Origin of the sequence: Eubacterium sp. ER2, from assembly GCF_000765215.1 — a bacterium.
In the GTDB taxonomy this organism is placed as follows: domain Bacteria; phylum Bacillota; class Clostridia; order Lachnospirales; family Lachnospiraceae; genus Claveliimonas; species Claveliimonas intestinigallinarum.
The window spans coordinates 57,672-104,490 of record NZ_JPJE01000008.1 but is presented as its reverse complement, the minus strand read 5'-3'; the positions used below and the strand labels follow the sequence as shown (position 1 = coordinate 104,490).

49 protein-coding genes (1 of these 49 running past the window's edge) are annotated in these 46,819 nt (G+C 55.3%); 11 read left to right on the top strand and 38 right to left on the bottom strand.

The genetic code is table 11. The features are described 5' to 3' along the window. Positions 1–189: 189 nt before the first annotated feature. The 6 genes from NI21_RS0103855 (at position 190) to NI21_RS0103830 (ending at position 6,297) form a co-directional block, all read left to right on the top strand. Positions 190–861 (top strand): response regulator transcription factor, encoded by a 672-nt coding sequence (locus NI21_RS0103855; protein ID WP_033124920.1) that lies wholly within the window; start codon positions 190–192, stop codon positions 859–861. Between the two features lie 5 nt (positions 862–866). Then, a complete protein-coding gene (locus NI21_RS0103850) occupies positions 867–1,805 on the top strand; it encodes a sensor histidine kinase KdpD (RefSeq protein WP_052083892.1) in 939 nt (312 codons plus the stop codon). A gap of 48 nt (positions 1,806–1,853) precedes the next feature. Beyond that, on the top strand, positions 1,854–2,549 hold the full coding sequence (locus NI21_RS0103845; protein ID WP_052083890.1) for an ABC transporter ATP-binding protein: 696 nt from the start codon (positions 1,854–1,856) through the stop codon (positions 2,547–2,549). A gap of 9 nt (positions 2,550–2,558) precedes the next feature. Continuing rightward, positions 2,559–4,940, top strand: coding sequence for an ABC transporter permease (locus NI21_RS0103840; protein ID WP_033124919.1), 2,382 nt, complete (start codon positions 2,559–2,561; stop codon positions 4,938–4,940). Between the two features lies 1 nt (position 4,941). Then, complete coding sequence (locus NI21_RS0103835) at positions 4,942–5,643, top strand: ABC transporter ATP-binding protein (protein WP_033124918.1); 702 nt, start codon at positions 4,942–4,944, stop codon at positions 5,641–5,643. A gap of 126 nt (positions 5,644–5,769) precedes the next feature. Further along, on the top strand, positions 5,770–6,297 hold the full coding sequence (locus tag NI21_RS0103830; RefSeq protein ID WP_033124917.1) for an MATE family efflux transporter: 528 nt from the start codon (positions 5,770–5,772) through the stop codon (positions 6,295–6,297). Between the two features lie 75 nt (positions 6,298–6,372). Here the strand turns inward: NI21_RS0103830 and lexA are convergent, their stop codons facing one another. Continuing rightward, complete coding sequence (lexA, locus tag NI21_RS0103825; RefSeq protein WP_033124916.1) at positions 6,373–6,990, bottom strand: transcriptional repressor LexA; 618 nt, start codon at positions 6,988–6,990, stop codon at positions 6,373–6,375. 255 nt (positions 6,991–7,245) lie between these two features. Between lexA and NI21_RS0103820 the strand changes: the two genes are divergently transcribed. The 3 genes from NI21_RS0103820 (at position 7,246) to NI21_RS0103810 (ending at position 9,783) form a co-directional block, all read left to right on the top strand. Beyond that, positions 7,246–7,608 carry a LysM peptidoglycan-binding domain-containing protein gene (locus tag NI21_RS0103820; RefSeq protein WP_033124915.1) on the top strand — a complete coding sequence of 121 codons (363 nt, stop codon included), beginning with the start codon at positions 7,246–7,248 and terminating at the stop codon, positions 7,606–7,608. A 296-nt stretch (positions 7,609–7,904) separates the two neighbouring features. Beyond that, on the top strand, positions 7,905–8,966 hold the full coding sequence (locus tag NI21_RS0103815) for a tyrosine-type recombinase/integrase (protein ID WP_033124914.1): 1,062 nt from the start codon (positions 7,905–7,907) through the stop codon (positions 8,964–8,966). An 82-nt stretch (positions 8,967–9,048) separates the two neighbouring features. After that, entirely contained in the window at positions 9,049–9,783 is a 735-nt protein-coding gene (locus NI21_RS0103810; protein ID WP_033124913.1) for an ATP-binding protein, read from the top strand. Between the two features lie 135 nt (positions 9,784–9,918). On the opposite strand, the gene NI21_RS0103805 is transcribed toward NI21_RS0103810, so the two are convergent. The 8 genes from NI21_RS0103805 to NI21_RS0103770 form a co-directional block, all read right to left on the bottom strand. Continuing rightward, on the bottom strand, positions 9,919–10,563 hold the full coding sequence (locus NI21_RS0103805; RefSeq protein WP_033124912.1) for an AAA family ATPase: 645 nt from the start codon (positions 10,561–10,563) through the stop codon (positions 9,919–9,921). A gap of 128 nt (positions 10,564–10,691) precedes the next feature. Then, complete coding sequence (locus NI21_RS0103800; protein WP_033124911.1) at positions 10,692–11,612, bottom strand: RluA family pseudouridine synthase; 921 nt, start codon at positions 11,610–11,612, stop codon at positions 10,692–10,694. Continuing rightward, entirely contained in the window at positions 11,584–12,111 is a 528-nt protein-coding gene (lspA, locus tag NI21_RS0103795; protein WP_052083888.1) for a signal peptidase II, read from the bottom strand. Before lspA ends, NI21_RS0103800 begins: the two co-directional genes overlap by 29 nt. 31 nt (positions 12,112–12,142) lie before the next feature. Then, positions 12,143–12,898 carry an RNA-binding protein gene (locus NI21_RS0103790; protein ID WP_033124910.1) on the bottom strand — a complete coding sequence of 252 codons (756 nt, stop codon included), beginning with the start codon at positions 12,896–12,898 and terminating at the stop codon, positions 12,143–12,145. A 17-nt stretch (positions 12,899–12,915) separates the two neighbouring features. After that, entirely contained in the window at positions 12,916–13,533 is a 618-nt protein-coding gene (locus NI21_RS0103785) for a cell division protein SepF (protein WP_033124909.1), read from the bottom strand. 30 nt (positions 13,534–13,563) lie between these two features. Further along, entirely contained in the window at positions 13,564–14,259 is a 696-nt protein-coding gene (locus NI21_RS0103780; protein WP_033124908.1) for a YggS family pyridoxal phosphate-dependent enzyme, read from the bottom strand. Between the two features lie 15 nt (positions 14,260–14,274). Further along, positions 14,275–15,666: an HlyD family efflux transporter periplasmic adaptor subunit gene (locus tag NI21_RS0103775; protein ID WP_052083887.1), complete on the bottom strand. Its 1,392-nt coding sequence runs from the start codon at positions 15,664–15,666 to the stop codon at positions 14,275–14,277. Between the two features lie 16 nt (positions 15,667–15,682). Further along, the gene (locus NI21_RS0103770) at positions 15,683–16,627 is read right to left on the bottom strand and encodes a TIGR01212 family radical SAM protein (RefSeq protein WP_033124907.1); all 945 of its coding nucleotides are present in this window, start codon (positions 16,625–16,627) and stop codon (positions 15,683–15,685) included. A gap of 61 nt (positions 16,628–16,688) precedes the next feature. Here NI21_RS0103770 and NI21_RS0103765 point away from each other — a divergent pair, with 61 nt between their 5' ends. Then, the gene (locus NI21_RS0103765) at positions 16,689–16,901 is read left to right on the top strand and encodes a DUF378 domain-containing protein (protein ID WP_033124906.1); all 213 of its coding nucleotides are present in this window, start codon (positions 16,689–16,691) and stop codon (positions 16,899–16,901) included. 104 nt (positions 16,902–17,005) lie between these two features. Here the strand turns inward: NI21_RS0103765 and NI21_RS0103760 are convergent, their stop codons facing one another. From NI21_RS0103760 to miaB, 21 genes are all read right to left on the bottom strand, one after another. Further along, positions 17,006–18,001 carry a D-alanyl-D-alanine carboxypeptidase family protein gene (locus NI21_RS0103760; protein WP_052083885.1) on the bottom strand — a complete coding sequence of 332 codons (996 nt, stop codon included), beginning with the start codon at positions 17,999–18,001 and terminating at the stop codon, positions 17,006–17,008. After that, a complete protein-coding gene (locus NI21_RS0103755; RefSeq protein WP_033124905.1) occupies positions 17,985–18,380 on the bottom strand; it encodes a methylglyoxal synthase in 396 nt (131 codons plus the stop codon). The genes NI21_RS0103760 and NI21_RS0103755 overlap by 17 nt, the downstream gene beginning before the upstream one ends. A 17-nt stretch (positions 18,381–18,397) precedes the next feature. Continuing rightward, positions 18,398–19,546 (bottom strand): FtsW/RodA/SpoVE family cell cycle protein, encoded by a 1,149-nt coding sequence (locus NI21_RS0103750; RefSeq protein WP_033124904.1) that lies wholly within the window; start codon positions 19,544–19,546, stop codon positions 18,398–18,400. Beyond that, a complete protein-coding gene (minE, locus tag NI21_RS0103745; RefSeq protein WP_033124903.1) occupies positions 19,543–19,755 on the bottom strand; it encodes a cell division topological specificity factor MinE in 213 nt (70 codons plus the stop codon). The genes NI21_RS0103750 and minE overlap by 4 nt, the downstream gene beginning before the upstream one ends. 15 nt (positions 19,756–19,770) lie before the next feature. Then, positions 19,771–20,562 carry a septum site-determining protein MinD gene (gene minD / locus NI21_RS0103740; protein ID WP_033124902.1) on the bottom strand — a complete coding sequence of 264 codons (792 nt, stop codon included), beginning with the start codon at positions 20,560–20,562 and terminating at the stop codon, positions 19,771–19,773. Further along, positions 20,544–21,134: a septum site-determining protein MinC gene (gene minC, locus NI21_RS0103735; protein ID WP_052083883.1), complete on the bottom strand. Its 591-nt coding sequence runs from the start codon at positions 21,132–21,134 to the stop codon at positions 20,544–20,546. Before minC ends, minD begins: the two co-directional genes overlap by 19 nt. A 42-nt stretch (positions 21,135–21,176) precedes the next feature. Continuing rightward, positions 21,177–24,059, bottom strand: a complete 2,883-nt coding sequence (locus tag NI21_RS0103730) for a penicillin-binding transpeptidase domain-containing protein (protein ID WP_171031508.1) — start codon at positions 24,057–24,059, stop codon at positions 21,177–21,179. Continuing rightward, entirely contained in the window at positions 24,052–24,570 is a 519-nt protein-coding gene (mreD, locus tag NI21_RS0103725) for a rod shape-determining protein MreD (RefSeq protein ID WP_033124900.1), read from the bottom strand. Before mreD ends, NI21_RS0103730 begins: the two co-directional genes overlap by 8 nt. Positions 24,571–24,573: 3 nt before the next feature. Next, on the bottom strand, positions 24,574–25,452 hold the full coding sequence (gene mreC, locus NI21_RS0103720) for a rod shape-determining protein MreC (RefSeq protein WP_033124899.1): 879 nt from the start codon (positions 25,450–25,452) through the stop codon (positions 24,574–24,576). 1 nt (position 25,453) lies between these two features. Continuing rightward, positions 25,454–26,476 (bottom strand): rod shape-determining protein, encoded by a 1,023-nt coding sequence (locus NI21_RS0103715; RefSeq protein ID WP_033124898.1) that lies wholly within the window; start codon positions 26,474–26,476, stop codon positions 25,454–25,456. A gap of 8 nt (positions 26,477–26,484) precedes the next feature. Beyond that, complete coding sequence (radC, locus tag NI21_RS0103710; protein WP_033124897.1) at positions 26,485–27,192, bottom strand: DNA repair protein RadC; 708 nt, start codon at positions 27,190–27,192, stop codon at positions 26,485–26,487. Between the two features lie 38 nt (positions 27,193–27,230). Further along, the gene (locus NI21_RS0103705; protein ID WP_033124896.1) at positions 27,231–27,491 is read right to left on the bottom strand and encodes a DUF4321 domain-containing protein; all 261 of its coding nucleotides are present in this window, start codon (positions 27,489–27,491) and stop codon (positions 27,231–27,233) included. A gap of 101 nt (positions 27,492–27,592) precedes the next feature. Beyond that, complete coding sequence (locus tag NI21_RS0103700) at positions 27,593–29,233, bottom strand: NAD(P)/FAD-dependent oxidoreductase (RefSeq protein ID WP_033124895.1); 1,641 nt, start codon at positions 29,231–29,233, stop codon at positions 27,593–27,595. Beyond that, the gene (locus NI21_RS0103695; RefSeq protein WP_081957957.1) at positions 29,230–30,552 is read right to left on the bottom strand and encodes an aminoacetone oxidase family FAD-binding enzyme; all 1,323 of its coding nucleotides are present in this window, start codon (positions 30,550–30,552) and stop codon (positions 29,230–29,232) included. Before NI21_RS0103695 ends, NI21_RS0103700 begins: the two co-directional genes overlap by 4 nt. Beyond that, positions 30,549–31,838, bottom strand: coding sequence for a methionine gamma-lyase family protein (locus tag NI21_RS0103690; protein ID WP_033124894.1), 1,290 nt, complete (start codon positions 31,836–31,838; stop codon positions 30,549–30,551). The genes NI21_RS0103695 and NI21_RS0103690 overlap by 4 nt, the downstream gene beginning before the upstream one ends. 87 nt (positions 31,839–31,925) lie before the next feature. Continuing rightward, the gene (locus NI21_RS0103685) at positions 31,926–32,183 is read right to left on the bottom strand and encodes a hypothetical protein (RefSeq protein ID WP_242842808.1); all 258 of its coding nucleotides are present in this window, start codon (positions 32,181–32,183) and stop codon (positions 31,926–31,928) included. Positions 32,184–32,200: 17 nt separating this feature from the next. After that, a complete protein-coding gene (gene miaA / locus NI21_RS0103680) occupies positions 32,201–33,181 on the bottom strand; it encodes a tRNA (adenosine(37)-N6)-dimethylallyltransferase MiaA (RefSeq protein ID WP_033124892.1) in 981 nt (326 codons plus the stop codon). Further along, the gene (gene mutL, locus NI21_RS0103675; protein WP_033124891.1) at positions 33,181–35,319 is read right to left on the bottom strand and encodes a DNA mismatch repair endonuclease MutL; all 2,139 of its coding nucleotides are present in this window, start codon (positions 35,317–35,319) and stop codon (positions 33,181–33,183) included. The genes miaA and mutL overlap by 1 nt, the downstream gene beginning before the upstream one ends. Before the next feature lies 1 nt (position 35,320). After that, positions 35,321–37,966 carry a DNA mismatch repair protein MutS gene (mutS, locus tag NI21_RS0103670; protein WP_242842807.1) on the bottom strand — a complete coding sequence of 882 codons (2,646 nt, stop codon included), beginning with the start codon at positions 37,964–37,966 and terminating at the stop codon, positions 35,321–35,323. 83 nt (positions 37,967–38,049) lie between these two features. After that, positions 38,050–38,478: a hypothetical protein gene (locus tag NI21_RS0103665; protein WP_033124933.1), complete on the bottom strand. Its 429-nt coding sequence runs from the start codon at positions 38,476–38,478 to the stop codon at positions 38,050–38,052. A gap of 79 nt (positions 38,479–38,557) precedes the next feature. Continuing rightward, a complete protein-coding gene (miaB, locus tag NI21_RS0103660) occupies positions 38,558–40,012 on the bottom strand; it encodes a tRNA (N6-isopentenyl adenosine(37)-C2)-methylthiotransferase MiaB (protein WP_033124889.1) in 1,455 nt (484 codons plus the stop codon). 212 nt (positions 40,013–40,224) lie between these two features. Between miaB and NI21_RS0103655 the strand changes: the two genes are divergently transcribed. Then, positions 40,225–40,830 carry a Fic family protein gene (locus NI21_RS0103655; protein WP_033124888.1) on the top strand — a complete coding sequence of 202 codons (606 nt, stop codon included), beginning with the start codon at positions 40,225–40,227 and terminating at the stop codon, positions 40,828–40,830. Between the two features lie 44 nt (positions 40,831–40,874). On the opposite strand, the gene NI21_RS0103650 is transcribed toward NI21_RS0103655, so the two are convergent. From NI21_RS0103650 to NI21_RS0103615, 8 genes are all read right to left on the bottom strand, one after another. Then, positions 40,875–41,057, bottom strand: a complete 183-nt coding sequence (locus NI21_RS0103650; protein ID WP_033124887.1) for a DUF4250 domain-containing protein — start codon at positions 41,055–41,057, stop codon at positions 40,875–40,877. A gap of 67 nt (positions 41,058–41,124) precedes the next feature. Next, positions 41,125–41,685, bottom strand: coding sequence for a 5-formyltetrahydrofolate cyclo-ligase (locus tag NI21_RS0103645; RefSeq protein WP_033124886.1), 561 nt, complete (start codon positions 41,683–41,685; stop codon positions 41,125–41,127). After that, on the bottom strand, positions 41,663–41,884 hold the full coding sequence (locus NI21_RS0103640; RefSeq protein ID WP_033124885.1) for a DUF896 domain-containing protein: 222 nt from the start codon (positions 41,882–41,884) through the stop codon (positions 41,663–41,665). The genes NI21_RS0103645 and NI21_RS0103640 overlap by 23 nt, the downstream gene beginning before the upstream one ends. Before the next feature lie 122 nt (positions 41,885–42,006). Then, a complete protein-coding gene (locus tag NI21_RS0103635) occupies positions 42,007–42,411 on the bottom strand; it encodes a hypothetical protein (RefSeq protein ID WP_033124884.1) in 405 nt (134 codons plus the stop codon). A 58-nt stretch (positions 42,412–42,469) separates the two neighbouring features. Then, positions 42,470–44,131 carry a polysaccharide biosynthesis protein gene (locus tag NI21_RS0103630; protein WP_033124883.1) on the bottom strand — a complete coding sequence of 554 codons (1,662 nt, stop codon included), beginning with the start codon at positions 44,129–44,131 and terminating at the stop codon, positions 42,470–42,472. A 21-nt stretch (positions 44,132–44,152) separates the two neighbouring features. Further along, entirely contained in the window at positions 44,153–44,647 is a 495-nt protein-coding gene (gene ybeY, locus NI21_RS0103625) for an rRNA maturation RNase YbeY (protein ID WP_033124882.1), read from the bottom strand. Further along, a complete protein-coding gene (locus NI21_RS0103620) occupies positions 44,648–45,646 on the bottom strand; it encodes a PhoH family protein (RefSeq protein WP_033124881.1) in 999 nt (332 codons plus the stop codon). Further along, positions 45,633–46,819: the 3' portion of a sporulation protein YqfD gene (locus NI21_RS0103615; protein ID WP_242842806.1), read on the bottom strand. It continues 121 nt past the right edge of the window; 1,187 of the gene's 1,308 nt are visible here — the last part of the coding sequence; the start codon falls outside the window, past its right edge — the gene reads right to left on this strand; the stop codon is at positions 45,633–45,635. The genes NI21_RS0103620 and NI21_RS0103615 overlap by 14 nt, the downstream gene beginning before the upstream one ends.

The window sequence follows — 46,819 nt, the reverse complement described above, 5'->3', positions numbered from 1 at the left end:
CTTGATAAAAACCGGAAGGATCATTGAAATGTTGATAACTACAATAGAAAAGCCCCGGGGTAAACCGGGGACTTTGTCTACAGTCTGAGGAGTCCCGCGAAAGCGGGACTCCTTTTCTGTTCTTGTAAAACGTTCCCAATGCCGATATACTGAATACAGAGACAAAAGGAGACGGGGAGGAGATACACAATGGCTGTCAGGATCGGTATCATTGAAGATGACCAGGCTCTGCGGGAGGGGCTGAAGCTGGCCTTTGAGCTGGATGGGTGGGAGGTCGTCTGCGCCGCCACTGCGAAAGAGGGGAGACGGCTCACAGAGGGAGGCGGCTGCGACCTTGTCATACTGGACTGTAATCTCCCGGACGGAAGCGGCTTTGAGATGCTGCGGGGACTGCGGGAAAGGAAAGCGCCTCCTGTGCTCATGCTGACCGCGAGGAGCGGAGAGATCGATGAGCTGCAGGCCCTGGAGCTTGGGGTGGAGGATTTCATGAGAAAGCCCTTCTCCCTTGCTGTTCTGAAGGCCCGCGCACGCAGGATCCTCCGCAGAAGGGAGACACCCTCCCTCCTGTCCTCCGGGGACATCACAGTAGATATGAGGAGCAAAGAGGTGCGCAAAGGAGGGGAGCTGCTTTCCCTGAGCGCCCTGGAGACGCGGCTTCTCATCCTTCTCATGGAGCACAGCGGACAGATACTCTCCAGGGAGCAGATCCTGGAATCCGTGTGGGACAGACAGGAAAAGTATGTGGATGAAAATACCCTGGCGGTCACAGTCCGCAGACTCCGCCTCAAAATAGAAGAGCACCCCTCATCCCCGCAAAGGATCCGAACCATCCACGGCATGGGGTACATATGGAAGGAGTGAGCGGTATGACAAGAGAACAGACACTGCTGGCTCTGTGCCTTCTGCTTCTGGCCGCAGCCCTGGCGACCCTTCTCGGAATGCTCCGCTTCCGGAGGCAGTACTTTCGTCTGTATCGGGAGGTTCAGCTCTGCCAGAGGGCACTTCTTGCGGACCAGCCCCTGCCGGAGGGCTCCTGTCAGGAGGGCGCGCCGTCCGCGGTCCGGGATGATTTTGCCCGCATTATGAAAAAATTCCGGCGGGAGAGACAGGAGGCGAGGGAGGACAGAGACGCGGTCAGGGAACTGACATCCAATCTCTCCCACCAGCTTAAAACCCCTCTTGCCAATATCCGCCTCTATCAGGAGCTGCTGAAATCCCCGGAGCTTCCGCCTGGCAGAAGGCAGTGTCTGGAGAACCGCCTGGAGGAGCAGACAGACCGGCTGGACCGGCTTCTTACTGCCCTCTTCAAAATGATGGATCTGGAGAGGGGCGCGGCTGCCCCGAGCCCTGCAAATATCCCTGTCCTTTCCGCTGTCAGGAGGGCGGTGGAGTCCGTCCTCCCAAGGGCGGATCAGAAGCATATCCGCATCCGGATGGAGCCTTTCCCGGATGCGCCACTCCTCCACGATCCCGCCTGGACAGAGGAGGTTTTTGCCAACATCCTGGAAAACGCTGTAAAATATGCGCCGGAGGGCTCTGACGTCACCCTGTCCATGGAGTGCTTCGAGACCTACGGGGCTGTCCGCGTCCAGGATAAGGGACCGGGTATTCCCAAGGAAGAGTACACAAAAATCTTCCAGAAATTCTACCGGGGCAGCTCCTCGTCCGGGAAGGAGGGCTGGGGCATCGGCCTCTATCTGGCCAGGCTCCTCGTGGAAAGGGAGCACGGGTATATCACCGTCTCCTCCGAGCCGGGGAAGGGCAGTACCTTTTCTGTATTTCTGCCGCTTATGACAGAGGTGTAAGAATTTTCTCCGCCGCCTGTAAGATATCTGTAAGGAGAGGCTGCTATAATGAGAGCCAGAAAGGATAAGAAAATGGAAGCGGTAAAGGTGACATGTTTGAAAAAAGCCTTTCCCGGGCCCCTCGGGCCGGAAGAGGTGCTAAAAGGAGTGTCTTTTTCGCTGGAAGAGGGGTCGTTTACCGCCCTGACCGGATGCTCGGGGTCCGGAAAGACTACCCTTCTCCATCTGCTTGCGGGCTATTTAAAGGCGGACAGCGGGACCATCTGTCTCCTTGGCAGACACCTCCAGGACATGTCTCCAAAGGAGGCCTCCATCTTCCGCCGAAGGCATGTCAGCATGGTTTTTCAGGAAGCGGCCCTCATTCCCTCCCTTACAGTGGAGGAGAATATCGTCCTTCCCCTTGTCATGGACACAGGGAGACTTCTGGACCAGGACCGGCTCACCGGGATCCTGGAGTCCTTTTCCCTGTCCGGGAAGCTGGGGAGATACCCGGCAGAGCTGTCCGGCGGCGAGAGGCAGCGGTGCGTCTTTGCCAGAGCCCTCTTTTCTGACGCGGAGCTGATCCTTGCGGACGAGCCTGCCGCCAGGCTGGACACGAGGCAGTCACTGGAGCTCATGGGTGCTCTGAAGGAGTGCGCCCACACCTGGCACAGCACCGTCCTTATGGCCACCCACAACCTGGATCTGGCTCAGATATGTGACAGAGAGCTGGAAATCAGGGATGGCGTCATCCATTTTCTTTAGGTGTGCGATATGAAGATCATATGGAAAGTTCTGACAAAAGAAATCCGGCAGAAGCCAGGACGGTTCCTCGTCCTCGCGGCGGGCATGACAATGGCCGTCTTCCTCATCACAGCCACGACCGTCTTCTCCACATCCTGTCTCCAGGCGATGATCCGGCAGGAGAAAAGAGAGAACGGCCCCTACGAGTCCATCTTTCACAATCTGACAGAAGAGCAGGCCTGCGCTCTTTCTGACAGCTCCTACATCCGGCAGGTCTGGATACTGGACAGGTGTCCTATAGAGAGCTCTGACCAGGGGCGCGTGTGCTGTGGCGTCTCCTTCAGGCATATTTCCCTTGCCATCTTCAAAAATTCCCAGAAGGTGGGAGAGGAGATTGGGATGGATCCCCTGCCGCTGGAGGAGCAGCCTGTCCTCTATGCCCGCACAAATCAAACGGTCACATCTGCCTATGATATCACCTTCAGCGATAAACTCCTGGGCTACTATGGTGTCAACGCCTCCGGAACGGCTGCCGGCTCCGCCTGGGCTATCCTCCTTCTGGACTTTGTCATCGCGCTTTTCGGCGCTGCTCTCCTGTACTACGTATCCCTCTCAGGCATGGAGGAAAAGCTGAAGATCACCGGACTTCTGGACGGCATCGGCATATCGGAAGGTCAGAGGCTGTGCTTTGCATTCGGAGAAAACCTGCTGGCCGGATGCGTGGCCATCCCTGCCGGCATCCTCCTTGGCATAGTAGCCCTGGCCCTCTCCATACGCTGGCTGGGGGAGAGGCTTTTCCCTGTAGAAGATATGGAAATCTCTGTAAATCCGCTGCTGCTTGTGGCGGTTCTTGCGGGGACGTTCCTGCTCGCTCTGTCCTCCGCACAGGGGCTCTATGACCGGCTCAGAAAGGAGTCTGTCCTCAACCTGATCTCCGGCTACGACGAGGAGGAGGAAATCAACCGGACTACGGTTCTCCTTGGGGCCAGGCGGCATTTCTTCAAAGCTGAGACGCTCCTTGCCGTCAAAAATGTCATCATGTACCATAAAAATTACTGTGTCTCCTCCGTCCTCCTTGTGATCGCGCTGTGCGTGCTCCTCAATGGGACCATGTATGTGGAGGGCCTGACCTCCCCTCCTGCCACAGCCGGCCAGTCGCTGCCCCCGGTGTCTCTCTGGGCCTCGGCAAAGGGCGGGGATGGAGCTGCCTTCCAGGAGGCCGCTGAAGCTCTGGAGGAGATAGAGTGCATTGATACGGTCGCCGTCGTAAAGGAAGCGGAAGAGTACTCTGCCCTTGAGGGGATGGACATATGGGGGATTGAGGACTATCTGTCAGAAATCCACGCTACGAACGCCCTCTTACGTATTCAGAGCTATGAAGAGTTTGGAGAGCCACTGGAAAATATGCTGAAGGACGGATGGCTGCGCAGAGTGGTCCGGGTCATCGGCGTAGACGACCGTACCTTCCGGCGTCTTCTGGGAGGAGAAGAGGCCGGGCCCAAGAACAGCTCTTTCCCAGAAAATGAGGGAGCTGTACTGGAAAGCAGCGACTGGAGCATGAAAGAGAACGATGGAAGAGGGTTTCCCCTGTTCATCCAGGGAGAGATAAGAGACATTCCGATCCTTCGCATGATCACCAAAGCAGAGCGTCCGGTCCTTTTTCCGGAGCAGCTCTCCAAGGCCGAGAGCCTGGAAGATACGCCCCTGTCCTTCACTGACGGCGACGTCATCCTGTACCTTCCCCTCCAGACCTTTGACGAACTGATGGCAGGTTATCAGGACACCTCCCTCTCCCTGGAGATCATCCTGTCCCGGGACAGAGGAGCAGGAAGAGACCTGACAGAGATCCTATATCCGGACAATGCGGCCGGCAGGATGAAGGAGGACAGCCGGCTCATCAGCAGTATCAGGCGGCATCTGGAGGGGACAGAATTGGAAGACCTTGCCTTTTACAGCTTTGCCGAAGAGTACCAGGAGTCCTTTTTCGTCGGAGGGAAGGGCGCTCACGTCCTCCTCGTCGCTGCCCTGGTGAGCACAGTCTGGATCGCCGCCATTCTGATCACCCTGCTAAGAGATGCAGCCTGCATCCGGAGGAGAAAGAAGGAATTTGCCCTCCTTCAGTCCATCGGCATGCCCACAGGTCGCATCGTCAAAATGATCTTCCTGGAGCATCTCACCTTAGCCCTCGCGGGGATACTGGTTGGCATCCCCCTGAGCGTCTTTATTCTTTCCGCGGGACTGTACCGGGATGGTGGCGCGCCCCAGATGCGCTTCCCCCTGGATGTGCCGGTACGGCTTGTGGGCCTGCAGCTCATCCTGACGGCGTGCGTTGTGCTGGTTCCCTTCCTGTATACGGTGAGAGAGCTGAGAAGAATGGATATGATCGATGTCATACGGAAGGAGGAAGCGTAATATGGATAAAAGCTGGAGTATCGAAGCGGAACAGATCCGGAAGACCTATGGGAGCGGGGACACAGCCGTCCGCGCGCTGAGGGAAACGTCTCTCCGGATCAAAAGGGGACAGTTCACCGCCATCCTGGGCCCCTCAGGCTGCGGGAAATCCACCCTTCTCCATGTGCTGGGCGGCATCGATGAGCCTGACAGCGGGAGAGTGTGGGTGGACGGCAGGGAGCTCTACCGCATGAAAAAAGGGGAGCGGTCGATCTTCCGCAGGCGGCAGATCGGCATGGTCTATCAGTCCATCTACCTTCTCCCCAGCCTGAACGTAGAGGAGAACATAGCTCTGCCTCTTCTCCTGGATGGAAAACCGCTCTCTGCCCAGCGGCTGCAGGAGCTTCTCGCCGTCACCGGACTCACAAAAAAGAGGGAGGCTCTTCCCTGCCATCTCTCTGGAGGACAGCAGCAGAGAACGGCCATTGCGAGGGCTGCGGCCCCTTCCCCGGCAGTCATCCTGGCAGATGAGCCCACCGGAAATCTGGACAGCAGAAACCGGGACGCCATCATGGGGCTCTTCCGGCGGCTGAACACCAGGCAGCATACCACCATTATCATGGTGACCCACGACGAGGCGCTGGCAAAGCAGTGCGACCGGGTTCTGTACATGGAGGACGGGAGAATACTGCGGGACACGCTGCTCAGAAAGGAAGAAAAATAAGATCCCGGGTGAATTTTGAATTGAACAGCGGATCATACAACAGGAAACCATGGAGTTACAGCTGTGACTTCATGGTTTCGCTTTTAGAATAGCTTTCAGCTATCGAAAGATATAATATATAAATAAATGTGCGGCTGTGGGCCTGCCTGTGCTGGGTACAAGCGGAACGTGCCGGGCTACGGCCTTCGCACAGCTGCGTCCACGCTGCTGGGCTCTGCCTGCGGGGAGCAGGATACGGATAAAATGCGGCGGACTGCCTGGATCAGCGTGCTGGTCACTGTCTGCATGATGTGCGTGAGCGGACTGATCCTCTATATCGGCTCCGTGCCTCTGATGCGGCTTTTCTCACCCAGCGCTGCGGTGGTGACTCTGGGAGCAGAGATGCTGCGGTTAGTGGCCCTGTCAGAGCCCTTTTTCGGTCTGATGGTCGTGCTGGAGGGGATCTTCTACGGGATGGGGCGCACGCGGTACCCGTTTCTGGTGGAGACCATTGGCATGTGGGGGATACGGATTTTTCTGACCTTCCTGTGCGTAAATGTCTGGGGGCTGGTCCTTCGGGCAGTGTGGTGCTGCATGATCGCCGACAATGTGGGCAAGGCGCTGATGCTTGCGGCCCCGTTTCTGCGGCGCTATCTTCACCAGTCAGGGAAATAAAGTCAGAAAGAAAAGCAGGGAGCGAAGCCAATGACAACAGACTTCGCTCCCTGCTTTATAGGAAATAAAGAAAAATCATCTGAAAAACCGGAACACGCCGATCACCTTTCCTAAAATCTGAACGTCGGTCACGATAATGGGATCCATGAAATCGTTCTCCGGCTGCAGGCGGATGACACCTTCCTCCCTGTAGAACGTCTTGACTGTCGCCCCGTCCTCAATCAGAGCGACAACCATATCCCCGTTGGACGCCGTATGGCACTCCTCGACCAGCACATAGTCGCCGTCTAGAATTCCGGCGTTGATCATGCTTTCTCCCTTGACAGTCAGCATGAAGGTATGATTGTTTGGCAGCATCTCCACCGGAATGGGGAAGTAGTTCTCAATGTTTTCCTGGGCCAGGATCGGCTCTCCGGCCGCCACTCGTCCTAGGAGGGGCACATTGGTCACCTCCCGTCTGGTGAGATTGAAGGTGTCATCCAAAATCTCAATGGCCCTCGGCTTGGTGGGGTCTCTTCTGATATATCCGTTCTTTTCCAGTGTCTCCAGATGGGCGTGGACAGAGGAGGTGGACTTCAGATGAACCGCCTCACATATATCCCGGACAGAGGGCGGAAATCCCCGCGTCAGGATCTGATCCTTGATAAACTCTAATATTTCTTTCTGCTTTGGGCTGATCTTTCCCTGCGACATGTAGCTTTCCCCCTTGTAATATGTACAATCAAAAATTAACTAATAACATTCTAACATATGCCCATGTAAAAGGCAAACAAATGTTTAGAAAATATGTTCGATTTTTTCACTTCAGACTATTGACAAACAAATGTTCGCATACTATAATCAGAAGCATAGAAAGAACGTTCGTTCGATAGAAGAAAATCATGATTTTTATATGAAGCACAGCAACGAGGGATGTATTTTATCCAGTTAAGAAGAGGGGAATATGAGATGAACGCACACAGATTACATGCAGCAAGCAAGAGAAGAAGAGAAGTATACAGGGAAAAGTTTATTCTGGTCACTGCGGCCGTTCTCATCGCAGTCCTCTGCAGTATATTCGCAGTCAGAGGCATGCGCTTTGTACAGGCGAAGGACAGCTCTGACGCAGAAAGCGCCTACAGGTACTACAAGAGCATTGAGCTTAAGGCCGGCGACACACTGTGGGACATTGCCGAGACATACGCCGATGCGTGCAGTCTCTCTGTGCCGGAGTATGTACAGGAACTGAAGGCGATCAATGGTCTCAGGGGCGATCTGATCCATGAAGATCAGCATCTCACCATTGTATACTGTGACAATGCGTACAGATAATATAATATAGCTAAAATATAGATTATACATTCCAATCGATATATAGGCTTTCTAAAGCTTTATATATAATTATACACTCACCCAGGGACGGTATCTCAGAGGCGCTTCCTTCCATACCGAAAGGAGAAGCAGACGGATACCGTCTATTTATATATTATATATACTGTAATATACCAAAACAGATCTATACGTAAAATACCGATTTTTCCAAAAGATGTGGACAAAATCCGGTGTTTCCAGTATAATTTCCATGTGGGATTATAAATGTTATTTCAAGCAAAGGGGTCAATACAATTATGAAGGATACAAAGAGCTATCATGAGCAGACGGTGATCGACTACACGCTGCGCCTCAGGGAAATACTGAAAACCCTGCCTCCGTTTGCAAAGGATTTCTTCCGGGCCATCGAGCCTCATTCATCCATCCGCACACGGATGAACTATGCGTATGATATCCGTGTCTTTTTTCATTTTCTGATGGAAAACAATCCAGTCTACAAAAATTACACAATAGATCAGTTCAAGGTCTCTGACCTGGAAAAGCTGGAGCCGGTGGATATTGAGGAATATATGGAATATCTGAAGGTATACAGGCGTGACGATGATGAACTGATGACCAACGGGGAAAAAGGGCTTGCAAGGAAGATGTCCGCCCTGCGGAGCTTTTACGCCTATTACCACAAGCACCAATATATCAGCAGTAACCCGACACTGCTTGTAGACATGCCAAAGCAGCATGAAAAGGCCATCATCCGCCTGGATCCTGACGAGGTTGCTCTCCTGCTTGATTATGTCGAGTCATGCGGAAGCCGACTGACCGGACAGGCAAAGGTATACTACGAAAAGACAAGGGAAAGAGATCTGGCGATCCTGACTCTCCTTCTGGGAACCGGCATCCGTGTCTCCGAGTGTGTGGGCCTTGACCTGCAGGATGTGGACTTCAAAAATGACGGCATCACTATCACCAGAAAGGGAGGCAACCAGATGGTTGTCTACTTCGGATCCGAGGTAGAAAAGGCTCTCAGAATTTACATGGAGGGGAGCCGCAAGGCTGCCACTCCTCTCCCCGGCCACGAGAACGCCCTCTTCCTCTCCACTCAGAGGCGACGCATGGGTGTTCAGGCTGTGGAGAACATGGTGAAGAAATATGCACGCCAGGTAACGCCGAACAAAAAGATCACGCCCCACAAGTTGCGCAGCACCTACGGCACCTCTCTCTATAAGGAGACCGGGGACATCTATCTGGTGGCCGATGTGTTGGGGCACAAGGACGTGAACACGACAAAGAAACACTATGCGGCCATTGATGAGAACAGACGCCGCCAGGCGGCCTCCGCGGTTCACCTGCGGGAAAAATAATCAGTATTCATAATTTTTTTACGGAAACCCTGTGCGGATTATTCGAAAAAATTCAGAGATAAGAAAGGAATTACTTACCATTATGAAATTACAGCAGCTTTTGAGCTACACGAGAAAGGCAGTAGACGAATATCAGATGATCAACGAGGGAGATCACATTGCCGTGGGCATCTCCGGCGGGAAGGACAGCCTCACCCTTCTCTACGCTCTCCACGGCCTTAAGAGGTTCTATCCCAACCATTTTGAGCTCAGCGCCGTCACCGTAGACCTGGGCTATGAGAAATGCGATTTCACACCGGTAAAGGAGCTCTGTCAGGAGCTGGATGTTCCCTACCGCATTGTGAAGACCGACATTGCCCACATTCTTTTCGAGGAACGCAAGGAGAGCAATCCCTGTTCCCTGTGCGCCAAGATGCGGAAGGGAGCCCTCAACCAGGCCGTAAAGGAAATGGGCTGCAACAAGGTGGCCTACGCTCACCACAGGGATGACATCATTGAGACCATGCTCCTCTCACTGATCTTCGAGGGACGCTTCTACTCCTTCTCCCCCCGGACCTACCTGGACCGGATGGATCTGACAGTGATCCGCCCCATCATGTTCGTGGACGAGGCGGATGTGATCGGCTTTAAAAATAAATATAATCTGCCAGTGGTGAAGAGCCGCTGTCCCATCGACGGATACACGAAGCGCCAGTATGCCAAGGAGCTGGTGCGCCAGCTGAACCAGGAGCATCCCGGCGCAAAGCAGAGAATGTTCACAGCCATCCTGAACGGGAATATCAAGGGCTGGCCGGAGCGCGTCATCCACACGCGTTAGCCTCCGGAATAGCTGTGTATGGAAAACGGGATGCGCAAAAAACTCTATGGGAAGGGGATTGCTCCTCTCCACATAGAGTTTTTTTTCAATGAATATTCTTTACTTGATAGCCCGCTGTTTTTCAGCCCAAGGCTCCTACAGCTTCTTCTCCCGGTCGCTCTCCTTGATGGCCACGAGCTGCTTGATAGCCTCCGCCGTTCCCTCAATGCCGAGCACAGAGCTGTCCAGACATACATCATAGCTCTCTGCGTCCGACCACTTTTTGTTCGTATAGTAATTGTAGTAGCTGGAGCGCTGCTTGTCTGTCTTCTGGATCATCTCTTTTGCCTTGGCGTCTGTCAGATTGTAAATCCTGGCGATCCTGCGGATCCTTGCCTCCATCTTCGCGTGTATGAACACGGTCAGCACATTGTCAAACTCCTCCAGGGCATAGTCCGCGCAGCGGCCTACCAGAATACAGGGGCCCTCACTGGCAATCTTCTTGATGGCGTCAAACTGTGCCAGAAAGACCTTGTGGTTGATCGGCATATCCGTATAGCTTCCTGAAGAATATCCAAGGGAATATGTGTCCATGACAAGGGAATACAGAAAGCTGTTGGTGGGCTTCTCGTCGTGGGCCTCGAACAGCTCCTCGCAGATGCCGCTCTCCTTTGCCGCCCGGTTCAGCATCTCCTTGTCATACAGCTTGATGCCGAAATCATCAGCGATCTTATATCCGATCTCACGGCCCGCGCTTCCAAATTCTCTTCCTATGGTAATAATCGTACTTGTCTTTTCCATACTACCCACACTCCTTCTTGTTGATCCTGTCAATACATACTCTGAAATAAGTATTAATGTATGGATGCTTTTTTATTTATTAAGCATTATACAACAATTTAGTGAAAATGTATAGAATTATATGAAAATTATTGTCTATTTTTTCTAAGTCGATCTAATAATTGGACAAAATACGCCGGGAGAGGAGCCTCCACCTCCAGGTACTCGCCTGTGCGGGGATGGACGATGCCAAGCGTCCGGGCGTGCAGTGTCTGGCCCTGGAGCCCCTTGAAGGGACATTTGGCCGGGCCGTAGACCGCGTCTCCCAGCAGGGGATGCCCGATGGAGGCCATGTGGACACGGATCTGGTGGGTCCGTCCTGTCTCCAGCTGGCACTGGATGTAGGTATAATCCCCGAAGCGCTCCAGGACTCTGTAGTGGGTCACAGCTCTCCTTGCGTTCTTCGCCCTTGTGCTCATCTTTTTCCGGTCCGTAGGATGTCTGCCGATGGGGGCGTCCACCATCCCCTCCTCCTCCTTTATATTGCCGTGGACAATGGCCTCGTAGATCCGCCGGATGGAGTGGTCCTTCAGCTGTGCGGACAGGCTCTGATGGGCGCTGTCGTTCTTGCACACTACCAGGGAGCCGGTTGTGTCCATGTCGATCCGGTGGACGATGCCCGGCCGGACTACGCCGTTGATGCCCGACAGGTTATCGCCGCAGTGGAACATGAGGGCATTGACCAGAGTGCCGCTGTAGTGTCCGGGAGCCGGGTGGACTACCATGCCCTTCGGCTTGTTCACGATGATAATGTCCTCATCCTCGTACAGAATGTCCAGCGGAAGGTCCTCAGCGGCGATTTCCGGCTCTTTCAGCTCGGGAACAGTTACTTTTATGCTGTCATCAAAACAAAGCCTGTAATTTGCTTTTACAGGCTTTCCATTGACTTCTATGAGATTGTCTTTGATCAGCTTCTGGATGTGGGAGCGGGACAGCTCCGGCATCTCCAGCGAGAGATACTTGTCGATCCTCTCCCCCTCATCATTTTCGACTGTGAAAAATGTATTCAAGATCCTCCTCCTTATAGTACAGCAGCAGAAGCACTGCCAGAAGTACGGCGGACAGAGTCACGAATATATCCGCCACATTAAAGACCGGGAAATCGATCAGCTCAAAATAAAAGAAGTCCACCACGTATCCGAGCCGCACCCGATCGATCAGATTGCCCAGCGCCCCGGAGACGATGAACACCGCGCAGACCCGCAGAGGAACAAATTTCCTTCCCGCCGGAATGCGCGTGTAGACAAGGAGTACGGCCACAAGTATGACCGCTGTGATGATGTAGAAAAACCACTGCTGGCCCTGCAGCACGCCAAAGGCAGCTCCCCGGTTCTCCAGATAGGTCAGCCGGAAGACGCCGGGGATCAGATCTGTTCCGCCGGTTCCCCGCAGGTGCAGGACAGCCATATGCTTGCTCCACTGATCCAGGATCACCCCGGCCGCGATGATGAGGAGAGCCGCTATATAATTTCCCGCTGTTTTTTTATATGCTGTTGTCTTTTCAGGCATTGTTGCCATTTCTCCGCAAGCCTCCGCTTTTCTAAATATATTTTCCAACCTGGATATACTGGCGCCCCTTCTTTGTCTCCGAGAGGATGCCCTGGTACACCAGCTTGCCCATGCCCCTGACAGAGATAATGTCCTCCTCCTTCAGGCGGTATCCGTTGGAGGTGATCAGCTTTCCGTTGACAAACACCTTGCCGCCCTCAATGAGACCTGTGAGCCGGCTCCTGGACATGGGGAAGGCAACGGACAGCACTGTGTCCAGCCGCACCGATGCAACCGTCCCCTTGATCGTCTCCAGGCGGGGCGCAAAGGAGAAGGCGGTCTCGTCTATCTTTTCCGTCCTCACTACGGTGTGGCGTATCCTGGTGAGCTGATCGCAGATAAAATCCGCCATAGCATCCGTCACAAAGACGTGGCAGACGCTGTCCTCCACAAGCAGATCCCCCAGGCAGCTTCTCTCGATCCCCAGGTTCAGGATCCCGCCCAGGAAATCCCTGTGAGAGAGATCCTCGGCAAATTTCCGGTTGGCCGGGCTGATCCTGAGCACAGATATGGGGTAACGATAGTCATAATAAAGAGCATCAGGCAGAAAAGCAACCATCTGACGCTCCGCAGGCTCATAACCCCCATACGTCTCATACCTGGAAGGAAAGAGATCTCTGGGGGTTGTGTGCAGTATATTCAGTTCATTCAAATTCAGAAAATCTGAAAAAGTGACTATATCCCTTTTGTATGAAAGATTAGACAGTTCGATCAGACGCTTCTGAAGCATCAGTTCCTCTTTGTTCATGTCCCGTCAGACGTCCTCTAAAATCTTGTGCGCATGGATGACGCGTCAAAGGAGGTTCCCAGCAGATCCTGCAGGTCTCCGGAAATATCTACATTTGTCGGCGTCACAAGGAATATGTAATTGGAAATTTTCTGCAGATTACCGTTGATGGCAAAGGTCGCGCCGGAAGTAAAGTCGATAATCCTCTGTGCCACCTCCAGATCCAGTCCCTCCAGGTTCAGGATCACGGTGCGGCCGCTCAGGAGCGTCTCTGTGATTTCTCTCGCGTCCTCGACAGAGGATGGCTTGATTACGCAGACCTCCATATTGGGAGCCTGTCTTCTGGAAGAAGGCTGGCGCATAGGTGTGACCTTGCTGCTTCCGCCTGACTGATGGGAGGAGTGGGAGCTTCTTGAAGAAGACTGCCTTGCAGGTCTCTCCTCGTAATCATCATCATAGTCATCGTAATCGTCGTCGCGGTCACGGCTGTTATCTTTTCCTTTATTGAACTTGGAGAGAAGCCCGCCCTTCTTTGACGATCTGTCCTCGTAGTCGTCATCCTCGTAGTCATCGTCATCGAAGAAATCATCGTTCTCGTAATCGTCATCGTCATCGCTCAATTTCATAATGTCAAGAAACTTATCTAATACTCCCATTTTTCAAATTCTCCTATCTTACGTTTATCTTTAACTCAGAGCATAATTGCGCGCGCCAAACAGGCCTGTCCCGACCCGCACCATCGTCGCGCCCTCTTCGACCGCCACCTCATAATCATTGGTCATGCCCATCGAGAGAATACTCATAGTAACATTATCAACTTTTTTTGCCCCTATGTCAACAGATAAGTTGCGCAAACAGCGAAAATATGGACGATTTTCTTCCGGATTTTCCACAAAAGGAGCTATTGTCATCAATCCGCACACTTTTATGTGGGAAAATTTGGCGATTTCATCCACCACCTGCTCCACTTCATTCACCTTCAGACCGAACTTGCTCTCCTCCTCGGCCACATTGACCTCCAACAGAATGTTAGCTGTCAGTCCATGCTTGGCTGCCTCCTTCTCTATGGTCTCGGCGAGGCGCACAGAGTCCACGGAGTGGATCAGATCCACCTTGTCTATGATGTACTTGACCTTGTTTCGCTGAAGATGTCCGATCATATGCCAGTGGATGTCCTTTGGAAGGGCTTCGTATTTCTCCACGATCTCCTGCACCTTATTCTCACCGAAAACTCTTGTGCCGAAATCGTAGGCCTCCCGCAGCATCTCCACAGGCTTTGTCTTGCTCACGGCGATCAGGGTCACCTCCTTCGGATCCCGCCCTGCCCGCTCACAGGCCTTTCGGATGTTCTCTTCCACCTGTCTGAAATTTTCCTGCAGCATTACCGCATCACTCCTTTAAAATATGATCTCGTTCTCATGAATGTCGCTGCCGTCCAGCGCTATATGGTCGTAGTTGGTCAGTCCGTAGTCGTTTCCGGACTGCACGATATAGTATTCTTCGTTCTCACACAGGATCTCCACCTGGGTGAATTCCGCATACCCTTTGTTTATGTTGAAGACTCCCCGCAGCGTCCCCTTCTCGCTGAGAGTACAGGTCTCGCTGGAGTCCGGCTTCACAAGAACCGTCCCCGCCTTAAAGGCGTCCTCATCCAGATAGACCATTCCCGTCTCATTGTCCCGGTAGTAGACCTCCGCCCTCTCAAATGTGGTGGTATTCTCGTCCGTCTGCACGAGCACGCCATCCTGGCTTGTGTCCCCGCCCTGAGTGATGTAGTCCTGGGGAACCGTGTAAAATTCCTTCTCCACCACAGAGGATTTGGGGATCTTCAGCCCCGACTCGTCCTCCAGCACAAGCTGAATATCCAGGAACCTCTCGCCCACATACCGCACCATGGACTCATTGAAGGTGATGAAGCCAAGATTGACATCCTTGTCCTCTGTATTGTAGATGGAAAGGCTGCCCCTGGCGGTCTCGTTGTCCTTGGAAAAGCGCACCTGCACGGTGGATGTATCGGCAAGCTCCTGGGCCATGTCCTCGTTCAGGATGATGACCACGGACCACTCCTCCTCTGTCACCAGCTTGTACGCCGCGTCCCCCGCCTTCACCTTTGCGTTGTCTGTCAGCTCCGTGCTCTTGTAATTCGCTCTGGACAGCATATCCGCCGTCACCTGATCCGCCGTGAGTCCCTCGTATCCGTCCACAGAGTAGACGATGACGCCGTCATCAGCCGCCTGGTAGGCGGTGACGCCTTCCGCTCCGCCCTGGATCAGGGCCGCTAGCTGGGACTGTTTGCTCTGGGAGGAGCTGCTGGTGAGAATATTCTCCACTGTATCCTTGAAGGTGTAGACCTCCTCAAACCGGTTGTCCTGAAAATTCCCGCTGAAGCTCTGGGTCTGCTGGAGGATCATCTGCTGCTCCTCCGACGAGACAGCCTGCTCCTCCTGGGCGTCCGCCTGCCCGGAGGAGGAAAAGTCCAGCTTCTCCGGAGAAATGCTGTACACATTTGTCTTTTTCCCCACCTTGCTCCCCTCCGGGACAAAGTAGTTGATATAGCCCTCCGTCTCCGCGTTCACCACCGTCTCATGGCGCAGGACAAGGCCGGTGTAGGCGTTGTCCCTGAAGATGGATCCCTCTCGGACCTCATAGGCTGTGATGTGCTTCGCCGTGGCGTAGGTGAGGACTGTCACGATCAGATAGACGAGGATAACTCCAAAAATTACAATCCCTATATTAAAATTCCATTTTTTCCGGTAAACCTGAATATTTCCCTGTGCTTTTCCAGACAAACTGTTGCCTCCTGTGTCATTTCCTTAATGCCGATCCGCCGAGATAGTGAAAATATTTCCCCTGCCAGGCGTCCCTCTCCCTCATCCTCTTCTCTGCCTCGTCCCGCAGCTTCCACCAGCTGGTTCCCCAGTTGCAGAAGACAGCCTCCTCCCTGGGGATGCGTCCGAAGAGCCGCTCCACGGCGATATCCGGGCTGAGATAGGACAGGAAAGCGATGAGGCGATCCATATACTCCTCTTTAGAACATACGGATATTGTACCATTTTCGTAGGCTTCGCACAACACCGTGTTTTTGGGGATGTAGAGGGAATGGATCTTGACTGTGTCTACCTGGAGGGCCGACAGCACCCTGGCTGTCTCCACTGCGTCCTCCAGCTCGTCTCCCGGATAATTCAGGATCACGTGGGCACAGATCTGAAAGCCATAGTTCCGTATCTGCAGCACCGCGTCTATGAACTCCGCCAGACCGTGTCCCCGGTTCATCCTCTTAAGGGTGCGGTAATTGACCGTCTGCAGTCCCAGCTCCAGGCAGATTTCTGTCCCCCGCCTTCTTCGCAGATCGCCCAGCACCTCCAGATAGGAAGGGGACACACAGTCCGGCCTTGTGGATATGTCGATCTCCACAATATCTCTCTCCCCTGCCGCCTCCTCCGTATAGGCCCTGAAATCCTCCAGAGGAAGATAGGTGTTGGTATAGTTCTGGAAGTAGGCGATAAACTTATGGGCCTTGTATCTTCGCTCGATCTTCTCCCGCGTCCTCCTAAGCTGCTCTCCCACTGTCAGATCCGGAGAGAGGGCCTCAAATCCGGTGCCGGACGCCGCGCAGAAGGTACAGCCCCCATGGCCGTCCACGCGGTTAGGGCAGGTGACAGGAAGGTTGACAGGCAGCTTGTACACCTTTTCGCCATATATTTTTTTCAAATATTCAGAATAGGGAAAGTATAATTTTTTCTCTGGCATGAATTTCAAAAATCCTTTCAGGGCATACTAGCACTATCTGATGAATAAAGGAGGGACTTTCATGAAATGGCTTGACAATATTTCACTGGCACTCGTTATCATCGGTGCTGTCAACTGGCTTCTGGTAGGTATTTTCCGCTTTGATCTTGTCGCCTTTCTCTTCGGAAATCTGACATGGCTTTCAAGGATCGTCTATACCCTGGTTGGGCTCTGCGGTCTGTACGCCATCAGTTTTTTCGGAAGGATCAGAAACGCGTCCGACTCAGGAGTCTGATAGATCAAATGCACGGCTGCGGCCGCATTTACACAAGGCAGGAGGGGTATCCTGGTATACCATACCGGATGCCCCTCCTTATTATGCGCACAGGCGCTTTCTTTTTATTCTGACGAGCCGCTGTCCGCTCCTCCCAGGGTGGGAATCTGATCGATCATAGCCGTCATGTCCTCATAGAGGAGAGGCTTGTCCTCCGCTCCCATGACGATGGAGATATAGTAGTCCCCGTCCGGCGCCTGATCCAGAAGGACAAGGCAGTTTCCGGCCTCCCCTGTGTAGCCGGTCTTTCCGCCGATGACCGTAGCGCCCGTGGGAAGAGCAGCCTCACCTCTTGCGTAGAAGTTGGTGGGCTCCCAGGTGACGGACCGCACGGTGCCGTCGGCGCCGGTGATCTGCGCAGTGTAGGAGTCTGCGCTGATAATGTCCACAAACTCTTCGTACTTGATGCTCTCATTGAAGATGAGGTACAGATCATAGGCTGTGGTGTAGTGGTTCTCATCGTGAAGACCGTTGGGCGTCACAAAATGAGTCCCAGTGGCCATCAGGCTCTGGGCCTCCTCGTTGACCATCTCCATGAACTCTTCCTCCGTGCCCGCCACATACTCTGCAATGGCCACAGCGCTGTCATTTCCGGAGGGGAGCATCAGCCCGTACAGAAGATCCCGCATGGTGAGCTGATCCCCGGTCTGCAGTCCGGCAACAGAGGCGTCCCAGGAAAAGCTGGAGGCCGCGCCTGCGCTGCCGACTGTGACGATATCGTCCAGGTTGCTGTTCTTGATGGCCACCAGCGCCGTCAGTATCTTTGTAGTGCTGGCCGGATAGAGCCTGGTAAACAGATCCTGGCCGTAGATCACTTCCCCGTCGGTGACATTAAAAAGCCCCTCCGCGTGGAGAGAGCTGTCGCCCTCAAAGCCATCCAGGGAGACATCCCCGCCGGCGACGCACAGATCCTCGGCAAAGAGCTCGGCCTGGTACATATTTTTGTTGTAGTTTTCCTTCTCGTAGGACAGGACCGCGTCGCTTGCGCCGCACCCTGTCAGACCCAGCAGGACGCCGGAAAGCCCTCCTGCCAGTATGAGTTTCTTACCTGTACATTTCACGCCAATCCAAATCTCCTCTGTCAATTGCAAGAACTATAATCTCGGCCGTGGCGAGATTAGTCGCCATGGGGATATTGTGCATATCACACAGCCGGATCACGTCGTTAACCTCAGGCTCGTGAGGCTTGGGACTCTGCGGATCCCGGAGAAAAATGAGAGCGTCAATGTCGTTCTGCGCGATCTGCGCTCCCAGCTGCTGTTTTCCACCAAGCGGTCCTGCCAGGTATTTATGGACCGAAAGGTTGGTTACCTCCTCGATGAGACGGCCCGTGGTCCCGGTGGCGAACAGATTGTGTTTGCTCAAAATCCCCCGGTAGGCGATGCAGAAGTTCTGCATCAGAGTCTTCTTGGAGTCGTGTGCGATCAGGCCAATATTCATACAATGCATCCTCCTCATTAAAGTGTAGTTAGTTTATCCTGATATTTCTTCGGCTGCAGTCCCACATTGAGCACAAATCCGATCCCGAGATACATGCTTCCGAGAGACGTAAGGCCGTAGCTGACAAACGGCAGCGGTATGCCCGTATTGGGGATGATCTGGGTGGCAACCGCTATATTGATAAATGTCTGGATCCCTATGAGGGCTCCGACCCCACAGCATATGATCTTTCCCGTCACATCCTGCGCTCTTATCCCTATCAGTATACATTGTATCACTATAAGGAGGAGCAATGCAATAAAAATACAACATCCCACAAAGCCTAATTCCTCTCCCACAATGGCAAAGATAAAGTCCGTCTGGGGCTCCAGGATAAAGTTTCCGTTCTTCACCGAAGTGGTGGTGTTGTTGTTAAGTCCCTTCCCGGTGAGCTGCCCCGAACCGATAGCTATGACCGAGTTGTTCTGCTGATAGGCCTCATCGCTCGCGTACTCCTCCGGATTCAGCCAGGCCAGGATACGCTTCTGCTGGTAGTCGTCCAGGATCTTCTGATCCGGCTGCACGACAATGCTCAGGAAAATAACGGCCACCGGCACTGTGATCAGGAGCACCATGCCGATAAATTTGTAGGACAGGCCGCCCACATACATGAGCACGCAGAAGAGAGTCGCCGTACAGATGGTGGTGGAAAGGTTCGGCTCCTCAAAGATGAGGGCCAGCGGGACAAGGATGAGCGCCACCGCCTTCAGGATGGTCCGCCTGCTGCTTAAATCCTCCTCATGCTTCATGATAAATCTGGCAAAGAAGACAATAAGGAATATCTTTGCCAGCTCCGATGGCTGGAAATTGGTAAATCCAAGATTGATCCATCTCCTGGCCCCGTTTACCACCTCTCCCACACCGGGTATCAGCACGATCGCCAGCATCCCAACCGACAGAAAGTAGAAGAGCCAATAGAAATTGGCGATCCACACATAGTCAATCAGAGAGACGACCACCATGAGCAGAATAGACCCGGCAAGCCCGATAAGCTGCCGTCCCTGGTAGGCCTCGTTGGCGCTGCCTATGACGAGAACGCCCAGGCAGGAGGTGGCCAGCACAAGGACAATAAGACTGAATTTATAATCTTTTAAGCGATAAGGTTTTGTTATTTTTAAAAATTTCACTGCTTTTCTCCTGTAAGTCTGATATGTACGTGCGTCCTGCTGTAGGAGACGTCGAATTCCTCGGGTGTAATTTCCATATATTTGGAAAGGACCTGGTAGAGCTCATGGCTGATCCTCTCGCAGGCCTCCGGCTGACATTTCATGCGGTCCGACACGACCAGGACCTTCAGCCTGTCCTTTGCGATCCGCACAGAAGAACGTCTTCCCATACTCCCGATGCCTCCTTAATTTTTATGAAATATATGAGTCAGTCTGGACCAGATTCCGTTCCCGGCCTCCAGATCCAGAAAAGGGACCTCCTCGCCTGCGATCCGCCTGCATATATTCCTGTAGGCCTCCCCGGCTCTCGACTCCATGGAGATGACAGGCTCGCCCTGGTTGGTGCCGATGACTACCTGCTCGTCGTCCGGTATGGCGCCGATGAGGGGGATGGACAAAATCTCCGTCACATCGTCCACTGACATCATGTCTCCTCTCCTCACCATATCCATCCGGATCCGGTTGATGATGAGGTCGATCCTGCTGATCTTCTCCGCCTCCAGCAGGCCCACGATGCGGTCCGCGTCCCGGATGGCCGACACCTCCGGCGTGGTCACTACCACCGCCCTGTCCGCGCCGGCTATGGCGTTCTGAAAGCCCTGCTCGATCCCTGCCGGACAGTCCAGAAGGATATAGTCGTAGGTCTCCTTAAGCTCTGAGGTGAGCTTTTTCATCTGTCCCGGGGACACGGCCGTCTTGTCCTTTGTCTGGGCTGACGGGAGCAGATAGAGATTTTCATACCGCTTGTCCCGGATCAGCGCCTGCTTCAGTCTGCACTTTCCCTCTATAACATCCACAAGATTGTACACAATAAAATTTTCCAGGCCCATGACAACGTCCAGGTTCCGAAGACCCAGATCCGTGTCAATGATGATGACCTTTTTGCCTTGCATTGAAAGACCTGCTCCGATATTTGCGGTGGTGGTCGTCTTCCCGACACCGCCTTTTCCCGATGTGATTACGATAACTTCGCCCATGAATAACTTCCTCCTATTACTGGTTTCACTTTTCTGCCGCCTATGCGGAGTTTTTCCGGTTCCATGCAAAGGGCTGCCACAAAGACATCTGTCCTTCCGGACGCGCCGGCCTGGGCGCTTCCGTACAGACCGCCGACCACCACGATGCTCCCCTTGGAGACAACGGTAGCTCCCTCCTCTACATCTCCCACGATCACGATGCTGGTCTCCGACTCAAGCACCTGATTTCTCTTCAGTGTCCCCCTGTAGAAACGGCCGTCCTGCCTGGGCATTTCGGCCTGCGTCTGTTCTACGGCGCTTCTGTATATTTTCTCGTTCTTCTCGTCATGATCCAGTATACACAAGATCTGTATTCCCGCGGAGCCGGAGATCGCTTCCACTATCTGCCGCTCCTGGTCTTTTGTAAGAATACGGTTTTCCAGGCTGACCGCCATCTCAGCTCCCGCGAAGAAATGGGCGGCCGCCCTAAATTTACTCTCTGTCTCCTCCAGCAGCTCCTCAAAGGGAACTCTGTCGTCCAGATAGACTGCCAGACCGTATTTGCTTCCCTTGATCATGACATGGTCTTTCAAAACGTACTATCATCTCCCAACCTGGTTATTGATCCTCGGTTTTTAGTCCCCGGAGGTATGGACTGTGATCTCAGCGGCCTGCCCTGTGATGAGCTGCGCGCTGTCTGTTATCTGATAGTAGTACTGGAATATATTGCTGCCCACCTCCGAAGCGTAGCTGGAGCTGTAGCCGTTGGCGATGCGGACCGCCATGGCTATCTCAGGATTGTCGCTGGGGGCAAAGCCCACAAACAGTCCGTGATCCGCGTGGGTGGTGCTCTGCTGGGCGGTACCGGTCTTTCCGGACACACTCAGAGAGCTGGCGTTGATAGCTGTAAACACGGAACTATTCTTCACCACGCCCGCCATGCCGGCGTGGACCGCGTCCCAGGTGGACGAAGAGACGCCGTCGATGGTCCGGGCCTCCCCGTTCTGGTACTCCTCCACCACTTCACCGTCCACATTCTCCACCCGGTCCAGAAGGGTCAGCTCGTAGAGAGTGCCCTCGTTAGCCACGGCTGTGATGTACCGGGCCAGCTGACTGGTGGTGTAGTTGTTTGTGCCCTGTCCCATGGCGGAGCGGACAGAGTCCTCGTCGGAGATCTTCGGATCCATCTCCGGTATCTCCAGACCGCTCGTCTCGCCGAGGCCGAACATCTCCGCGTATTTTCTCAGCCGCTCCAGGCCGTACTCGCTGGAGTAGCTGCCGTCCTGCATACCCAGCTGGTAGCCGATGTTGTTGAAAAACTCGTTACAGGAGTTTGTGATGCCGCTGACCACGTTCATGGTTCCGTGCCCTGCCGGGTATACCCAGCAGTGAACCTCCGGGCTGATCACGTCGAAGTTACCGTCACAGTATACGGTAGTGCCTGTATCGATGACACCCTCTGTCAGGCCAGCCACAGCCACAAGGGGCTTGTACGTGGATCCGGGAGCCGTAGTCTCCTGCGTGGCGCTGTTGTAGAAGGGCCTGGAGGTGCTGGTGTTCAGTTCGTTATAGTAATCGCTGTCCATGGTGTTGGCCAGCCGGTTGTTGTCGTATCCCGGGTAGGAGACACAGGCCAGCACATCCCCGCTGTCCGTGTCCGTGATCACCACAGATCCGCGGCATGGCTCCAGTCCCAGCTGTCCCGGGGTGATCTCCAGCGTCTGGAGCTTCCCTCTGAGGAAGTCGTAGGCCCCTGTGGCACCTGACGCCAGATTGTTGTACTGGGTCTCATCCATGGGGAGCACGCCCTGCTCATACAGGATCATGCACAGCTCTCTTCCCGTCACAGTTCCCGCCTTGATCATATACTGGTATATCAGCTTGTCAAAGTCCGTGCTGTTTTGGAGCCTGTCCGTCACATAGGAGACCATGGCGCTGTACACCTCCGCGGAGTCTGAGTAGTTTCCCTCCGAGGAGAGATAGTCCTGCAGCTTGGAGGCATCCACCCAGTTCTGGGAGATTGCGTAGTTGAGGTAGGTGTATATGTTGATAGTCTCCTCGTTTTTCCACTGCTGGTAGGTCTCATCGCTTGTGTCGATGGAGTCGCTCATGATGACTCCGTTCTCTCCGGTCAACACCTCATTCACCACGTGGGACAGATAGGCCTGCCACTCCCGGGTCATATCCCTGTAGGCGGAAGCATTGCCATCCTGCATGATAGAGGCCAGCTGGGAGAGGACCTGCTCCTTGTAGGGGGCGAATTTACCGTACACAGACTGCTCCGCGCCCCCAGCGTCCGCCGCCGAAAAATGGCTCATGTCCACAATGTTGTTGTCTATAAACGCGTTGTAGGCGTCGCCGCTTGCCACGATGACGTCCGCCGCGTCCTCCGACTTTGTCCTGTCGTAGTCCAGGATGTCCTGCATGCGGGACAGGAGGATACCTGCCAGCTCCTGCTCCAGGATGTCGTAGGCCGCCTTCTGGAGATCGGCATCAATGGTCAGGTACACGTCGTTCCCGGCCTTTGGCTCTGTCTCTCCCACTGTGTCAATGACCCGTCCCACGCTGTTCACGTAAAGCTTGACCTCGCCTTTATCCCCCTGGAGCGTGTTGTCCAGCACCTGCTCCAGACCGGATTTGCCCACCGTGTCTGTCAGGTCATACTGCTCCTGCTCGTCCTTGCTGAGGGCATTGTACTCCTCCTGGGAGATCTGGCCTGTGTAGCCGATGAGATTGGCAAAGTACTTGCTGTCCGTGTACCGTCTCAGAGACTCCTCCGCGATGTCCACGCCCTGGAGCTCGTCCATGTGCTCCATGATTTCCGCTACCGTCTCGTCGCTCACATCCTCCGCCACGGTGGTGGGGATATATTTCTGGAAGCTGTTGAGCCCGATGGCATAGCGGATGTTCACCATCTTGAGCACCTGAGAGCGCTCCAGCTCATCCTGGTCGATGCCGTAGCCGTAAGTCTTGTCCGTGCAGAGGTAGTCGATGATCTGGGCGGCGGACATATTCTTTTGCTCCTCGTCCAGACTGTCGATATAGCTCTCCCCGAACACGTCGGCCACAAACCGGAGCCGCTGGGTCTCGTCTGTCATGGAGAACTGATACTCATTATTGGCATCCAGCACAATGCTGAAGTCACTGATCACCGAGTCCCCGTGCCCCTCCACAATCTCTATGATGCGGGTGATCTCCTCGTTGAGAGCCTTGTTCTTCTCGGCTGTAGTGTCATACACCCCATTGTCCTCGATGGTGACCGAGTAGGCCAGCTCGTTGTAGGCCAGAAGCTTGCCGTTTCTGTCATAGATGTTTCCTCTGGTTCCCTGTATGGTCCTCGTCTTCTGGATCTGAAGGATATAGTCATCCAGGTAGGACTGGCCATTCACGATCTGAAGCTGAAAAAGCCGCCCCACCAGAATGGAAAACATGATGCAGAAGACGATGATGGTCACGACTGCCCTTCTCTGGAACAGTTCGTAAATTCCTGATTTAATGCGTTCCCAAATACTATACAAACCTGCTTGCACTCCTTTGTTCTTCGGCCTCTAGTTTACGGTTCACGTGTAGTATGATCTGATACAGAAGAATCGTCACCAGAATGGTGTAGACCAGCTCCGGCAGGATCACATGTGTCAGATAATATCCAAAACGGAAGTCCCCCTGCATCATAAAGAAGCAGACATAGACGATCAGGCCGTAAGCCAGCTCGCTCCCGGCGATCAGTCCCAGAGGCAGCTTGATATCCTCGTCAAAGAACAGCCGCTTAAAGCTGCCGTTGAGATACCCAATCACGGTAAAGATCAGCGTGTAAAATCCCAGCACGCCTCCCCAGCACACATCCATCAGAAGGCCGCAGGAGAACCCTACCGCCATCCCCGTCTTCCTGCCCCGCATAAACCCGAAGGCAGAGGTCAGGACGATCATCAGATTGGGCCGTATGGATGCGAACTGAAGCCTGGAAAAAACTGTGGCCTGCAGAAGGAAACACACGATGATAAAGCAGGCTGTGATGATCTTTCTCTTCATAGTCTACTCTCCTTTGTCCCCCGACCCGTCTGTCTCCGTCAGATCCGCCTTTGTGGTGGTGATGACAAGCACCTCCTGGAGATTGCTGAAATCCACCGCGGGGGTGATGTAGCCTGAACGGGTCAGATTGTTTGCATCCACATTGATCTCTGATATATATCCGATGAACAGGCCCTGGAGATAGGTGGAGCTGATATGGGACGTCACCACCTGCTCTCCCACCTGGATCTCGTTGTCGTTGTTTGGCAGATTTTCAAAGCGGATCCGCCCATCCTCCATCAGAGTCAGATCGCCCCGCACAATACACAGATCCGAGGTGGACAGGACCATCCCGCTGATGTTGCTCTCATCGTCGATGACCGCGCGGACCTGGGCGTAGTTGGGACCCACCTCTGTCACGATACCGGCCAGTCCGCTGCCGGCCAGTACATTCATATCCTTTCGGATCCCGTCCTCGCTTCCCTTGTCGATGGTAAAGGAGCTGAACCAGTTGGTACCATTATTGGCAATCACATGGGCGCCCACCTTCTCATAGTCGCCGTAATTCTGGTCCAGCTTGTAGAGCTCCTGCAGCCGCTCCAGTTCATACTGCTCCTGGTTCAGTCTCGTGTTGTCTATGGTGAGCTGATCCACTCTCTCCTGGAGCTGCTCGTTTTCCTTGCGAAGATCGCTGAGGGTGGCAAAATTGTCCGTCAGGTCGCCCATCCATGTCCCCACGTAGCTGATCCCCCTCTGCATGGGGATGATGGTATAGTTTGCGATCCAGCTCAAGGGACCGCCTCCGTCCATAAAACGCTCCGCGCCGAGAAGAATGCCGCACACGATCACAAGTATCAGAAGCACATATTTACTTGGAAGGGTATTTTGATTTTTGATCTTCATACTATCTCATCCACCTATAATTTTCATCCAGCATGGAATATGCCAGTTTTTTCAGTTCCTTGGACTGAATGATCTGCTTCAGTCCCGTCACGGCACAGATGTCCGGGTCGATGGCTGTCCGCACGCGGATGCCTGTCATCTCCTCCATGTAAACCTCAAGCCCAGGCAGATTGGCCAGCCCTCCGGTGAGAAAGATGCCGTTTTTGTAGATGGCCTTGCGCACCTCCGGCGGGGTCCTGTCCAGAAGGGACTCGATCCCCCTGACGCACTCCTCTAAAGGCTCCTTCACGGCGGCCCGCACCAGGCTGATGGAGATCTCCCTCTGCTGGGGCACGCCGGTGATAAGATCCCGCCCCGCCACAGTCATGGAGGCTGTGTTGTCCTCGCTGAACACGCCGAACCTCTTGCGGAGGATCTCCGCCGTGACCCTGCCGATCAGGAAGTCATGGTTGTACCGGACGAGCTGGGCCACCGCATGGTCCAGGGTGATGCCCCCCACCTTTAAAAGCCGGTTCAGCACGATACCTCCCCCTGCCAGCACGGAGAGCTCTGTGGTCTCCCCACCCAGGTTGACGATGAAAAGCCCCTTTGTGTTCTGCACGTCCAGGTTCAGTCCCACCGCGTCGGCGATCCCCCGCTCCACAATGTTGACCTCACGGGCCCTGGCAGTGGAGTGGATCACCAGGTCAAAGAAAGCCTTCTTCTCCACCTCCGTCACATCTGTGGGGACGGCGATCACATACTCCGCCCCCCTGGCAAAGCCCCTATCCTTTTTCAGCAGCCCCTGCAGGAGATACTGCATGTGGTCAAACCGTGAGATAACCCCATGCTTCATGGGAAACACCACCTGTATATTGGCCGGGGCCTTCTCATACATCTCAAAAGCCTCGTCCCCCACGGCAAACACTTCCTTTTTGTTTGCTATGGCTATGACATCCTTCTCCTTCCAGATTGCATCCTTCTTTTTATCATATACTTTGATCTCGTAGGAGCCGAGATCAAGCCCGTATATATTTCGTGCCATTTTTGACCTTATCCTTTCGTGTATAACAGCCCCTCTTCCCGGAAGCTGATATAACAATTATTCCCAATAATGATATGATCTAACAATTCTATCCCGATTAATTCTCCCGCCTGCCGGATTCGCTCCGTGGCGGCGATATCCGCCCCGCTGGGAGCCGGGTCACCGCTTGGATGATTGTGCAGGAGGATGACGGACACGGCCTCCATCCTGAGAGCCTCCACGAAAATCTCCCTGGGGTTGGCAAGGGAGGCGTTCACTGTCCCCTTGTACACATCCTTCTCCCCAATCAGCGCAGATTTCGTATTCAGCATCAGCAGCTTCATATGCTCCTGCCTGAGATGACGCATGTCCTCCATGTAATATCTGGCCACCGACGCGGGCGAGGAGAAGTCCAGTCCCTTTTCCGCCGTCTCCTTGGCCAGTCTTCTCGCCAGCTCCATAAGACAGAGGAGCTGGATGGATTTCACCCGGCCCACTCCCCTGATCTTCTGAAATTTTTCTCTCGTAAAGCTGTGAAGCCCGCTTAAGTTCCCGCCTCCGGCTGTCAGGATGCGCCGGCATATATCCAGCACATTCTCGCCTCTGGTCCCGGTCCTTAAAAGGACAGCCAAAAGCTCCGCATCACTTAAATTCTTCTCTCCCAGGCGCTCGCACTTCTCGTACGGGCGCTCAGACACCAGGAGATCTTTCATTTTACTTGTGTTTCTCTGAGTCATCTTTTGCAGACACCTATAACACTCCCAAAGAGGCCCTGTTACAGGAAGCGATAGATTATGATTGCCAGAACCATTCCGATAATGCTGGCTATGGTGATCTTCACCGACAGCCCGAAGGTGATGACAAGTATGCCCAAATTCAGCACCACCGGTTCATCCAGCCCAAAGGTCTGCCCGTAGCTCAGCCAGCTAAAAGCCCCTGTATCCTGTGCCAGCATGCCGATAAAACCTCCCAGGACAATTCCTGCCAGAATAAGCAGAAATAAGGCCCAGGAATTTTTACTGCCTGCTCCTCTCATATGTACTCCACCTCACATCATTCTTAAGTTTTCTTTCAAAAACTCAATATATTCTACCATATTTCAAAAAAAGTGTATAGCCTCATTCCATTAAAAATTTCTTAATCATTCGCACTTTTGTCGAAGGGACGGTATTTTCTGGCGACAGCCTCGGCCACCTTCATGCCGTCCATGGCAGCCGACATAATGCCGCCCGCGTAGCCCGCCCCCTCGCCGCAGGGATAGAGCCCCGGAAGTTGGCTCTGCAGCCCCTCATCCCGGAGGATCCGCACCGGGGAGGAGGTGCGGCTCTCCACGCCGGAGAGGACCGCGTCCTCCCGGTCATAGCCGGGCAGCTTTTTCCCAAACTCCCGTATGCCCCTTGCGATGGCGTCTCCGATCTCCTCCGGGAAAATCCCCCGCACATCGCCGAAGCAGAAGTCCCCTCTGATCTGGGGCTCCACCTCCCCGATGTGATCCGACACCCTTCCCCGGCAGAAATCGCCGTAGAGCTGAACGGGCACCTTGCCCTGGCCCGCCTGCCAGGCACGCTCCTCCAGCCTTCTCTGAAATTCCACTCCCGCCAGGGGGCCCTCCCCGCCAAAGTCCTGCGGAGTCACCGTGACGATGACGGCGCTGTTGGCGTTCCGGCCGGCCCGGTCATGGTAGCTCATGCCGTTCACCGCCAGGCGCCCCTCCTCGGAGGAGGCGTTCACCACATACCCTCCGGGACACATGCAGAAGGTGTAGACGCCTCGCCCCTCCGGCAGCTGGCAGGTCAGCTTGTAGGCCGCCGCGGGCAGACCGCCGGGGCGCTTTTCCCCCTCCTCCATGCCATACTGATCCCTGTCGATCATGGCCTGGGGATGCTCCGCCCGGACGCCCACCGCAAAGGCCTTGGCCTCCATGGGTATTTTCTTCTCGTGCAGCATGGAAAATGTGTCCCGGGCGCTGTGTCCCACTGCCAGGATAAGAGCCTGGGTCCTCTCCATGATCGTCTCCCCGGACAGAGTGTCCTGAAGCTCCAGGGAGAGAACCCCCTCCTCCCCCAGGACCGGCTCCAGAGACACAAGCTGGGTGTGAAAGCAGACCTGTCCGCCCAGCCTGATGATATCCTCCCGCATCCGGGTCACCACTCGGATCAGAAGGTCAGTGCCGATGTGGGGCTTGGCATCCCAGGCGATCTCCTCAGGAGCCCCGTGGTCCCGCAGGATCTCCAGGACCTTTCGGTTCCGGCCAAATTTGTCCTTCACCAGGGTGTTCAGCTTTCCGTCCGAGAAGGTGCCGGCGCCGCCCTCTCCGAACTGGACATTGGAGCGGGTGTCCAGGACACCTGTCTCCCAGAATTTCTCCACGTCCTTTTTCCTCTGCTGTGCCTCCATGCCCCGCTCCACTACCAGTGGGCGATAGCCGTGGAGAGCCAGCATGTAGGCGGCAAAGATACCTGCCGGGCCAAAGCCCGCCACCACCGGCCTGTGCTTCAGCTCCTCCGGCCCCTGCTCCGGGAAGCGATACCCCGCCTCCTTTGCCTGCTGGATATTTTTGTCCCGGTTTTTGCGCAAAAGAGCCTTCTCCCCCTTTACGGAGACGTCCACCGTGTACACGTAAAAGAGCTCCGGCTTCCTTCTGGCGTCCAGGGACCTCCTGACGATCCTGTAGGAGAAATCCTCACCGCCCTTCAGCCGCAGCGCCTTCCCGATCTTCTCCCTGAGCTGTTCCGGAGTGTGTCCTGTGTGCAGCTTCAGCTGTTGAATACGTATCATCGCCCTCTCCTGTCCTTTCTGCTGTTCTCTCTGCCGTCCTTTTCCCGGCCCACTTTCCTGCCTGTCCTCTTATCTATCCTCTTATCCGCCGTCTTCGCGGCCGCGCTTCCCGCCAGCCATCCGGAGGCCCAGGCCCACTGCAGATTATAGCCGCCGCACATGCCATCCACATCCAGCAGCTCTCCCGCAAGGAAGAGCCCCGGAGTAAGGCGGGACTCCATGGTCTCCGGGGAAATCTCCCCCAGGGGCACGCCGCCGGCGCACACCTGAGCCTGGTCAAAGGAGTTGGTGCCTGTAATGTTCATCCGCAGATGCTTACAGGTGCCCGCAAGTCTCACAAGAGCCTCTCTGTCTACGTCCCCCATCTTTTCCTTCCAGCGGATGCGGCTCCCGGTCAGCAGCACAGGGGCCAGCTTTCTGTGGAACAGGCCGTGGAGGAACTCCTCCGCCGTATTGCCCGCGAACACGCCTCTGCGCCCCTCCAGGAGATGAAACGCCTCCCTCTCACTCATGGCGGGCAGAAAATCAAGCAGAACGTACACCTCTTGCTTTCGGTCCAGAGCCATGGACGCAAAGCGGCTCACCTGAAAGACCGGGATGCCGGAGATTCCGTAGTCTGTAAACTGCACCTCCCCGGTGTCGCAGGAGACCTCTTTCCCCTCCACAAAAAGGCTGACCCGGGCCTCCGCCCGGACGCCTGACAGCTTCCCTGTAAATCCGGCGTCCGACCGAAGCTGCACCAGGGCGGGCAGCGGGCGGATCATCGAGTGTCCCAGCCCTTTTGCCAGAGCGTATCCGCTGCCGTCGCTTCCAAGGGCCGGCGCCGCCTTTCCCCCGGCTGCCAGGATGAGCGCATCCCCGGTGCAGAAGGAGCGCTTTCCGTCTGCGCCGGCAAGACTGAGACGAAAGCCCTCTTCTTTCACCTCAGCCCTCTCCACAGTCACCCCTGTGCGGACCTCCACTCCCTGCCGCTTCAGCTCCATGGCCAGGGCCTCACGCACCGCGGCAGCCTGGTCGCTGGCCGGATAGACCAGGGTGCCCCTTGTCTTTGTCAAAAGCCCCAGCTCTGCAAAAAAGCGCAGCGTATCCTCCGGGCCGAAGGCCGAGAGGACCTGCTCGATGGTCCCCCGGTCTCCGCCCCGGAAATACACTGCTTTCATGTCCATATTCGTGAGATTGCACCGGCCGTTCCCTGTAGAGAGGATCTTCTTTCCGGGCATCTCCTTTTTCTCAAGTATCGTCACCAGGGCGCCCTGTCTGGCCGCCGCTATAGCGGCAGTCATGCCGGCCGCCCCGCCTCCGGCGATCAGTATTCTCATAGAGTGACCAGCCCTTTCCGCACCAGGTATTCCAGTGACATCAGTATGCCCAGCTTTGCGTGAGGCCAGGTGAGACCTCCCTGGAAGTAGACGGCGTAGGGCGGCTTGATGGGAGCGTCCGCTGAGAGCTCGATGGAGGATCCCGGCACAAAGGCTCCCGCCGCCATGATCACATCGCTGTCGTACCCCGGCATGGCCCAGGGCTCCGGCGTCACATAGGAGTCCACCGGGGCCGCCGCCTGGATCCCCTGGCAGAAGGCGATGACCCCCTCCGGCGTGCCAAGCTCCACTGCCTGGATAATGTCGTGACGGCTCTCCTTTCCGTCAGGCACCACCTGAAAGCCGCAGGACTCATAGATATTGGCCGCCAGGATGGCGCCCTTCAGGGCGCTGGCCACCACGGTGGGCGCCAGGAAAAGTCCCTGGTAAAAGGACTGCATGACACCCAGGGTAGCCCCCACCTCACGTCCCAGGCCCGGGGAGGTGAGCCGATAGGCACAGTTCTCGATGAGTTCCTCCCGTCCCGCAATGTACCCGCCGATGGGCGCCAGGCCGCCGCCTGGGTTCTTGATGAGGGAGCCCACCACCATGTCGGCCCCCACATCGCTTGGCTCAGTCAGCTCCACAAACTCTCCGTAGCAGTTGTCCACCATGCAGATGAGATCCGGGCGGATCTTCTTCACAAAGGCGATCAGCTCCCCGATCTGGGCCACAGAGAAGCTGGGCCGGGTCTGATACCCCTTGGACCGCTGGATAGTGACCAGCTTTGTCCTCTCATTGATGGCCTTCCTGATATTCTCGTAGTCAAAGGTACCGTCCTCCAGCAGATCCACCTGCCGGTAGGTCACGCCGTACTCGGCCAGTGACCCGCGGGAGGGGCGGATGCCGATGACCTCCTCCAGAGTGTCGTAGGGCTTGCCCGCAGGCGAGAGGAGCTCATCCCCGGGCCGCAGATTGGCGGCCAGCGCCACGCAGAGAGCGTGGGTCCCGCAGGCGATCTGAGGCCGCACCAGGGCGCTCTCCGTGTGGAACACGCTGGCGTACACCTTCTCCAGTGTCTCCCTTCCCAGATCGTCGTAGCCGTAGCCGCTGGTGTAGTGGAAGCATCCCTCGCTGACCCGGTTCTCCTGCATGGCCCGGATCACCTTCATCTGGTTGTACTCCGCAGTCCTGTCAATGGCCGCAAACCGCTCCTTAAGCTTCTCCTCCATCTGTCTTCCAAACCTGTATACTTTTTCGGATATCCCCATCTTTTCATACATCCGGGTCATCTGTTCATCCTGCATTGTCTTACTCCTTTTTCATTTCTGTCTGTATCCGCCCGCGCCGCTATCCGTCCGACCCGCCTCTGCCGGCGTCTGCCTGCCCCGCGTCTACCTGTGCTCGCCCCTTGTCATGGCCGCCATGATGCGTGTCTTCATCTGGGCGCACTGGGCGTCAAACTCCGGGTTGATGGCCGGGATCTCCCTCATCACGTCCGCCGCCTCCCGGTATTTATACATATCATATAAAAGGCCTGCCCGGTTCAGATTGAACATGGCCTTCTCCCCCTTTGTCTTCGCAAGGGGCTCAAGAGCCATCAGCTCCTTATATGTCTTCTCCGAATTTTTGCTGTACGAATAGAGCTCCATAAGAGGGTTCATCCTCTTTAAAAATCTGGAGCCCCCGAATAGTCCTTTAAACATATCCCTTCTACTCCCTCCGCTATATAGGAAAGCATTGCCTCCACTATTTTTTTCTCATCGTAGTCATACGAGGGCTTGTCGATCCAGATCACCTCTTTCTCCCTCTTAAACCAGGTGATCTGGCGCTTGGCAAAATGCCTCGTGTCCCGCTTGATCCTGTAGACAGCCTCCCCAAGACTGCAGTTTCCCTCCAGGTAATCCAGTATCTCCTTGTAGCCCAGCCCCTGCATGGACACCATGCCCGGGCGCATCCCCATCTCCCTCAGACGGCGGACCTCCTCTACGAGGCCCTCCTCCATCATCTGGTCCACTCTCCTGTCAATGCGCTGGTACAGCCTGCTCCGCTCGTCATTCAGGACAAAGTACCGGAAATTATAGGAGGAGCTGCGCTGCCTCTCCCGCTCGTTGTGAACCGATATCTTCTCCCCTGTCTGGTGGTAGAATTCCAGAGCCCGTATCACCCGCTTCACATTGTTCGGGTGGATGGCCCTGGCGGACTCCTCATCCACCTGGGCTAAGCGGGCATGGAGCGCGGACGGTCCCTTCTCTCTGGCGAAGGCCTCCAGCTCCCCGCGCAGGCCGTCGTCCTCCCCGCCCTCCGTAAAATCAATGTCGTAGAGGAGAGCCTGGATATAAAATCCTGTTCCGCCCACCACGATAGGAATATGGCCGTTTGCCCGGATCCTCTCCATAGCCTCCCTTGCCATGGACTGGAACCGTACCACATTGAACTCCTGATCAGGCTCCAGCACATCCACCAGGTAGTGGGGCACTCCCTCCATCTCCCCGGGGCGTATCTTGGCAGAACCGATATCCATATGGCGGTACACCTGCATGGAGTCGGCGGAGATGATCTCGCCGCCGATCCGCTTTGCCAGGGTGATGGACGCTTTTGTCTTCCCCACTGCGGTGGGGCCGGTCAACACAATTAGTGGCTGTTTCATCACACGATCCTCTTGAATTTCTTTTCCAGTTCGCGCCTGCTCATGGCGATAATCGTCGGTCTTCCGTGGGGACAGTGGTAGGGGTTCTCAAGCTTTAGCAGCTCCCCGATGAGAGTCTCCACCTCTCTCGCGGAGAGTCTCATGTTTCCCTTCACCGCCGCCTTGCAGGACATGGACGCGATCTTCTCGTCAATGATATCCGGTGCCAGTCCAGTATAAAGCTCATCAGATAAGCTGTCAATCATCTCCATAAGAAGATCCCTCTTCGCAATACTGAAAAGATTGTCCGGCACGGCACGCACAGCGTAGGAATCCTGCCCGAACTCCTCGATCTCAAAGCCAATCCTTGTAAACTGATCCATATATGTATTGAGAAGCTGAGCCTCCTGCATGGTCAGGTTCAGGATGATGGGGGGACTGATGATCTGGGAGGTGAAATCTCTCGTCTTCATCCCCGCCAGCGTCTTCTCGTAGAGCACCCTCTCGTGGGCGGCGTGCTGGTCTATAATATAGAGATTATCCTTAAATTCCACCAGCCAGTAGGTCTCGAAGACTTGCCCGATGATCCGGTACTGGGAAACCGCCTGGGGACTCAGAAGCTTCTCCTCAAAAAGATTGAGCTGTTTTGGAGCTTGCTCTGTTTTTTTCTCCGGAACTTCCGTTTTCTCCAGAGCACGCTCTGTTTTTTCAGACTCCGCCCTGTAGTTCGCAGCCTCTCTGATCCGGTCACGAGTCACCTCGGGCCTGTGTATCTGCCCCTGCTCCTGCACCTCCGCAGCGGCGCTCTGCTGATGATAGGAGAGAACCCGCTCTCTCATTTTCTTCATGAAATAGTCCAGATCCTTTCGCGGCTCCCGGTCCGGCTGACCAGCCTGAGTACGCGGCGTCTGTCCTGCGTTTTCAGGCCCATTTTTAAAGAGCGCGCTCTGTTTTTCCTCTTCCGGCTCGTTCGGGACTTCATATGCGCTCTGTTTTTTATAGAGCACACTCTGTTTTTCTATGTTTCCTGCCGTGTTCCTGGCAATCGTTTCTTCTGCCGACAGCGCTCTTCTCTCCCTCTCCGGGGCAGCCGCCTCCTGTGCCGGTATGTGCTTTTCCTTCTCCGGCGCCGCTCCCGGCGGCTCCGGCAGATCGATCTGAGGGATCAGCTCATCGTGGTGAAGGGAGCGGGACACAGCCTCGCAGACGCTGTTGTAGATCTCCTGCTGGTTCTGGAAGCGCACCTCCATCTTGGTGGGGTGCACGTTCACATCCACGATCTCCGTGTCCACCTGGATATGAAGCACAGTAAAGGGATATTTGTGCTGCATCTGGAAATCCTTGTAGGCGTCCTCGATGGCCTTTGAGATAATGCTGCTCTTCACATATCTTCCATTGATAAAGTAAATCTCAAAGTTCCGGTTTCCTCTGGAGACAAGAGGTTCACCGATGCAGCCCGAAATGTGAATGCCCCTCCCCTCAAAGTCCACCTCCAGCAGGTGGGAGGCGATCTCCCTCCCGTACACGTGATAGATCACATCCCGCAGGCTGCCGTTCCCGGAGGTGTGCAGCTTAGACTGGCCGTTGTTGCGGAACTGGAAGGAAATCTCCGGATGGGACAGGGCCAGCCTGGTGACCAGATCTCCCACATGGCTCGCCTCCGTCATGGGCGTCTTTAAGAATTTCCGCCTGGCGGGGGTGTTGTAGAAGAGCTGGCGCACAAGAAAGGTAGTGCCGTCCGGCGCTCCCGTCTCCTCCGGATGTCCGCCCTTTCCTCCCTCGATCCTGTAGGAGGCGCCGAAGGTACTGTCCTTTGTCTTTGTGATCAGCTCAACCTGAGCCACGGCCGCGATACTGGAGAGAGCCTCTCCCCTAAAGCCCAGGGAGGAGATGTGGGACAAATCCTCCGCGGAACGTATCTTGCTTGTGGAGTGGCGCAGAAAAGCCGCCGGAATGTCCTCCATCTCAATGCCACAGCCGTTGTCCGTCACCCGGATAAAGGAGATGCCTCCATCCCGAATCTCCACCGTGATGGAGGTGGCTCCTGCGTCTATGGCGTTCTCCAGGAGCTCCTTCACAATGGAGGCCGGGCGTTCGATCACCTCGCCGGCCGCTATCTTGTCTATCGTTACCTGGTCTAAAACCTGTATTCTGCTCATATTACCACCTGTTTTTCAATTTATTCTGAAGCTGGTACAGCGTGTTCAAGGCGTCAATGGGCGTGAGATGGCTGACGTCCAGATTTTTGATCTCCTCCAGCACATCGTCGTCCCTGACCGTGTCGAAGAGGGACATCTGGGCCATATCCACCTCGTCGTACTTCTTCGCCTTTTTCTTTGTCTCTCTGCCGCCTGACGCGATATCCTTCACCCTTGTGGTGATGTCCGCGTAGGACAGCTCCTCCGCGATCTCCTTGGCACGCTCGATGACTGGGTCCGGCACGCCGGCCAGCTTGGCCACCTGGATACCGTAGCTGCGGTCCGCGCCGCCTTTGACGATCTTGCGCAGGAACACAATATCGTCCCCCTTTTCCTTCACCGCGATACAGTAGTTGTGGACATTGTCTATCTTGCCCTCCAGCTCTGTCAGCTCGTGATAATGGGTGGCAAAGAGGGTCTTGGCGCCCAAAAGCTTGGTGTTGCTGATATGCTCCACCACCGCCCAGGCGATGCTCAGGCCGTCGAAGGTACTGGTGCCCCGCCCGATCTCATCCAGAATGAGAAGGCTGTGGCGGGTGGCGTTCCGCAGGATATTGGCCACCTCCGTCATCTCCACCATAAAGGTGCTCTGCCCGGATGCCAGGTCGTCAGAAGCTCCCACCCTCGTGAAGATCCTGTCCACGATACCGATATCCACGCTGGACGCAGGCACGAAGGAGCCCACCTGGGCCATCAGCACGATGAGGGCGGTCTGGCGCATGTAGGTGGATTTTCCCGCCATGTTGGGCCCGGTGATGATGGAGATCCGGTCCTTCTTGTCATCCAGATATGTATCGTTGGCAATGAACATGTCGTTTGGGATCATCTGCTCCACCACCGGGTGGCGTCCGTCCTTGATGTTGATGACACCCTTCTCATTGATCTTCGGCCTCACATACCGGTTCCGCTCCGCCACCACGGCCAGGGAGGCCAGCATGTCAAGCTGGGCCACCGCCTTCGCCGTGTTCTGGATGCGCACCACTTCTTTTCCTATGGTGTCCCGGACTTCGCAGTACAGCTCATACTCCAGGGCGTACAGCTTGTCCTCCGCCCCCAGGATGGTGTCCTCCAGCTCCTTGAGGCGGGGCGTGATGTAGCGCTCCGCGTTGGCCAGCGTCTGCTTTCTTGTATAGTAATCCGGCACCAGATTTTTAAAGGAATTGGTCACCTCCAGATAGTAGCCGAAGACCTTGTTGTATTTAATCCGCAGGTTCTTGATGCCTGTCTTCTCCCGCTCTTCCTCCTCCAGCTTCGCCAGCCAGTCCTTCCCCTCGGTCTTGGCGTTTCGCAGGCGGTCCACCTCCTCGCTGTAGCCCTCGCGAATGATGCCGCCCTCCTTCATGGCAAGGGGAGGATCCTCACAGATGGCCCTCCCGATCAGGTCGCAGATGTCCTCCAGAGCGTCCATCTCCCCCAGTATCTCCTTCAGAAGGGGAGAGCGCAGATCCTCCATGATGCACCGGATGTGGGGCAGCATGGACAGGGAGCTGTAAAAGGCAGTCAGATCCCTTGGGTTGGCGGACTTGTAGGTGATCTTGCTCAAAAGCCGCTCCAAATCGTAGACAGGAGTCAGGTACTCCCGCATCTCCTCCCGGCAGATGGCGTTGTCCAGGAGCTCCTCCACCGCGTCCAGCCGCCTCTCAATCTGCTTCTTGTCTATGAGGGGCTGTTCCAGCTGCTTGCGCAGCATCCTGGCTCCCATGGCGGTCTTTGTCTTGTCCAGCACCCAAAGAAGGGAGCCCCTCTTCTGCTTTTCCCGCAGCGTCTCGCTAAGCTCCAGATTTCGCCTTGTGGAGCTGTCCAGCACCATGTACTTTCCCGTCACGTACCGGGTCAGATGGGAGAGCTGGACAAGATCCGTCTTCTGGGTCTCCTTCAGGTAGACGAGGAGGGCTCCGGCGCCGATGACGCCGCAGTCAAAGTCCCCGATGCCCAGGCTCTCCATAGAGCTCACCTTAAAGTGCTCCTCCAGGGTCCGGCGGCAGATGGCATCGTCAAAATACCAGGCGTCCAGGGCGTAGACAGTAATCCCCAGACGCCCCTTCAGGTCGTCCAGATCCATGCCGCTCATGTAGAAGGCCTCATTGCAGATCAGCTCCGAGGGCATCAGGTGGGTGATCTCGTCAAAGAGCATACCGCTGTCCCCGATCTCTGTCACAAAATACTCTCCCGTGGTCACGTCCGCCACGGAGACGCCGTAGGTGTCCCCAATATAGGCCACACACATGATATAATTGTTTTTCGTCTCGTCCAGGGCCTGGGGATCCACCGTGGTCCCCGGGGTGACGATACGCACCACCTCTCTTTTGACCAGTCCCTTGGCCGTGGCCGGGTCCTCCATCTGCTCGCAGATGGCCACCTTGTAGCCCTTGGCCACCAGACGGCTCAGGTAGCTGTCCACCGCGTGGTAGGGCACGCCGCACATGGGCGCCCGCTCCTCCAGGCCGCAGTTCTTCCCTGTCAGAGTGATCTCCAGCTCCCGGGACGCGGTGAGGGCGTCATCGAAAAACATCTCATAAAAATCTCCCAATCTATAGAAAAGGATGCAGTCGCTATATTGCTTCTTCGTCTCCACATACTGCTGCATCATCGGAGTTAATTCAGCCATGTAAGTTCTCCTTTGCTGTTCTTGTCTTTTGTGTGCACGCCCGCAGGCATACATAGTTAAGTATAGCACATTTTCCCGTCAAATTAAATCAGGAAAAAATGCGGTTTTTTCTCGCCAAATACCTTCCACAGGATGTTCCCTCCCAGATAGATCCCCACCACGCTGAGGCAGGAAAAGAGGAGCATGAAGGGCACGCAGATCTGTCCGAAGAGCTGCAAGGGCATCCCCGTGTAGTCCCACACATGCCAGCCCATCCACTTGTTGACGATGATCCCGGTGATAAATTCGCAGGAGGTGATAAAGACCATGCACCGGAGAAGCTGCACCCACAGCGGATCCTGCCACTGGCGCACGCTCCCCTGCCAGGCGCAGAAGCACATACAGATGCCTCCCAGGACAAACATGCTCCAGTGGGAGAAGCCCCGGAACACCACCTCAAAGCCGTAGTAGAGACACCCTCCCACGAACCACAGCAGCAGATATTCACAAATTTTCTTTCTGTATTCTCTCATAAAAAACGCCCTCACTGTATAGTCTCCTATATAGTGTGAGCGTTTCTGCCGCAAAATATAAATGGTCACAGCTGGCATTTTACACCATATGGCCAAGATAGTAAAATCCTCTGCACTCGTCCAGGCGCACCTGCACCAGCTTTCCTGTGAGATCCTCCCCGCCCGGGAAATGGACAAGGAGATTGTTGCTCATCCGTCCGGTCATAAGGGACGGGTCATGGTCGTTCACCGACTCCACCAGCACCTCCTGGACAGTGCCCTGGTGAACGGCGCACACCTCACCGGCGATCTCCTGCACTTCCTTAAGAAGCCGGTCAAACCGGTCCTTCACCACCTCCTGGGGAACCTGGTCCTCCATGGCCGCGGCGGGAGTGCCTGTCCGCTTTGAGTAGATAAAGGTAAAGGCGCTGTCGTACCGCACCCTTCTCACCACATCCAGCGTCTCCTGGAAATCCTCCTCCGTCTCCCCGGGGAAGCCCACAATGATGTCCGTGGTGAGGGAGATGTCCGGAACGGCGGCCCGTATTTTCTCCACCAGCGCCAGGTACTGCTCCTTCGTGTACCGGCGGTTCATCTTCTCCAGGATCCGGCTGCTCCCGGACTGCACCGGGAGATGGAGATGACGGCAGATCTTCTTCGATCTTCCCATCACCTCTATGAGCTCGTCGGAGAGATCCTTCGGGTGGGAGGTCATAAAGCGGATCCTCTCGATGCCATCCACCTTCTCCACCTCCTCAAGGAGCTGAGCAAAGGTCATAGGGTGCTCCAGCGTCTTCCCGTAGGAGTTCACGTTCTGTCCAAGGAGCATGATCTCCACCACGCCGTCCGCCGCCAGGCGTTCCACCTCCCGGATGATGGCTTTCGGGTCACGGCTCCTCTCCCGCCCCCGGACATAAGGGACGATGCAGTAGCTGCAAAAGTTGTTGCAGCCGAACATGATATTGACGCCGGACTTAAAGGGATATTTCCTGGCCACAGGCAGATCCTCCACGATCTTGTCCGTGTCCTTCCAGATGTCGATGATCATCCGGCCCGACTCCATCCGGGCCGCGATCAGCTCCGCGAACTTGTAGATGTTGTGGGTGCCGAAGATGATGTCCACAAAGTGGTAGCTTTTCTTCAGCTTTTCCACCACCTGGGGCTCCTGCATCATGCAGCCGCAAAGGGCGATCATCATGTGAGGGTTGGACTTTTTCGCGTGTCCAAGCTGTCCCAGGCGTCCGTACACCCTCTGGTTGGCGTTCTCCCGCACAGTGCAGGTGTTGTAGATGACAAAATCTGCCTTCTCCTCCTCCGGCTCCTCCACGTAGCCCACCTTCTTCAAAATGCCCTCCAGCTTCTCCGAGTCCCTGGCGTTCATCTGACAGCCAAAGGTGGTGACGTGGAAGGTGAGGGGACGTCCTGCTCGGGCTGACGCCTCCTGTATGTACTTTCTGGCCTTCTCCATAAAGTAGTACTGCCGCTCCGGCTCATGAGCAGGCGGTTCATCCAGAGGTTCCCTGAATGTCCTCTCCCATTTTTCTTTTTCTATCATTTATCTGTTCACCTCATGAAAATCATTGTACCGCCTAAGAATTATAGCATGCCGCCCATTCGCAGGCAACAGGAAATCCGTCTGGAGCGAACCGTTTTTGTTTATTTTACACAAATATGTACTATGTTTTTGAAAAAAAGTGCTACCCGGGAATTTGGCAGTTGCTTTCTCCCCCTGCATCCGGTATATTTTTTTATGGAGGAAATACGGATATGTTCGAAAAGAAATATTCCATGACCCAGGAAGAGAACGTCTTCTGGGCAAAGAGAAATCTCGTTGATTACATCTGGAAGTCCGCTAACCTGGAAGGTATCGGCGTGACGTTTCCTGAGACACAGACAATTGTCGAGGGCATCAGCGTTCAGGGGAAAAGCATAGATGATATCAACAGCATTGTCCAGCTCAAGCATGGCTGGCAGATGGTATTTGGCACCATAGACGCCCCGCTGGATCTGGACTCTATAAAGAAGCTTCACCTGATCATCGGGAGGACATCTTCTGTCCCTGTCCAAAATAAGGTAGAAGAAGCTATCAGCAGCATCCTGTCCTCTGACAGAGAGTGGACTGAGAGGGCGCTGGACCTTATGCTGTATCTGACAAAAAGCCAGCTTTTCTATGACGGCAACAAGCGGATTGCCATGCTTGCGGCCAACAAGCTCCTTATCCAGCACGGCTGCGGCGTATTGTCCGTCTCCCAGGATCGGCTGGAGAAGTTCTTCACCCTGCTCGTCTCCTACTATGAGGATGACACAAGAGCTGAAGAGTTAAAAGAATTTCTATACAACGAGTGCCTGGACGGCTTCAAAAGCATGAAATAAAGGATGCCTCGCAGGCATCCTTCTATCACATCCTTATTTATAAACTATATAAACTGATTTCTGGCTCTGTCGTATTCGTAGTCAATCCCCTTCAGGGTTTTGGTGATCTCCGCCTTGTCCACCTGCATGTCATCGCAGAGGTCATCCAGATCTCTGTAGAAATCTCTCAGCTTTGTGTTCACCACGCCCAGCATCAGCACCGGGTCTCCCGGAAGTTTCCTCATCATTTGTCCTGCATCTCCTTTTTCACAATCATATTTCTGTACAGTCTGTCCGCTCTCTTACCCGCCTCTTTTATCTGACCTCCACAGTCCGCCTGTCGGTGACGATCACCTGGGCCCGCCTGTCGTGCGGCTCGTGGGGGATCTCCTCAAGCACCTGAAAGTCAAAGGCCAGGGCCATAGTCAGAAGCCCCGGATGGGCCTCCAGATACCTGTCGTAGTAGCCCTTCCCATAGCCGATCCTGTGACCCCTCAGGTCAAAGGCGCTGCCCGGAAGGATCACCAGGCCGTCCCGGCCATCCGCCACCTTGCATCTCTCCGGGTCCGGCTCCCTGACGCCGAAATTACCGGGGGCCGTCTCCTCCAGGGAGCGGATGTAGAAAAAGTCCATCTCCTCCCCGCAGGTCCTGGGGACAGCCACCGCCTTTCCCAGCTCCCAGGCCCTCTCCATAATAGCCCTCGTCCCTGTCTCTCCCCGGAAATCCACATAGCAGTAGATGGTCTTCGCCGCCTGAAACCAGGGATGGGACACGGCCCTCCGGAAGGCCGCCTGCGTCCTCTCCTGCCACTCCTGCCCATCCAGCTTCTCCCGCAGTCCCAGGAGCCGCCGCCTAATTTCCTTTTTTCCGTCCATACTTTTTCCCCAGGTCCGTGATGGAACCGTCCTTTTCCTGTATGGAAATATTGTTGAGCTGTCCCCGCAGGTTCTCCCGCACGGACGCGATGTACTCCTGCCGCAGGAGCTGCTGCTCCTTCTTCTCCGCGTCAGTGAGCCCCTCCGCCTTGGACTTGTGGTAGAGCTCGTTGATTCTTTTTATCTTTTTTTCATCCATTTCTTTTTCCTCTGATTTCTTCCTCTGTATGTTCTTAGAATTCGAAGGCCCGCGTCCCTGTCTGAAGCAGCCTTTGACCGAAATCGCTCTCAGCCGGAGCCGCTCTTCTGCGGGAATAGTCCCTAGCTGGAGTAGCTCTCAAGGAAGCTGTACAGGAGCTCCGTGCTCTCGATGTATTTTCCGTTCTTGATCTCATTCTGCAAAGTGGCGGGAAGGGAGGACACCTCAATGCTTGTGTAGTCGTAGGCTGTCTTCTTGTCGCTCAGGAATACCACCACATACCCGTTGACCTCCATCAGATAGTAGGCGTCCTCTGTGGCAGCGTCTCCCTTGACCGCATCCCCCTCCGTGGTCACGGCCTGTCCGCTCTGCCCTTCCTCCGTCTTCTCTTCCTCCTGCCCGGAGAGGGCCACCTCTTCCCGGGCCCGCTCCACCGCCCTCTCGTAAGTGAAATGATAAGCGGCGGCCAGCACAATGAAGGCCGCCAGGGCGGCAGTGAAAAAACCGATACTCAACTTTTTCTTCATAAGGACAACTCCTTTTTTTAGTAAAGTATCGGCATATTTTCCACAATTTATACACAGCCTAGCGGTATCTGCCCCTGATCAGATGCAGCTTCCTGCAGACGGTGACAAGGGTGGCTCCCTTGGGGGCAGCAAGCAGCTCCTCCTCTGTAATGCCTCCCAGCCCCACCAGGCTGATGCCGTAGACGGCCACAGCCGCGATCACTGCCAGCACTGTGGCCGGCATCTCGCCGATGAACAGCACCCCGAGCAGGTGTACAAGGAGAGAGACGATACTCATGATCACAGCCGCGATGGCCGGGATCACAAAGGTCTGCTTCTGCTCCTGCACGTACCCGCAGGTCTCCCGCAGGTCGTGGGCGTTCAGGATACAGATGGACGCCGCGAATATGATCTTGCTGACCGGGATAGAGTAGATCCCCCACTTAAAGACAACAAGCATAATAAACAGGGCAGCCACGTGGATCACAAGGGAAATGGCCGCGTTCTTCACAGGCTTCCCCATCTCGTCCAGTCCCTGCAATGCCGCGTTGGTCACTGTGGACAGACAGAAGAATACCACGGAAATGCCGCCGATCCGCAGCATCAGAGCCGGGATGGCATTGTCCTGTGTAAAGTACAAAAGATCCAGAAGGGGCCCTGCCAGAGCGATAAAACCGGCTGCGCAGGGAATGGCGATCATCATGTTGAATCGGGACACCATGTTGATCTTGCTGTGGATCTGCCTGCGGTTCCCGGTCTGGATGGTGGCCACCAGGCTGGGGATAAAGGATGACGCCAGGGCGCTGGACACGCTTAGGGGGATGTTGGTCATAGTGTCATACTGGCCGTTCAGCATGCCCAGGAGGGAGGAGTACTCTCTCTCCGCCATCCCCTGAGCGGACATGATATTGGAAAACATGGTCTGGTCCACAATGTTGCTGATATTGTAGACTGTGGCGCTCAGGATGACAGGCGCGATGGTAAAGAGCAGCACCTTGTACACCTGCCCCCGGCTCTCCAGCCGTCTGGTCCTGTCCCGCCTCATCTGCCTTTTCAGCCTTGTCTTGTAGGCCGCAAACACAAACACCAGGAAGAGAAGCGCTGTCAGCGCGCCGATGACCGTACCCAGCGTTCCGCCGGCAGCCGCAGAGGCAGCGCCGTACATCTCCTTGTCCTCGCCGCTTGCCATGGCCCGCCCTGTCTGCATCAGAAGGTAGGCTCCCACAACGCTGACAATGGCATTGATGAGCTGCTCAATGACCTGGGAGACCGCTGTCGGTATCATGGTCCCGTAGCCCTGGAAAAACCCCCGCAGGACTCCCAGGAACGCTACGATCAGGATACAGGGCGCCAGCACCCGCAGGGCGTAGACGCTCATGCCCATCTTCAGTATATCTGTGGAGATAAAGCCGGCGCCGAAGAACACGATGGCTGTCACCACGCCCCCGGCCACCAGGGCAAACACCATGGCCCCCTGGAACACCCGGTAGGCGTTCTTGTACTGTCCTGTAGCCACCCTGGCTGACACCAGCTTGGACACCGCCATGGGAAGGCTGTAGGACGTGAGCATCAGAGCCAGGCTGTACACCTGGAAGACGACGCCGTAGTAGCCGTTTCCCTCGCTGCCCATGATATTGGTCAGGGGGATGCGGTAGGCGAGCCCCACCACCTTTGTGATCATGGCAGCGGCGGCCAGAATGGTCCCCTGGGCCAGAAAATTGGTTCCTTTTTTCTTAGACATAATATTGCTCCATATCTTTTCTTATCGTAAAATCTGGAGTTGTTCCAGTATCTCCCTCTGCTTCTTTTCCATAACGAGGCGCTCATCCTCCCCGATATGGTCATATCCTGTTAAGTGTAACACAGAATGGGCGATTAAGAAAGCAAATTCTCTTTCGGCCGAATGGCCGTAGGCCTGCGCCTGCTCCAGCACCTTGTCTTTGGAGATCACGATATCCCCCAGCACAAGCTCCCCGCTCTCCGGGTCAAAGCAGTCCTCCCTCTCCTCCAGAAAATCAAAATTTCCCGGCTCCCCATACTCCACCATGGGGAAGGAGAGCACGTCCGTGGGCCTGTCAATCCCCCGGAACTGCAGGTTCATCTCATGGATCTGCTCATTTGTGGTAAGGAGCAGGTTCACCTGAGCCTCATAGGGGCAGCCCACATAGTCCAGGGCCGCATCGATAACCCTCTTTGCCAGTTCTTCACAGGGAAGGGGCAGCTGCAGTGCCCCCTCCTCCTCAAAATACAGTGACATCTATTTTCTCCTTCTGTCTCTTCCTCTGTTTTTCTTTGACTCCGCCTTTGACTCATACTCCTCGTAGGCCTTGACGATCCTCTGTACAAGGGGATGGCGCACCACGTCCCTGCTGGTCAGATGGCAGATGCTGATGTCGTCAATATTCTTCACTACATTGACGGCCACGTCCAGCCCCGACGTCTGTCCGGAGGGAAGATCCTTCTGAGTGGCGTCCCCGGTGATGACCACCTTTGAGCCAAAGCCAATGCGGGTCAGGAACATCTTCATCTGGGCCGGCGTGGTGTTCTGGGCCTCATCCAGTATGATAAAGGCATTGTCCAGGGTCCGTCCTCTCATGTAGGCGAGAGGCGCCACCTCGATGAGCCCCTTCTCTGAATTTTTCAGGAAGCTCTCCGCCCCCATGATCTGGTACAGGGCATCGTAGAGCGGCCGCAGGTAGGGGTCGATCTTGCTCTGCAGGTCACCGGGCAGAAAGCCCAGCTTCTCTCCCGCCTCGATGGCCGGCCGGGTCAGAATGATCCTGCCCACCTCATTATTTTTAAATGCCGTAATAGCCATGGCCATGGCCAGATAGGTCTTTCCTGTTCCCGCAGGCCCCAGCCCGAAGACGATCATCTTCTGGCGGATGGCATCCACATATTTTTTCTGGCCCAGGGTCTTGGGCTTGATGGGCTTGCCCTGGAGGGTGTGGCAGATCATGTCCTTGTCAATCTCCAGCACCCGGTCCTCCTGGTCCTCCATAGAGAGGGAGAGCGTGTAGTCCACGTTCTGTTCCCGGATCTCATTGCCCCTCCTTGCAAGCTCTGTCAGCTGCATGAGAACACTTTTGGCCTTATTGGCCTGCCCCTCCTCTCCCAGTATCTTCACCGTATCTCCCCGGGGGATCAGCGTCACCCGGAGAGTGCGCTCTATCTTTTTTGCAAAGCTGTCAAACTGGCCGAACACATGCATCTGGTATTCAGCCGGAATATCGATGGTCAGTTCATTCATTCCCATTCGTCTGGTCTTCCCTTTCTGTCTGGTCTGCCACCTGGGGATCAGGCAGGATCCGGGTGGGGACTTCCCCCGCCACAGGCCCCCTCACAGTCAGTGTACCCCTGGCACAGGCCGCATTTTGCTCTGTGTATATTTTAACATCATTCTCTGTAATTTCCAGTCCCTTTTTTTTCAGCTCCCGGCAGGCCCGCTCAAAGCGTCTGCTGAGGATCTGCTGAAGCTGGCTGTCCGTGTAGCTCTCCGAGGCGACCTGACAGGGCACTGCGGTCCTCTTGCCAATGAACACGGGCAGGGAAAAATTTTCTCCCAGGATAAGCTGTCTCTCCTCCACATGGTACTCATACTCCCGGTAGCTGTTTTTCAGCCATCCGAGGGTAAAGGTCCAGCTCCCGGCCTGAAGGAAATACTCCTCCTGCATCCTGATATTCCCTTTGTCGTACTCGTAGGTGCGCTCTTTGTACTCCCTTGCCACAGTGTCCTCGTAGGGCATCTGGTATTCCCCTGTAATGTCCGCCTGGGCCTGACAGTACCTGTACCCGGTCACCTCCCCCGCATCGTCCTTCAGATCCACCCTGCCGCTCACGAGGATATCCCCCTTCTTCACCTGATCCCCCTCATGGACAAGGGGCGTCCCCTTTCTGGTGACTATGGACAGGATGGTGCAGTCCTCCTGCGCCGCCAGGTCCGTCCCCTCTTCCCCCTGCCCTGCCCCTCCCGCGTCCTGCAGATTCCCCTGGGTCTTTGCGGACAGGTGATTGTTCTCCTTGACCTGGATCACCAGCTTTGTCCCCTGCACAGAGGCGGAGACCCACACAATATCGCTGTAGGCTGCCCGCAGGTCGCGGGCGATCTCCTCGCAGTCCACGCTCCCCGCGGTCATCCCGCAGTGAATGTCCTCAGCCCGCAGGAACGCAAGGAGCGCTTCATCCGTCCTCCTGGAATTGCCCCGGATATCGATCTCCCATATGAAGAGGGAGAGGACGTACACCAGAGCCGCCGCAAAAAAGGCGCCTGCGAAGAAGAGCTTCCGCTTGCGGTATCTGTGTAAAAAAAAAGGAAGGCCATACCGCCTCTTGACCCTCACCTTTGTCCCTGTCTTCCTCGCAAGCGCCTTAATTCTTCTGAAATCCTTCAGCGCCATGTACATCTCGTAGGCTCCCCCGGCGGACCGAA

Excerpts from the sequence above, each read along its gene's own strand:
- mreD (WP_033124900.1), bottom strand. The coding sequence starts at position 24,570 with ATGAAGAGAAAGATCATCACAGCCTGCTTTATCATCGTGTGTTTCCTT.
- miaA (WP_033124892.1), bottom strand. The coding sequence starts at position 33,181 with ATGAAACAGCCACTAATTGTGTTGACCGGCCCCACCGCAGTGGGGAAG.
- lspA (WP_052083888.1), bottom strand. The coding sequence starts at position 12,111 with ATGCCTGAAAAGACAACAGCATATAAAAAAACAGCGGGAAATTATATA.
- NI21_RS0103830 (WP_033124917.1), top strand. The coding sequence starts at position 5,770 with ATGTGCGGCTGTGGGCCTGCCTGTGCTGGGTACAAGCGGAACGTGCCG.
- NI21_RS0103650 (WP_033124887.1), bottom strand. The coding sequence starts at position 41,057 with ATGATGAGGAAACTTCCGGGAGACCCGGTGCTGATGCTGGGCGTGGTG.
- NI21_RS0103685 (WP_242842808.1), bottom strand. The coding sequence starts at position 32,183 with ATGGAGCTCTATTCGTACAGCAAAAATTCGGAGAAGACATATAAGGAG.
- NI21_RS0103645 (WP_033124886.1), bottom strand. The coding sequence starts at position 41,685 with ATGGACGGAAAAAAGGAAATTAGGCGGCGGCTCCTGGGACTGCGGGAG.
- NI21_RS0103780 (WP_033124908.1), bottom strand. The coding sequence starts at position 14,259 with ATGCTGCAGGAAAATTTCAGACAGGTGGAAGAGAACATCCGAAAGGCC.
- NI21_RS0103755 (WP_033124905.1), bottom strand. The coding sequence starts at position 18,380 with ATGAATATTGGCCTGATCGCACACGACTCCAAGAAGACTCTGATGCAG.
- NI21_RS0103640 (WP_033124885.1), bottom strand. The coding sequence starts at position 41,884 with ATGGATGAAAAAAAGATAAAAAGAATCAACGAGCTCTACCACAAGTCC.
- NI21_RS0103770 (WP_033124907.1), bottom strand. The coding sequence starts at position 16,627 with ATGCCAGAGAAAAAATTATACTTTCCCTATTCTGAATATTTGAAAAAA.
- NI21_RS0103620 (WP_033124881.1), bottom strand. The coding sequence starts at position 45,646 with ATGGGAATGAATGAACTGACCATCGATATTCCGGCTGAATACCAGATG.
- NI21_RS0103655 (WP_033124888.1), top strand. The coding sequence starts at position 40,225 with ATGTTCGAAAAGAAATATTCCATGACCCAGGAAGAGAACGTCTTCTGG.
- NI21_RS0103665 (WP_033124933.1), bottom strand. The coding sequence starts at position 38,478 with ATGAGAGAATACAGAAAGAAAATTTGTGAATATCTGCTGCTGTGGTTC.
- NI21_RS0103840 (WP_033124919.1), top strand. The coding sequence starts at position 2,559 with ATGAAGATCATATGGAAAGTTCTGACAAAAGAAATCCGGCAGAAGCCA.
- NI21_RS0103850 (WP_052083892.1), top strand. The coding sequence starts at position 867 with ATGACAAGAGAACAGACACTGCTGGCTCTGTGCCTTCTGCTTCTGGCC.
- NI21_RS0103845 (WP_052083890.1), top strand. The coding sequence starts at position 1,854 with ATGAGAGCCAGAAAGGATAAGAAAATGGAAGCGGTAAAGGTGACATGT.
- minE (WP_033124903.1), bottom strand. The coding sequence starts at position 19,755 with ATGGGAAGACGTTCTTCTGTGCGGATCGCAAAGGACAGGCTGAAGGTC.
- minD (WP_033124902.1), bottom strand. The coding sequence starts at position 20,562 with ATGGGCGAAGTTATCGTAATCACATCGGGAAAAGGCGGTGTCGGGAAG.
- radC (WP_033124897.1), bottom strand. The coding sequence starts at position 27,192 with ATGACTCAGAGAAACACAAGTAAAATGAAAGATCTCCTGGTGTCTGAG.
- NI21_RS0103805 (WP_033124912.1), bottom strand. The coding sequence starts at position 10,563 with ATGGAAAAGACAAGTACGATTATTACCATAGGAAGAGAATTTGGAAGC.
- NI21_RS0103700 (WP_033124895.1), bottom strand. The coding sequence starts at position 29,233 with ATGATACGTATTCAACAGCTGAAGCTGCACACAGGACACACTCCGGAA.
- mutL (WP_033124891.1), bottom strand. The coding sequence starts at position 35,319 with ATGAGCAGAATACAGGTTTTAGACCAGGTAACGATAGACAAGATAGCG.
- NI21_RS0103810 (WP_033124913.1), top strand. The coding sequence starts at position 9,049 with ATGAAATTACAGCAGCTTTTGAGCTACACGAGAAAGGCAGTAGACGAA.
- miaB (WP_033124889.1), bottom strand. The coding sequence starts at position 40,012 with ATGATAGAAAAAGAAAAATGGGAGAGGACATTCAGGGAACCTCTGGAT.
- NI21_RS0103630 (WP_033124883.1), bottom strand. The coding sequence starts at position 44,131 with ATGTCTAAGAAAAAAGGAACCAATTTTCTGGCCCAGGGGACCATTCTG.
- NI21_RS0103785 (WP_033124909.1), bottom strand. The coding sequence starts at position 13,533 with ATGGGAGTATTAGATAAGTTTCTTGACATTATGAAATTGAGCGATGAC.
- NI21_RS0103835 (WP_033124918.1), top strand. The coding sequence starts at position 4,942 with ATGGATAAAAGCTGGAGTATCGAAGCGGAACAGATCCGGAAGACCTAT.
- NI21_RS0103815 (WP_033124914.1), top strand. The coding sequence starts at position 7,905 with ATGAAGGATACAAAGAGCTATCATGAGCAGACGGTGATCGACTACACG.
- ybeY (WP_033124882.1), bottom strand. The coding sequence starts at position 44,647 with ATGTCACTGTATTTTGAGGAGGAGGGGGCACTGCAGCTGCCCCTTCCC.
- NI21_RS0103765 (WP_033124906.1), top strand. The coding sequence starts at position 16,689 with ATGAAATGGCTTGACAATATTTCACTGGCACTCGTTATCATCGGTGCT.
- NI21_RS0103855 (WP_033124920.1), top strand. The coding sequence starts at position 190 with ATGGCTGTCAGGATCGGTATCATTGAAGATGACCAGGCTCTGCGGGAG.
- NI21_RS0103715 (WP_033124898.1), bottom strand. The coding sequence starts at position 26,476 with ATGGCACGAAATATATACGGGCTTGATCTCGGCTCCTACGAGATCAAA.
- NI21_RS0103820 (WP_033124915.1), top strand. The coding sequence starts at position 7,246 with ATGAACGCACACAGATTACATGCAGCAAGCAAGAGAAGAAGAGAAGTA.
- NI21_RS0103705 (WP_033124896.1), bottom strand. The coding sequence starts at position 27,491 with ATGAGAGGAGCAGGCAGTAAAAATTCCTGGGCCTTATTTCTGCTTATT.
- mreC (WP_033124899.1), bottom strand. The coding sequence starts at position 25,452 with ATGAAGATCAAAAATCAAAATACCCTTCCAAGTAAATATGTGCTTCTG.
- mutS (WP_242842807.1), bottom strand. The coding sequence starts at position 37,966 with ATGGCTGAATTAACTCCGATGATGCAGCAGTATGTGGAGACGAAGAAG.
- NI21_RS0103635 (WP_033124884.1), bottom strand. The coding sequence starts at position 42,411 with ATGAAGAAAAAGTTGAGTATCGGTTTTTTCACTGCCGCCCTGGCGGCC.
- NI21_RS0103695 (WP_081957957.1), bottom strand. The coding sequence starts at position 30,552 with ATGAGAATACTGATCGCCGGAGGCGGGGCGGCCGGCATGACTGCCGCT.
- lexA (WP_033124916.1), bottom strand. The coding sequence starts at position 6,990 with ATGTCGCAGGGAAAGATCAGCCCAAAGCAGAAAGAAATATTAGAGTTT.
- NI21_RS0103690 (WP_033124894.1), bottom strand. The coding sequence starts at position 31,838 with ATGCAGGATGAACAGATGACCCGGATGTATGAAAAGATGGGGATATCC.
- NI21_RS0103790 (WP_033124910.1), bottom strand. The coding sequence starts at position 12,898 with ATGAACAAAGAGGAACTGATGCTTCAGAAGCGTCTGATCGAACTGTCT.